This window comes from Nonomuraea rosea (assembly GCF_039539705.1).
Lineage (GTDB): Bacteria > Actinomycetota > Actinomycetes > Streptosporangiales > Streptosporangiaceae > Nonomuraea > Nonomuraea rosea.
This window is the reverse complement of record NZ_BAABDQ010000006.1, coordinates 55281-109118: the sequence shown is the minus strand read 5'-3', so window position 1 is coordinate 109118 and position 53838 is coordinate 55281. Positions and strand designations below refer to the sequence as shown.

The following is a 53838-nucleotide window of genomic DNA, read 5'->3' as shown; positions in this document are numbered from 1 at the left end:
AGCGGCAGGAACGTCACCAGCACGCCCGTCGCGGTCGTCACCCCCGCGAAGATCAGCGCGGGCGCCATCAGACCACGCATGCCGGCCGCGCGCTCGCCCGGCTCCGGCTTCGCCGCCGCGATGTGCGGCAGCCCCAGCACGGCCACGAGCCCGGCCAGCGGGATCAGCCCGGCCACGACGAAGACGGGGGTGAAGCCGATCGCGCCGCCCGCCCACAGGCCCAGCGGCAGTCCGAAGATCGACGGCACGCCGACGGCCACGCCGTACAGGCCCAGAACCTCGCCACGACGCCCGGCGGGCACCAGCTCGGCGGTGAGCGCCGTACCGGCGACCACGAGGACGCCCAGCCCGGCCCCGCGCAGCAGGCTGACCCCGAGCACCAGGGGCAGCTCCGCCGACACCGGCAGCAGCAGCGCGGGCAGGCCGAGCAGCACCAGGCCCAGAGCCAGCACGGCGCGGTAGCCGAGCCTGGCCAGCAGCCACGGGACCGCCAGCTCGGCGAGCACCGTGGCCAGCATCATCACGCCGGTCACCGCCCCCGCCCCGAACTCGCCCGCACCGCCCGTCGCGGCGTACAGGGGGACGGTGGCGAACAGCAGGTAGAAGCCGAGCAGCCCGGCCACCGAGGCGGCCATCATCAGATTCATCGAACGTGTCATCATGCCGACGACGTTCCTGGAAAGCCGTCTGAGCCACATCGGGCATGATGCTTAGCCGCCTCTTCATAATGGTGGTTGTGTTCGTCGGACGTGAGGCTGAGCTGGAGCGGCTGACCGCCGCGCAGGCGCGTACGCCGGGCGGCGTCCTGGTCGTGGGCGAGGCGGGGATCGGCAAGTCGCGGCTGGTCGGGGAGTTCGCCTGCCGGGTCGACGCGCTCGTCGCCGAGGGTGGGGCCGATCCGGGCTCGACGGCGTACGCGCCGTTCGTGCCGGTGCTGCGCCGCCTGGTCAGGGAGCACGGGCCCGAGCTGGTGCCGGGCGGCGGGCGCAGGGGGCTGGCCCGGCTGCTGCCCGAGCTGGGCGAGGTCGAGGACCTGCCGGACCTGGGCACGGCGCGGCTGTTCGAGGAGATCCTGCTGCTGGTCGAGCGGGCCGCCGAGCGCCGTCCCCTGGTCCTCGTGCTGGAGGACCTGCACTGGGCCGACCAGGCCAGCCGCGACCTGCTGGTGTTCCTGCTGCGCAACCTGATGCGGCCGGGCGTGCTGATCGTCGCGACCTCGCGCGAGCCGCTGCGGCTGCCCGGCGCGGAGGTGATCAGGGTGCCGCCGCTCGGGCGCGACGAGGTGGCCCGCCTGCTCGGCGGCGCGGACGCCGGGCTGCGGGAGGACCTGGAGCTGGTCCTGGCGCGCAGCGAGGGCAACCCGCTGTTCGTGGAGGCGCTGGCCGGCGCGGGGGCGGGGGCCGCCACGCCCGCCTCGCTGCGCGAGCTGCTGCTGGCGGGGGCGGAGCGGCTGCCCCAGGCGGGGCTCGACGTGCTGCGGATCGCCGCCGTGGCCGGGCGCAGGACGCCGCACGAGGTGCTGCGGGCCGTGGCCGGGCTGGACGAGCTGGCGCTCGACGAGGCGTTACGGCCGGTCGTACGCGCCCGGCTGCTGCTCGTGGACGGCGACGGCTACGCGTTCAGGCACACGCTGATCCGTGACGCCGTCTATGACGACCTGCTGCCGGGGGAGCGGCGGCGGTTGCACGCCCGTTGCGCGGAGGCCCAGCCGGAGCTGGCCGCCGACCACTGGTTCGCGGCGGGGGACCGGCCGCGCGCCTTCCAGGCCGCCTGGCGGGCCCGCCGGTGGCACCGGGTGCTCGACCTCTGGGACCAGGCCGGTGACGAGGACCACGCGCGCGTGCTGGAGCTGGCCGCGCGCGACGCCCTGTGCGAGGGCGACGCCGTGCGGGCCGAGGAGCTGGCCACCAGAGCGCTCGACGAGGTGGACGATCCGCTGCGCGCCGCCCACCTGCTGGAGCTGCGGGTCGCCGTCCGCGACCTGCTCGGCGAGGAGGGCTTGGGAGACCTGCGCGAAGCCGTACGGCTGGCGCCGCGCGAAGCCAGGCTGATCGGCGCGCTGGCCACCACGCTGGCCTGGAACGGCGAGGACGCCGAGGCGCGCGCCCACGCGGAGGAGGCGCTGGCGCTCGGCGACGCCAAGTCGCTCGTCACCCTGGCCGCGCTCACCGCGCTCGACGGGGACCTCGACGCGTCGTCGAAGCTGTACGCGCAGGCCAGGGCGGGCGCGCCGGACGACGACGGCCTGCTCGCCTCCTACGCCAGCGAGGCCGACGTGCTGGAGGCCGCGGGCGAGCACGCCAGAGCCGAGTCGGTCGCCAGGGAGGGCATCGCCAGGGCCAGGCGGCTGGGCCTGTCCCGCTCCCGCGGCGCCCACCTGGCCGCGAACCTCGCCGAGCCGCTCACCTCCCAAGGCCGCTGGAAGGAGGCCCGCGAGGTCATGCGGACGGCGCTGGCGCTCGACCCGCCGCCGATCCACCGGGCCTGGGTGCTCATGGTGCTCGGCACGGTCGCGGTCTGGGAGGGCGCGGCGGCCGAGGCCGGCGAGATCGTCCGCCTGGTCAGGCCGCTGATGCGCGGGCGCTCGCGGGGCTACGACTCCTGCCTGGAGCCCGACCTGCTCGAATGCCGGCTCGCGGTGGCCCCGACGACGGTCGGGGCCGACCTGGAGCGGGCCGGGCGGGTGATCGACCACGTGCTGGCCGAGCACGACCTGACATTGAGCCGCCGCTACGCCTGGCCGCTGCTGGTGCTGGCGGCCCGGATCGGGCGCGTGCGCGAGGCGCCGGCGGGGCTGGCGACGACCGGGCGGGTGCAGCAGGCGCACCAGGCCACGTTCGAGGCCGAGTGCGGGGGCTCCTGGGCCGCGGCGGTGGCCTGCTGGCGGGCCGTCGGGCAGCCGTACGCGCTGGGGCAGGCCCTGGTCAGGGCGGCGGAGCAGGACCGCGCGAACGCCCGCGAGCTGCTGCGCGAGGCGGCCGCGATCGCCGCCGGGCTCGGCTCGGAGCCGCTGCGGCTGGAGGCCGCGGCGGCCGCGGCCACGCTGCGGGTCGGCCTCACCGACGGGCAGCCGCTGTCGGCCAGGGAGCTGGAGGTGCTCGGCCTGGTCGCCGAGGGGCTGAGCAACCGGCAGATCGCCGAGCGGCTGTTCATCTCGGCCAGGACCTCCGGCGTGCACGTCTCGAACATCCTGGCCAAGCTGGGTGCGGCCTCCCGCGTCGAGGCCGCCGCGATGGCCCGCCGCACGGGGCTGATCTAATCCAGGCATGTCGAACGTGAACGTCGCCGTGATCGGCGTCGGAAACTGCGTGTCCTCCCTGGTGCAGGGCGTCGAGCATTACCGGGACGGCGACGCGCCCGGCCTGTCCCATCCCGTGTGCGCCGGTTACGCGATCTCCCAGGTGCGCTTCACCGCCGCCTTCGACGTCAACGCCGCCAAGCTCGGCCGCGACCTGTCGGAGGCCATCTGGACGCCGCCCAACAACGCGCGCAGGTTCGCCGCCGTGCCGCACCTCGGGGTGCCGGTCACAGAAGGCATCCTGGCCGACGGCGTGGGCCCCGGCTCGGCCGAGGCGATCGACCCGCGCGGCGGCGCGACCCCCGGCCAGGTCGCCGCCCACCTGACGGAGACGGGCACGCACGTCGTGCTCAGCTTCCTGCCCACGGGTGCGCAGCGGGCCACCGAGCTGTACGCGGAGGCGGCCCTGGCGGCCGGATGCGCGTTCGTGAACTGCATGCCCGCCGTGCTCGCCCGCTCGCCGGAGTGGCGGCGGCGCTTCGCGGAGGCCGGGCTGCCGCTGGTCGGCGACGACCTGAAGAGCTCGTTCGGCGCCACGCTGGTGCACCGCGCGCTGGTGGACGCGCTGACCGCGAGCGGGGTTGACCTCCATGACGGCCACCAGCTGCTCGGCGGCGGCAACATGGACTTCGCCAACCTGCAGGACGCCGACCGGATGAAGAGCAAGAAGGCCACGAAAGCCACCGGAGCGGGGACGTCCGCGCACGTGAGCGCTCAATACCTGCCGTTCCTGGACGATCGCAAGATCGCCTATCTCCGGCTGGACGGGACCGGCTTCGGCGGCTCCCCGCTGGAGGTGGAGGTGCGGATGGTCGTCGAGGACTCGCCGAGCGCCGCGGGCAACGCCCTGGACGCGGTACGGCATGCCAAGTCGGCCATGGACGAAGGGGTGGGCGGCCTGCTCAGCGAGGTTTCCGGCACGCTGATGAAGGCGGTTTGACGCATTATGCTCGGGTTGATCGCGACGCACCTGGGCGCCTATGTGCCGGTGTAGCGGCTGATCGACGCCCTGGGGGAGGACGACCCGTCCAAGACCGCCAAGACGATCGTCCAGCTCAAGGTGTCGCAGCTGCGTAAGACGCTGGGCGGCCGCATCGCCACCACGACGGCCGGCTACGCGCTGGCCGTGCCCGAGGAGGAGGTGGACCTCGGCCGCTTCCGCGATCCAGCCGGGCAACGGCCGCTACAAGCTGATCCAGCAGGACGAGGGCAACGCGGTCCTGTACGACGGGCAGCGCAGCCTGTTCACCACTCCGACGGCGGGGCACCCGGGCGCGCGCTCGATTGACCATGGTCTTCCTCTGTGACGCCGGGTCGTGGAGACGGCGGGCGGGGGCCGGTGGCAGGCTAGAGGGATGCGCCTGGCGACCTGGAACGTGAACTCGGTGAAGGCGAGGCTGCCTCGCCTGCTCGAATGGCTGGACGAGGCCAAGCCGGACATCGTCTGCCTGCAGGAGACCAAATGCGCCGCGGAGGCGTTCCCCGTGGCGGAGGTGGGCGCGCTGGGCTACGCCGCCGCGGCGCACGGCGACGGCCGCTGGAACGGCGTCGCGATCCTGTCCAGGTCCGGCCTGGACGACGTGACGCTGAGCTTCCCCGGCGAGCCTGGCTTCGGCGAGCTCGACGGGGTCGGCGCGGCCCGCCCCGAGGCCCGCGCGATCGGGGCGACGTGCGGCGGGATGCGGGTCTGGTCGCTGTACGCGCCGAACGGGCGCACGATCGATTCGCCGCACTACGCGTACAAGCTCGACTGGTTCGCGGCACTGCGGGACGCGATCGAGGCCGAGCTGACCGGGCCGCTCGTGGCGTGCGGCGACTACAACGTGGCGCCGACCGACGCGGACGTGTGGGATCCCGCCCTGTTCGTCGGCGCGACCCACGTCACGCCGCCCGAACGCCAGGCGCTGGCCGACCTGCTGGCCCTGGGGCTGCACGACGTGGTGCCGACGCCGATGAAGGGGCCGCACCCGTTCACGTACTGGGACTACCGGGCCGGCATGTTCCACCAGAACAAGGGGATGCGCATCGACCTCGTCTACGCGAGCACCGAGGTGGCCGAGCGGGTGCGGGCGGCGTACGTCGATCGCGAGGCCCGTAAGGGTAAAGGCCCGTCCGATCACGCGCCGATCGTGGTGGATCTCGAAGCATAATTCAAATCACAAACCGCGGTCGTACGAGTATCCTGAGCTCTCAAATGTTTCGGGGGTATTAAAGTCGCTACAAGGCCCACAGGGGGATCTCCGTGGAACCTGCAGATGGCCGCGTCATTCTCTTCATCATCATCGGGCTTGCCGTGTTCGCCCTCGGCCGGCGCTTCCAGACCATGCTGATCATGCGGCAGGTCTGGAAGCAGAGCGCGCGGCAGGTCAGCGCACGTAAGGTGACCGCGCACAATGCCGCGAGGTCCATGGTCGGCATTACGCTGATCGCGGTATTCGTGGTCTGGCTCGTACTCAACCTGAACCGGGTAATGTGACTAACCACTGATCGCTGATTACCGGCCGCCCGTCCGCGCACCTATTTAGGGCGCGGGCGGGGCGTCCGCCCGTCGGCGACTTCGGGCGGACAGACCCGCCTGGCCATCGCTGATTGATTATCGAGTTGCTCAATATCGCGCAATTGCGCGGCGTAGCGCCCAGGCCGTCAGAACGGCCGCGCCGGCGGCGGCCAGGCTCACCGCGCGCGTCAGGCGGACGGCGCGGCGGATGTCCTTGACCTCGGGCTTGGGCCCGTCTCCCATGGTGGGCCGGTGCTCGACCCGGCCGCCGTACACGTTCGTGCCGCCCAGCGTGACGCCGAGCGCTCCGGCGAAGGCGGCCTCGCAGCGGCCGGCGTTCGGGCTGGGATGCCGGTGGCCGTCCCTCCTGAGCACGGACAGCGCCCTTCGCGGCGCCGGTCCCGTCAACGCCGCCAGCACCCCTGTGACCCGCGCGGGCACGTAGTTCGCCACGTCGTCGAGCCTGGCCGCGGCCCAGCCGAAGCGCTCGTAGCGGGGGGAGTGGTGGCCGATCATGGCGTCCAGCGTGTTGATCGCCCGGTACGCCAGCAGCCCCGGCACCCCCGCCACCGCACCCCAGAACAGCGGGGCCACGACGGCGTCCGAGGTGTTCTCGGCCAGCGACTCGACCGTGGCCCTGGCCAGCTCGGGGGCCTCCAGGAGCGCGGGGTCCCGGCCGCAGAGGTGCGGCAGCCTGGCCCTGGCCCGCGCCAGGTCGTCGCGTTCGAGGGCATCGGCCATGTAGGCGCCTTCGCGGGCCAGCGTGGTGCCGCCGAGCACGGCCCAGGTGGCTATGGCGGTCACGGCCGTACGAGCGACCGTGCCTTTGACCGGGCGGCCCATGGCCGTCCGAGCGACCGTCGTCCGAGCGCCCCCGCCTGCGACCCGCTGAGCGGCGGTGACCTGGACCGGGTGGCTCACGGCCGTACGGACCCGCCCCTTCGGTCCGACCTGGGCGGCCAGCACACCCAAGGCGGCGGCGCCGCCGACGCACACGGCGACATGGACGACACCGCGGGACCTCCGGTCGGCGTACAGGACACCCTCCAGCCGCCCGGCGGCGCGCCCGAACAGCGCGACGGGATGAGCGGGCGACTGCGGATCGGCCACGAGCTGGTCGAGCGCCACGCCGAGAGCGAGGCCGAGCGGATCACACCAAAGAGGCATGAAGCTCATCTTCGTGCACATCCAGCCACGCCGCCGCACGGCGGATACGCTGCCCAGCCCCGCCCGCCCACATCTTCGCCCAGTTCCCGCCCGCGGTGGCGCGGGTGCGCATGACGGCGTAGGAGCGGTGGAAGCGGATCCTGGCGAGCTCGAGGAGGCGGCGGCGGTCGCGGGGCGGGACGCCGTACGCGTCGCAGAACAGCCGCAACCGTTCGCCCACGTCGAGGTTGCGCAGGAGCGGGTGCCGATCGACGGGGTCGGCGATGGGGGCCCAGTGCCGGAGGGTGGTGACGATGTCGAAGAGGCGGGTGGTCGGCCGGGCCAGATCAAAGTCGATCATCGCGTGGGGCAACCCACCCCGGAAGATCACATTTTCCGGCGTTAAATCACAATGACCGATGACTTCCGGCGCCTTGTCATCATTCGACCCGCCTTCCCACCCCTCCGCCACCAGCGGAAACCCCGCAGTAGCGTCGTGGAAGTCGCGCAACAACACGCCCAGGCAGGCCAGCGCCTCATCAGTCGCACTCGCGAGATCGAGCCCGGTCGTACCCGGGACGAAAGTGAGGATCTCGCGCCCGAGCCGATCCATCCCCAGCACCCTCGGTGCCCCCTCGAACCCGGCAGCCTCAAGGTGCCTGAGCAGGGCATGAACGGCGGGCGTGGACGTACTGGCCGGTCTGCGCACGGTGTCACCGACACGCACCACCCCGTCAGTCACGTCCCCGCCCTGCAGGGGAATCTCATGCAGGAGCGTCGCGACCATGCCACGACAGCTTAGACCCTTTTGCACACCCCCCGCCTGGCCTTTTCCGCCACCGACGGGCCGCACAAGCCCTCCGGCGACCGATTTGCGGTGACTACGCGCCCCTGCATGCTCGTCAGCCCTGGCAGCGGCCGACACTATCTGTGTGTCGCACCCCCACCACCCACCCGCACCCCTCTAGCCTGGGCTTTCATGCCCATCCTGCTCTCTCTGGCGGCATTCCTCATGACGCTCCTGGGCGGGCTGGTCGCCGACCGCATCGGCAAACACCGCCACCTCGTCCTCGGCGCCGCCGCCGGAGTGATGCTCGGGGTGGTGGCCTTCGACCTCCTCCCCGAGGCCCTGGCCCACAATTCCCTGAACGTGCACGGCGTGCCCCTGTCGATGCTCATGTTCGCCCTGGCGTTCCTCGGCATCCACATCGTGGAGCGCTCGATGGGCATGCACACCGCCCACGAGGGCGACTACGCCATGCACCGCCACACCCGTGCCGGCGTCGGCCTCACCGCCGGCGCCGCCCTCGTCCTCCACAGCTTCCTGGACGGGGCCGCGATCGGCGCCGCGTACCAGACGGACGCCTCCCTGGCGGTGGCCGTGGCGATAGGCGTCATCGCGCACGATTTCACGGACGGCTTCAACACGTACACGATCACGTCCCTGTACGGCAACGCCCGCCGCCGCGCCCTCACCCTCCTGACCCTCGACGCCCTGGCCCCGGTAACGGGCGCCGTCCTGACCTCCCTCATCGCCATCCCCAGCGGCATCTTGGAGGCATACCTAGGCCTCTTCGCCGGTTTCCTCCTCTATCTGGCGACCTCCGATATCCTTCCTGAAGCCCACACGGCCCGACACGCCACAGGCTGGACTCTGACGGCGACGGTCCTGGGAACGCTGTTCATGTGGGGTGTGATCGGGATGACAGGCTGACACGAGGAAAACCTGTGCATGACAAGTCGCCGGATCATGCACAATAAGGCAGGAGCGCCCTTAGCTCAGCTGGATAGAGCATCGGACTTCTAATCCGACGGTCGCAGGTTCGAATCCTGCAGGGCGCGCTTAGGGTTTACCAGCCAAAACGGCCCATTCTCGCGGTCGGGCTGAATGCCCTGTGACAGGGGAGTTGACAGGGGAGAGGCCCCGGAGTCGCCTCTCCCGCCCCCGAAGCCCCACCGCTCACCGATCCTCAGACGGCCAGTTTTCGCGCGCCGAGACGTAGGTTCCGCGCTGCGGGAGCGTGAACGCCCACCCTTGCTCGCGGAGGTAGGCGACTGCCTGGCGGGCGGTGTCCCGTGCCACGCCATGATCTTTGACCATCTGCGACTCGGACGGGATCAGGTCGCGCGGCCCGAGCTCGCCGGCCCGAATCCTGGCAATGACGATTTCGGCGAGCTGCCGGTAGATCGGCATCGGGTCGAAACGATCAATGGTCATGATCGCAGACGTTAGCCACGTAGGCCACGCTGCTCATATGGGCGACGTTGCCTACGAGGTAGACAAGGTAGACGAGGCTATGGACCAGACCGAAACTATGACATAGAGTGCTCGGGATCCGACCGTTCGTGTTCATGTCCCCCATGCCACGGCGGTCGGATCACCCTCAATCGTGGGGCAAATACGGGTGCGCGCCAGGCTCGGATGTGGGCCAGACTGGGGGCAGGTAGTGGGAGCCACAGGAGTACACGGCCTAACCATCCCGGCCAGGAAAGCCTCGCGTCCGCGAGCGACAAACGCCCCTACCTGCGGACACGGAGCACTCCAAAGCGGAGTACTCCCATGTCCCCCAAGAAGCCCAAGCACTGCCCCTGCTGCCGGCGTCGCGTCTGGTGGCGCCGCGCCGCTCGCGCCGCGTGGCGCGAGCTCCATCGGGTGGACCCGGCGTGGCTGACCTTGATTCTCACGGCCGCCATGCTCGCCATTGCGATGTACAGCACGTTCATTCGCTAGGTATGGATGTCTCGCGGGCAGCCCGTCCCGAGCCGTCACAGGCTATTAGGGGCGGGCGCCTCCGAGGCTCCTGTAGTCGTCGGCGATCCGTCCCAAGTGCTCCAGCGCCTCGTCGCCGAAGGCGGCCACTGCCTCGATCGCCTTGAAGAGGTCTACGAACGTGGCAATGTCGGATGCGCCTGTCACAGTGGCGGCGGCCATCGCGCTGCCGAAGCCGACGGCGTCCTCGTCGTAGATGTGGAAGCCGTGCATCGGAAACACTCGCACAGGAGTGGTCCATGGAATGATCCCGATGTGCAGGTTCGGGAACGACGTCGACGCCTCGATGATGGCTTCGATCTGCTCAACCATAATTTCAGCCGAGCCGGCCTGCCAGCGCAGGGCGCCCTCTGTCATGACCATGACGAACTGCTTGTCCGGGTTGCCCAGGACCCGCTGGCGAGACTCGCGGGCCACCACGGTTTTCGCAGCCTCCACCGGCTCGACTCGCCGGCTGAATACGACCTGCATGTAGGCGGATGTCTGCAGCAGCCCGATCACCATCGTTGGCTGGAAGGAGCGAAAGAGCGTGGCCGAGTCTTCCAGTTGGCCGATGCGGCGCTGCATCGTGGACGCGCCTCGCGCTAGCACGATTCGGGCTTTGGCCTCTTCACGAAGACCCGAGATGAGTACCAGCAGTTCAACTCGGGTCTCTTCATGTACCTCGTAGACGCGGCAGAGCAATTCGACATCGGAAACCGACGGTAGAAGCGTCCCGCGCTCGATCTTGGAGATTTTGCTCTGCCCCATGCCAGCACGTCGCCCGGCCTCCATCCCCGACAGGTCGGCGCGGTGTCGCGCCTCGCGCAATGCCTGCGCGAGGCGCTGACGACCCCCTGGCCCGCGGCCGGGGGTTGGCGGCAGAGGAGTGCTCATTTGCTGAGGCTCTCCCGCCACTCCTCGGGATGGCGTTGCCACCAGGAGGAGAACGGCTCCGCGGCAGACATGGCGACATCGCGGGCATGCCGGTACAGAGCTACATCATCGCGGATCTCCGCGCCGACAAAACGGCCGGTGTCGTCGTAGTGCATTCGGATGACGAGCCTGTTGTCGATCAACCAGTAGTCGTGGTCAGGAACCTCGGCTGGCAGGGAGCGTTCGGAGGCGTCCAAGATGCGGATGTCCTCCAGATGGGTGTTGAGCGCATGTCCCCACTCGCACTCAAACCGCAGGTAGTCGGTGAGCGGGGTGCGTAGCACATGAACTCGGCTTCGTCGGATGCCCGCCTCACGCTCTCGGGTCAGCCGATCGGTCCAGGCCTGCTTTCGTTCAGGCGTAGGGCCGGGTTCGCCTTTCATGTACCGCGCGAAGTCGCCGCCGTCTGTGGGTACTTCGTACCGGTCGAGAGTCTCAAGCCGGAACGCGGTTTCGGTGAGATTGTTCCGGATGAGTTCGCCCAGTTCAGGCGCTGAGAGCACGCGCTGCCTCCAGGAGAAGGGACTCGGGGATCTCGGCGACGGTCTCGCCGCCGGGGAGTGTGATCAGCCTGAGTGACCCTGCGCTGAGTTCGTTGCCCTGCACCACGATCGTTCCGCGGTCGGTCCTGTAGATGGTGGGGCAGATATCGCCGTCCTGGCAGGTGCCAGCGATTCGTTCGAGGCGCTGGATGTCTTCGGGCTGCATGTGTCCTCCTGGACTCAGTGAATCATCAAGTCCATCGTAAGTGGAATGTTGCTTGACGAATAGGAGCCCTTCGGTGACTCTTAGCTTGGACATGATTAGTCCAGCGTCATTGGACTAGATTCCGTGCCCAAGCGACAGTTCGTCCGATTTGGAGGGCCAAGACGTGTCCCACCCCGGCACCCTGCCCGAAACGCTGCTCAGGCCCGATCAGGTGGCCAAGGTGTTCAATGTCTCGCCCCGAACTGTGTCCTTGTGGGCGTGGACCGGCAGGCTTCCCTCGGTTCGTACGCCGGGCGGCCACTACCGGTTTCACCCGTCAGTGATCCATGAGCGCGCGACTGTCGACCTGGCTGAAGTGGCGAGCTAATGCGCACGATCCCCCATGGCACGCAAACGGCGACCCCCATCCGCCAAGACCGAGGCCGCCTGCGTGTCCCTCTGACCGGTCAAGTTAGAAAGACGGTATCCATCATGCCCGACGCACCCGGCGTCCGCATCCCCGCGCAGCGCCGCGCTGGCCCTATCTGTCCGCCGTTCTGCACTGAGCTGCACTTCGACGAACTGCCTGGCGAGCGTTCCCACTACGGCGCTGGCAGCATCGTCCGCCTCCCCAACGGGACGATCCTCGCCGTAGACGTGCACGCCGACGACGGCCAGCCGCCCGAGATCGTGCTGCATGACAGTGACGGCAACACCCGTCATGTCCCCACCGAGCAGGCCGAGCAGTACGCCCTCGCGATCCTCTGCCAGATCGCATGGGCGTACGGCCTCACCCCGCCCGCGAGTGCCCTGTCCGCTCTGGCCGGGACGGTGACGACGTGACGCACTTCGTGCACCAGCCGTTCACCCTGTGGCCCGTCGGCCTCGAAATCGGCTCCCACTGCGGATTCCTCGCCTACGGCAAAGACGCCCCGAACGCCGTCGAGATCGTGCTCCCGCACCACGACGGCACCGGCGACGCCACCAGCTACATCGTGGACCGGGCCCTGCTGGCGATTGGGCTGCACCGGCGGGCGAGCAACGGCGCGATCGTCGTCCGCCCGCACCGCACCCGCGCCGACTGGCTGATCGTCACCCTGACCGCGCCGTCCGGGGCCGGCGACTTCTACGCCGACGCGGTCGTCCTCCGCATGTTCCTCGACGCCACCGCCGAACTCGTGCCGCTGGAGGTCGCCGCATGATCGCGCTGCTCGCCATTGTGGTCGCCCTGGCCGTAGCGGGCGCCCTGCTGGTCGCCTCGTATCGGCGTCGCCACCCGTTCACGGTCATCCGCCACGACTACGACACCGGGATGACCGGGATTTGGTGGCGCGACGAGCCCGGCCGCACCTACTGGGTGCGGCCCGCCACTCTCGACGCACTTAGGAAGGGCGCACTCCGATGACCTCCGACCTGAGCCACCTGCATCCGCGGCGCGACCCCGGCGACCCCGAAGACGCCGTCCAGTACCCGGCCGACAACCGCGCCTATCCGGACAAGCCGCCCGAGCAGCTCGACGGGCGGACGCTCGAAGGCGTCGCGATGGAGCACGCCAACCTCACCAACTGCGCGTGCGAATGCGGCTGGTGCACCTACTACGAGAACGCCTACAACAGCAACCCCAACTTCTACTCGGCCAAGCCCCCGATCCTTGCGTCCGACCCCGGCCAGCCCGCCGTCGATCCGTTCACCACCCTGGCCGAAGCCGAGCGTGAGGCCCGCGTCAAGCAGGCGCACGACCTGCTTGCGCAGGCGGCGGGCGCCGAATACGTCGCCCGGACCAACTACGACCAGCACGGTACCGACTACTCCGACGGTGTCGCGGCGATACGCGACGCGATGGTCGGCCAAGGGCTGGCGTTCCTGGCGGTCCGCGACCAGCTCGCCGACATCGCTGGGTCGCTGCGCACGCTGGCCGCGCTGCCGGGGGCGGTGCAGTGGGTCGGCGACCATGTGAGCACGGCTGTCGAGGCAGTGCAGGAGTCGCTGACCGACCTCGGCAACGATGTGTGCGAGGTGCACACCGCCATCGAGGAGACCGGCGAAGCTACCGTCGCCGCGATCCGCGACCACGCCGAGACGGTGAACGATGCTCTGGGCAACGTCGCAGAGGTGATCGACCGGGTCCGTTGGTGGCAGTGGCGCAGACGGTGGTTCAACCGCCGCCAGCGCAACTCCGTCGACGCGCGGATCGACTCCGCCCAGGGCGGCCTGCTCGACAAGCTCGACGACGGATTCGACGTCGAGGCGGGGCTAGCCGACGTGTACGAGCGTGCCGACCATCTCGGGCGCGGGCATGACGGCGAATTCCGTCTCGACCTCAGCCAGGGCCGAGACCCGTGGGACGCCAACGACGGCGACCGCTGGCCGCTGCCCCGCCGCCGGTTCCGCGCAGAGGAGACGACACCCTACGAGACGGCCCGGCTGCTGCTGCCCGCCCTGTGCGACGAGTCGGGCGTGACCGCCGACCCGAACCGGGTGCACGGCCGCCTGTACGCCTGCGACCGGGACGGCACCGCGCTGTGGTTCCTCGACACCGTGTTCCTGCTCGGGGCCACCGTCATCGAGGCACCGCCCGAAGGTTTCTGACGCTGCCGCTCTGTCCGGCCGCCCGCCCCTTCCCTGGCGGGCGGCTCACAGAACGACAGACCCCCGCGAAGACGAAGACGGAGAAGAACCGTGACCATCTCGACCTCCCCCGGCGAGCCGCCGCGCGAGCCTACCGCGGAGGAGATCGCCCGCGTCATCGGCGCGTTCGAGCAGGACGCGGCCGCCGCAGCCCCCGCCACCGACGCCCCGCCTCCCGCGCCGGTAGTGGACGGGGAAACGAAGCGGGTGCAGGCGCTCCGCGCCGAGGTGGCCGAAGCGCACCTGCTCGCCGAACTTCAGGACGACGACATTCCGCTCATGCTCGACGCCGACAAGGTGCGCAAGCGGCGGCGGCGAGCATGGCAGGCCGCCCGGATGCACGCCCTCGCCAAAGACCCCGTCACGCGGGCGTGGCAAGCGTCACGGATGCGGCGACTGCTCGTCACCGTCGCCATGGCAGCGCTCGCCCTCGCGCTCGGCTGGTCGACCGCCGGCGTGCAGGCGTTCGCCGCCGAGGGCGCCGACCCGTGGTCGCCGGCGTGGATGTTCGCCTGGCTGGTCGAACCGTTCATGTCGCTGGCGCTGCTCGTGGTGGTGGGCGCCCGCGCCTACCTGTCGACGCTGGGCCAGCCGATCACGTCGCCCACGCTCGTCCACATCGAGCGGCTGTTCCTCGGGTTGACGTTGGGGATGAACGCGTGGCCGCACCTGCCGTGGGCGCTCCCGGACGGCGAAGAGTTCTCGCTGTCGGGGCTCATGCTGCACGTGCTCGGCCCGATTGTCGCAGTCGCCATCGTGATCGCTTTGCCGATCATTTTGGAGGCTTTCAGCCGCCTCGACGTCGGCCTGTCGGGTAACCCCCTTACCGCCCTCCGGTACAGGGGAAACGCGGAGTCGGGTAACCCCGCCGGTAACCCCCTTACCGCCGCCGCTGATCTTGACGCGAAGGCGGCCCGGATCCGGGCCCTGATCGCGTCCGGAGAGCTGCCCGAAGCCCCCGGAGTCGACAAGATCCGCAAAGCGTTGGGGTGCCGGATGGCGACCGCGCAGCAGGTTCGGGACCGGCTCGCCGAGGGCGGCGGCTGGAACTTCGACATCGACGAGGAGTACCGCTGATGCGCAGAACTACCTCGGCCGCGGAGTGGTCCGGCGACATGCTGGACCGGCCGGAGATGGTGGCAGCCTTCGCCAGCCAGCTCCGACAGGTCCTGTCGGATCAGGCGGCGTACGTGGCCCGGATCCGCCGGGACGCCGAAGCCATGTGGAAAGAGAACCCGCCCGACGGGTACAGCTCGTTCGAGGCGTGGTGGCGGCATAGCCGGGTCGCGTCCCCGTTCGCCGAGATTCAGGAACACCTCGAAGCCGCGGCAAAACTGACGTTCCGGCTGGAGGCCCGCTACAGGCGGCACCGGCACGAGATCCCGCAGGAACGCCAGGCTGCGGCCCAGGCCAAGCAGGACGCCGCGGCGCTTCCCTCTGGCACGGCCGAGCCCGTCGGCCCGCCCAAGCGGCAACCCGAGTCCGCGCCGCCGCTGGACAGCGACTTCATGGACATGATCCGCCGGAATCAGAGGTCGGCGTGAACAGGACCGGCGCGCTGACCCCTGAAGGGAAGCGGCGGCTGGAGAACCTCGCCAAGTTCTGGAACGACCGGGTCCAGAAGGTGACCAGCGACGCCGCCCTGGCCCAGGTCTGCTTCGACCGGGCCAGGGCTGCCGCACGGCAGGCGCAGCGCAGCGGCCGGAATCCGCGGGCGATGCACGAGCTCGCCGAGCTGCTCGCGACGTGGGCTCAACGGCAGGAGGACGCCGAGATCAGGCGTCACGCGCCGTGACGTTCATCTTCATGTTCATCTGCCGAATCCGCCTCGCCCGCGCGTAAGGCGCGACGCGCGTACGCGCGACGCGCGAGAATCCCCGATCTGGTCACTGTCTGTCAACCCCGAGAAAGGAGGCGATCATGAGCGGCGACGACGAGACGAAGAGCGGCGGGAGGCTCCTGTCGTTCCCCCGCGTATCCCTGCCCGGATCCTTCGACGCCCCTGGACCGGACCCGCAGCAGCCTGCCGAAGACGAGCCGCCCGACCGGCAGCCGGGCGTGTGGCCGAGCATGGCGGGCGTGGGTGACATGGCGCCGCCGCTCGCGCTCACCATGCCGGGCATCCCCGACGCCGGCGACAACGACACCGCAGATGAGGATGGCGCGTTCGTCCCGCCCGCGCCGGAGGACCCGGCGAATCCGACCGCCCGCGACATGCTGGCGGTGTGCATGGCGCTGGTGACGGCGATGGGTACGGCCGCGGCCCTCGGCATGTGGCATCGGGCTCGCCGCCGGTCGGCTCTCGCGGATCAGGCGCGGGCCAGTGCGGACAAGGCGACGCAGAAGGCGGCTGGCGGCAAGGCGGCGAAGGGTTCCAAAGGCTCGGAGGGGTCGCCGCTGCTGTCTCCCGGCCGGAAGCGGCCCGGCGGCGGAGGTGGGAAGGGTGGCCGCGACCGACCGGCCGGGCACGGGAAGGGGCCGAGTGGCCCCGGCAAGGGGCCGGGCTCCCGGAAGGATCGTCCGGGCGGGAAGGCTCCGAAGGCCGAGCGGGGCGGTAAGCCGTCGTGGGCCGACAAGGTGAAGCGCCGCAAGCGCAAGCCGCCGAAAGGCGGGGCCAAGCCGCCGAAGCCGGCCGCCGCCCCGAAAACGCCCAAGAACAGTGCGCCGAAGACGCCTAAGAAGCCGGGCGGCAAACTGCGGTGGAAGGCCCGCAAGCCCGGCAAGGGCGGCCCGGCGAAACGGAAGGGCTGGACGTCCGGCCGGCCGAAAGGCGCGGGCAAGGGGCTGCAGAAGCCCAAGGCGTCACGTCCCGGCAAGCTGTCATGGAAGGCGCCCAAGCGCAAGCCTGGGCCTGGCGGCGGCAAGGCGATCGCTGGGCGGAAGCGGTGGGGTGGCCGCGGCAGGTTCAAGCCGGTCGTGAAGCGGCGCCGCAAGTCGTGGACCAGGCGGGCGCGGAAGACCGGTGCCCGCTGGTTGAAGCGCTGGAAGACCCGCCGTAGGACCACGACGACGCGGCAGCGGACGTTCGGATGGTTCACCTGGCCGAAGCGCGGCCGCGGCAAGCACCGCACCCGCCGGTCGTGGGGCTGGTCGACCGGCCGCCGCGGCGCCGGTCCCGCCGGTGCGCACGTCCCCGGTGGCACCACTCCTCCGCCTCCCCCTCCGCCAGGGTTCGGCGGGATGCGCCCGCCGCCCGGCGCGGACCGTCGAGTGCGCGTGAGCGCCGAGCGCGTCTACCCGGATGCCGAGGCGCGACAGGAGGAGCCGCAACCTGCGGGCCTGGTGTTGGCGGGAGCGCCCCCTGGAGGACGACGCGCCCTGCCCGCAGCCTCCACCACGCCGTCCACTCCCTCCGCGACCCCGAACGGAGCCCGCACTGTGATGAGCGCCCCGGTCCGAACCACGCAGTACCGCGACGCCGAGTTGACCATCTACGACATCGTTGACGCGGACGCCGACATGGCGGAGGAGATCACGGCAGGCGTCCCCGAGGCGCGGGCCACGGCTGACGGCTGCGAGCAGCTGCTCACCCGGCTGGAAACCGTCCACGCCAAGATCATTGAATTGCAGGTACCGGGACTGCTCGCTGGCTGGCTGGTGCGGATCATAGAGAAGACCGGCACCGTCCAAGCCCGCGCCCTGGCGATCGCCGCCCAGTTGCCCGCCGCCTCCGAGGCCATCTCGATCGCGGGCAGCAACGCCGCCGCCCGCCATCAGCGTCCAGCCGACGTCACCCGCGACCAGGGCCACATCCGGCCCGCCGAGAAGGACTACCACAACGAGTAGGAGAAGCCCGTGAACGAGCTCGAACGAAGCCAGACCGGCTCGGTGGTGGCCACCACCGGCGGCGTGATCGACACCGTCGTCAAATACACCATCGTCGTCGCCCAGCTCACCATGGCCGGCATCAAACTGCGCGGGCTGAGCGAGCAGGTCCGCTCCACCTACCGCTACGTGGAGGGCTGCTCGACCTCCGTCGACCGGCTGGCCGAGAAGATGGCGTCGCTCACCGTCGACCCCGACACCGTCGGCGAGCACCACCAGGCCGCCGCCGTCATGCGCAGCGTGCTGGCCGCCGCCGAAGCGATGGCCGAGGACACCGAGGACCTGTCCACCATGTTCGGGCAGGCCGCCGCCACCCACGAAGCCGACTACGGGCCGGTCGCCGACGCCATCCACAACATGCCCGTCCCGATGGCGGACGCCGAGTTCTACAGCAACCGCTAGGAGAGATGACCGTGGCCAGGCCCGAAACCCGGCAGCCGCTCCCGGCGGTGGACGTGACGCTGCCCGAGTGGGCGGCCGTGCGCAAGGTACGCCTCCGCGTAGAAGTCGTACGCAGCGGGACGGGCCGCCTGGCCACCTTCGCCGGCGCCGCCGCAGCGGCGGTCGGGCTGTTCACCGGCGACTTCTCCGGCGCGGCTCTGCTGGCCACCGCGGCGCTGTCGTGCGTCGGCGTCGGCGCGCTGCGACTGTGGAAGCCCGACGGGCATCAGCGCCTTACCGCCACCGTGCTCTACCTCGTGCCCGGGGCGAGCCTCGCCGCGCTGCTGGTGGCCGAGCGGATCGTGCCCGGCATCCACCCGGGCGAAGCGCTCGCCCTGCTGGTGTGGACGGTCGGCACGCTGGTGGCTCGCCCGGCCCGGCTCGCCCGCCGCCTCCTGTCACCGCCGCCTGCCCCCAAACCTGCGTTGCCCGCCGTGGTGCCGCAGGTGGTGTGCGACCACCCTGCCGCACGCTGGTGGGCGCACACCGTGGCCGTCAAAGACGGTCCCGGGCCAGACACCGCGCTGCAGGACATCGAGCGGACCGGCGAGACGGCGATGCGCGCCATCATCCGGTCGACCATCCCCGGCAAACCGGTCCCGAACATCTCGGTGAAAGACCTGAGCGCGTTGATGGACGTGCCCGAAGACCACATCCACATTGGGCCCGTGCCCGGCCGCGGCGCTGGCGTACGGCTGCTGCAGGTCGGCCAGCCGGACGAGGACCACAGCGCGGCCACCGTGTGGGCCAATCACATCGCGCCTGAGGCGATGCCCAGGACCACCCTGACCAGCGTGCGAAGCGGTCGGCCCGCAGCCGGCCCGGATGAAGAGGGCTGACCAGTGAGCGTTGTCGCGATACCTGCAGACGAGATCGTCGAGCTGATGCTTGAGGCTCCGCCCGGCCAGATCGTCACGTTCAACCATGCCGCGCTGTGCTCCGCGCTCGGCATCACGGACGATCCGGCCCGCGTCGTCGTCGAGACGGACGGCAGCCGCGCGATCGTCACCATCTACCCGGCCAACCCGCTCGCGGTGATGCCGCCGCCGACGGTGGCCGACATGATGATGGACCGGTACGGCCGGATCGTGGTCGGCCGCCACCACAACGGCCGACCGGCCCGGCGCCGGCTGTTCGACAAGCGCACCGGGTCCGCCCAGCGGGCGTTCGTCCTGGGCACGACCGGCGGCGGCAAGTCCCGCACCGTCCAGTACGCGCTCGCCTGCGAGAAGCGGAACAGGATCGTGTCGTGGTACGGCGACCTGAAGGGCGGCCAGTCCGCGCCCGAATCTGAGAACCAGGTCGACTGGCGTGCCACCAGCCAGGAGGGGGTTGTCCTGATGCTGCGGGCGGCGGTCGCCGTCGGCGAGGCGCGGCAGCGCAGGTACGCGGCGCTGGGCCGCAACGCCTTCCTGATCGGCGACCCGGACCCGCTCATGTCGGTGAGGATCGACGAGGCCAACCGCGGGCTGGAGCGGGGCGCCCCCTACCGGGACGAGATGACCTACCTGGTCAAAGAGCTGGGTCGTACGGGTCGTTCGGTCGGCATCGGCGTCGAGTTGGACGCCCAGGCCAGCCACCTGGAAGAGCTCGGCGGCAGCGACACCTTGCGGGCGATGCTGAAGGAGGGCGAAGTCGTCCTACTGCGCTGGTCGTCGCAGATGATGGCGCAGCTGGTCGCGGACGGGCTGCTGCCCGCCGGGGTGCAGCTCATGCCGATCCGTAAGCAGCTCAAGCCGCCGATGCTCCGCTCCCAGTTCGACCCGGCCGCCGGCGATGACGACGACTTCTGCGACACACAAGGCATGGCCTACCTACTGTCCGGGCCGACCCCGACCAGCCTGATGCGGCATTTCCGGATCGGCTCCATCGAGCCGCTGCCCGGCCTCGACCCCGAGATTCTCGCCCTGTACGGCCCCGGCGAGCCGGCCCGGCTGGAGGAGACGTCGCACGACGCCGCAGGCCCCGCCTACGCCGCCCGCAACGATGCGACGGCGATGGCCGGGCTGTGCCAGCAGCTGCGCGAGTCGTACCAGGAGCAGGCCGAGAAGACGAGCGGCGGATCGACCGGTCGCACCGGCAAGCCGCGGCTGGACGACCGCGTCGTGGCGGTGCTGTCCGCCACAGACGAGCCGTTGACCGCCGAGGAAGTCCTCGATGCCGTCAACGAGGACGGCGGCCGAGAGGTCAAGATCGGGTCCGTTCGCAACAGCCTCGGCCAGCTCGCCGACGACGGTAACGGACAGGGTGACGGCACCGTCATCCGAGCGGGACGCAACCTGTACGCCCTCAACCGCTGATGGAGGAAACCATGAGCTTGCTACTGCTCGTCACGGGTGGCGCCGTCGTCACCCTCGCAGGCGTCGGAATCAAGGGGCTCGTGTGGCTGGCCGGCCGACGGCCGGGCCGGCTGCTGCCCCGGGATCCGCACGCGCCAGTCCAGATGTGGGTGTGGTGAGGGGACGTGACATGTGTCGAACGTTAGAGCAGGGCGGCCGACGCTGCCCCGGCGGGCACAGCGCCAGCCGTACCGCGCAGGCCGCACGGCAGCGCCTGAGCAGGGCGCGCAAGGCTCTCGCTGCCGCCGAAATCGCAAGCAGCCAGTCGGGCGCGGCAGCCGCGCCCGACGGCATCGTGGACGCCCGCGTGCGTGTGGCGTTCGACGCCGCCATGAGAAACCGCCCCGACTACGGCGGTGATTCGTGGATGTCGATCACCAAGCTGCGCAGGCAGATGCCTGACATTCCACGGGCGGACCTCGACGCCGTGCTGGACCGCATGCTCATGAGCGGCCAGGCGCGTCTGATGGCGGAGCTGAATCAGAAGACGCTGACAGAGGAAGATCGTGCGGCTGCGATCGATATCGCCGACGAGCCCCGCCACCTGGTCAGCTTCAGCCCGGATCAGGCCGCGAGCGCCCAGGCTGCTGTCGCCGTCGCCAAGCAGCGGGTCAAGGACGCCGAAGCTGATGTCACGTCCCTCAAACAGGATGCCGAACAGATGGCAGAGAACGCCGACGCACGCGACACCCCCACCCAGACTGCAGCGTCAGCCGCCGCCGACCTGGGCATCTCTACCGGGACGCTGTACAAGTGGCTGAAGAGCGGCGAGATCCGGAAGCACGGGGTCACCGGCCGCAAGGACGAACGCGGCCGCTGGGTGATCACCCTCGTCGACGACGCACCCTCCATCCCCCGTGCTGACGTCGAACAGCAGATCCGCGTCGCCTACAAACTGCTCGCAGGCCGGCCCGGCTCCTGGGTGGGTCTCGCGGAGCTGCGCGAGTTCGTGGATGCGCCACGCGATCAGGTGGACGACGTGCTGCGCGAGCTGGAGCGGCGGCCGGATGTGAACATGGTGCCGGAGTCGAACCAGAAGACGCTCACGCCGGAGGGCCGTGACGCCGCGGTCAACATCGGCGACCAGGCGAAGCATCTGATCTGGTTCGACCCGCAGCCCGCCCCGCCTGCCGTGCAGGAGCCTGCGCGGGCCAGCGTCGATGACGACATCATCGCCGCATACAAGGCGCTGGCCGCCAAGCCGCAGGCGTGGATCAGGCTCAGCGAGATTCGTAAACGGCTCACTGGATGGTCGCGCGCCGACGTTGATGCCGCGTTCGACCGGCTGCTCACCGCTGGCCGGGTGTCCCTGGAGCCGGAGTTGAACCGGCACAGACTTTCGGACGCCGAGTATCGCGCCGGCGAGATCAAGCTCGGCGGCGAGTATCGGCATGTGATGCAGATCTTCTGAGACTCCCCGGGGGTGGCTGGGCGGCGCAGCCTGCCATCCCCGGGCCCAACCCGAAGGGAGCGCTGCATGCTCACACCGCACCCGGCCGCCCGGCGTCATGATGAAGGGATGAGCTTGAAGCGCTCCGTCCAGATCCGCACCACGACCGGCCACGTAGCAGACGGCGGCGGCTGGGATCCCAACGTAAAGGGCAGTGGGTGGACGCACGAGGTCGAACTCGACCACGCCGCGGATGCCATCAACGCCGCCATCGACGTTCTACACCGGTACGGCTGCACCGAGTGGGTCTGTGACCCCGACTGGCCCTACCACGCAGAGCCCTCCACGCGCCCGCACAACAACTACCTGGAAGAGCGGGCCGCCCGGTTGCACGGCTTCTCCTCGGACGAAGAGACCCGCATCCGCGCCCGGCTGTCCAGATAGCCGCCACTCGCCCCGGCCGCCCTCGCCGCGGTCGGGGCTTCTCTATGCCATCTCCGAGCCCGGTCAGCCGATCACCGTGCCACCGGAACGGCGGTGACCCATAGGGGAGTGCCGTCGCGGCGTGACATCACGCAGATCCGTCGCAAGGATTCGGATGCCAGCAAGGGCGTCTTTCGCCCAGCCGGCCTGCTCGCGATCTCGGACCGTCAAATACAGGGTGACCTCCCCATCGGTCTCTGTCCCGGCCAGGATCGCGTCGGGCGCCAGCACGGCGTGGAGCGCTCGCGTGGCCCTGTCTGCATCATCTGCGCGCACCGTCACTGCCATGGACCACATGGCTCCAGCACACCACAACGCGCGACGCCCGGACAGCTCGGTCAGGTGCTGGCCCATGGCGGCCACGCTACGCGGCTGTCCAGATTTGGACAGCGCTCCGTGACAACCCGATCACAGGTTTCGTCGTCTCATCTCCTGTCACGTTCCATCCCCGCTTCACAGGAGTCTGGATGCTTCGTCGCCTCGTTTCCGCCGCCGTCGCCGGGACGGTCACCCTCGCCTGCCTCGCCGGACCCGCCGTGGCGGCCACCCCGGTGGTGGAGATTGTGAAGGTGTACTACGACTCGCCCGGCGCGGACCGGCGCTCCAACACATCCCTCAACGCCGAATACGTCGTACTCAAGAACACCACCGGGAAGACGATCCAGCTCGAAAAGTGGGTGTTGCGGGATAAGACCGGCTACAAGTACCGGTTCCTCGGCTTCCTGCTCAAGCCGGGCAAGACGGTTACTGTGCGGACCGGGACCGGGAATGATGGCAGCAGCGGCGTGTTTTGGAACCGGCGCCAGTACGTGTGGAACAACGACGGCGACACCGCCGGCCTGTATCGGGGCTCCGACCTGAAAAAGATCGACGCATGCTCGTGGGGCCAGGCAGGAGACTGGACCAACTGCCGATAGTGCAGCCTGGGCAGACGGCGGGCAGACGCTGCGGATGCCTCGTACCGCTCCTCTGCCCGCTCCCGCCACGCTGAAGGTTCCACCTTCAGACGGACGGGAGAATCCGATGAAACGCCAGCACAGACACCCCGCACAGTCGCGCCTCGACTGGGCAGCGATCGCACGATTAGCCGCCGCGATCCTCGACCTGCTGCGCACCCTCATCACGTAGTGGTCTGGGCGCGGACGCCCTCCGGTTCAAGCCGGGCGGGGGCGCACGCGAAAAGGGCCCCACCCGCCCGAAGGCAGGTGGGGCTTCGTTGTGTTCGCCGCGGGGCTGCGAGTCCCGTCAGCAGCCCGGCGGCGAACCATCCCGCGCGCAGAGTGTGGGCAACGCCAGCGCGGGACGATCTACAGGGCGGGCAGATCCTGGCCGGCGTGCGCGCCCTTCCCATTCGGCGGGTTCGGCGTCGACGTCTGCCGCACGAACACGGCGACGCCCATACCGACCAGCAGCATCACCGCGGCCGTCTGCTTGTCGCTGGCGTTCCAGCCGAACGCGACGGCCAGCGACATGCCCGCCTGGACGAAGCCCAGCAGCGCCGCCTTGATGGAGCCGCCGCCGTCCGCAGCCCGGGTCTTGAACGCCACCCAGACACCCGCCGCGGCGAGCACCGCGGCGTTGATGAGGGCGACCTGGCCGTCGGTGAAAGGCAGCCAGAACGCGGCGGCCATCTGCACGGCGGCCGCGACGAACGCCGCGTAGAGAGCCGGCTCGCCGGTGAGCTCAGAGTTGTTGCCCATCAGATCTCCTTCGGGCTATCGGGTCGGGGCGGTGAAGCCGTACGGGAAGCCGTACGACTTGTGCTCGGTCTGGCCGCCGAGGGCGATGTAGGCGGTGTCCCACGGGGCAAACCGGTCGCCCTTGCGCTGGTTGTTGTTGAAGATGTGGCCGTTGTAGCCGCACGACGTCGGCGAGTTCATGTAGACCGCGTGCATCTTGCCGTCGGTGCCGAACACCTTCGCCTCGCCGGCGCCCACATAGATGCGCAGCGTGTGCCCGGCCGGAAGCTCCTCGACGCTGCCGCCGGCGACGGGGATGGTAGTGACCTCGTACCGGTTGCACGGCCCGATGTAGCTGTCCGGCTGGCCGTGCCGCCAGGCGTCTTCAAGCACCAGTCCCTTCACGTTGACTGCCGTCTCGCCGGTGTTGGTGACGTCGACCCATTCGCTGTTCTCGTTCCACGGCCGGTCGGGGCCGACCGCGTTGTAGCCCTGCTCGTCGCCGAGCTCCAGGGTGGCCAGGTCCGCGGCGGCGGCCTCGACCGTGAACGCGGGCGCCGCGGCGGAAGCCGTGCTCGGCCCGACCGTGGCCACGGCGATGAGCGCGACCGCGATGGCCGCGAGGATGCGCTTGAGCATGAGAGTGTGCTCCTACTCGGGGGGACCCGACCCATCCGGCCGGGAGTCTTCAGGCGCCTCTGCTGGCTCCGCGGCTTCGACCAGCGGCCACCAGCGGGCGGTCAGGCCGTCGCTCACGCCAGGCCCAGCGCGTGCGGCCACGTCGCAGGCCCGCACCAGCCGTCGCCGTCCAGCCCCTCGGCGTGCTGGAACGCCTTCAGGACCTCGACGAACTCGGCGTCAGCCTTCGTCCTGTTCAGCCACGCTTCGAGCCCCACCGTCGCGTACAGCGGCTTGGGGACGCGGCCGCGCGCGAACAGGCAGCCGCGCACCGTCTTCACGGCGTACGAGTCGGTGTTCGGGCCGACCAGCGGCAAATCGTTCACGAGGTCCTCCGTCCACGAGCGGGCAGCAGGCGCGGCCGGGCCGCCCTTGATGAGCGAGGCCACCGCCGCCCTGAAGGCATTCATGTTGATCGAGTGGGGGTCGGGCTTGCCGGTGTTGACCTCGCGGTGCGCCTTCACCCGGGAGGCGGCCAGGCCGAACTCGCGGCAGAGCTCTGCGCACAGCCGCTTGTAGGCGTCCACCTGGACGGCCGGCCACGGCTGACTGCCGTTGTTCTCCGCCTCGATGCCGATCGAGCTGGAGTTGTCGTGTAGCGGCGACGTCGACGGGGCGTTGTGCCAGCACCGCCCGGCGGCCACGACGTAGATCCGGCCCGACCGACCAAGCCCGAACTGCGACAGCGGCCCGTCAAGACCAGGCCGGCCGGACCGCACCACTGCGAGCGAAGGGTAGTCGCCGCCCGCCGCCGGGCCCGCGGTGTGGTGGCAGACGATGCCCTGCACCTCGGGCTGCGGCCCGTGACCGCGGCTCTTCCACCCGGACACTTCGGTCACCGGGCAGCCGGTGCGGCGAGCCACCTCGGCCAGCTGGGTCAGGTACGGCATGTCATGCTCCCTCACAGCGATAGGTGGTCGAGCCCGGCTCGGCCGGGCTGCACGTGTAGGTGACGCCGCCGTAGACGAACGTCCAGCCAGCGGGCGGTGGCCCCGGCTCGCCGCGCGGGCCCGATTCGCCTTGCGGGCCGGCGACCGTGGATTCGGGGCCGGGCTCGCCTCTCGGCCCGGGTGAGCCTGTCACCGTCTCGCCCGGCTCTCCGGGGTCGCCCTTCTCCCCGGCCGGGCCGCGCGCGGGCGGATGCTGCTGCAGGTACGCGGACACGGCCGCGCCGATCTGCGCCGCCGACGGCGCGCGGCCAGCGGCCGGCGGATGCTCGGCCAGGTATGCGGCCACCGCGGCGCCGATCTCAGCCGTGGTCGGCGGCCGGCCCGGATCGCCCTGCGGGCCGACGTCGCCGCGCTCCCCGGGCGGCCCCGACGACGGCGACACCAGCGGAACCCCGCCCAGCCGCTCCACCTGCTCAGACAGCACCTGCCGGTCTGATTCCGCCTGACGCACCCGCTCGCCCAGCGTGCTGATTTGCACCATCAGCGCGGCCATGACGGCGGCGAACGCCACCGCGACCACCAGCGGCAGCGGCCACACCCGCGGCCGCCGCGGCGGCGACTCCGCGACGTCGAGGTCCTGCTGGTCGGGCCCGTCGAGCCCGTCGTCGTGGTGACGGCCCATCATGACCCCTTGCTGGTCAGCCACAACTGGACGAGCAGGATGACCAGCGGCGCGATGATCGACGTGAACACGGCCAAGCCGATCAGGCGCCGGTCGTTGGCGCGCTGCGTCTTCTCCTGGTCGCGCTCTTTCTTGTCGGCCTCGCGTTCGGCCTTCAACGCCGCGAGTTCGCCCTCGTGGTCGTCGAATTGGCGCTGTACGGCCTGCTGGTAGGCGTGGAACAACTCGCTGCTGACGACTCGGTCCAGCCTGCTGTTGAGGGAGGCGAACCCGGATTCGAGGCTTCTGCGGAGCGCCTCCATGGATCGGTGGAGCTCCCACGGTGTCGGCTCGTCGGGCACACGTCCCCCTCCTGCCGGCGGCGACCCGCGGGCCTGCGATGGTCGGGTGCCGCCGCGCCCGCACCCTCAGCAGCGCGGCGGCACGTCAAGGGGTTGCCGTGTCCAGATGTGGCCACGTGTCGAAGGTCAACCAGCGGGATGCTTGGAACGTCCCACACAGGTTTCGTCCCACTGATCAGGAGTTCCGTATGGGCTATCCGCAGCAGCCCCCAAGCCAGCCGAGCTACGGCGGTTACGGCCATCAGCAGGCGCCGCCGTCCAGAACGAACGGGCTCGCCATCGCTGCCCTCGTAACCGGGCTGACCGGGTTCTTAACCTGCGGATTCACGAGCATCTTGGCCGTCATCTTCGGCCACGTCAGCCTGTCCCAGATCCGCAGGGACGGTGCCGACGGCCGCGGCATGGCCCTCGCCGGCGTCATCCTCGGATGGGTGCTCACCGGCGGTTGGATCGCGTTCTGGGCGCTCTCCTGGATGGGCGTCTTCTCCTCGTTCCTGTACACCGCGGCTGCCATCCCGGCCACCGCGACCGGGCCCGCCAGGACGCGGCTCGACATCGGCCAGCAGCCCGGCGGCACGAGTGCGCCAGCGTCGGGCGAGCACAAGGTGGTGTTGGAGGCGGTCGGCACCGACGGCGCCGAGTCGGCCGGGAACATCACCTACAGCCAGAACTTCAGAATCCGGCAGGAGCAGGGCGTCAAGCTGCCCTTCAGCAAGGAGCTCAGCTACGACGGCTCCCAGCCGCACCTGTACCTGTGGGTGCAGAACGCCGGCCAGGCCGGGACCATCGAATGCCGGATTAAGATCGACGGCCAGGTTGTCCGGGAGGCCAAGACGTCGACGGCATTTGGCGTGTGCACGGTGACGGCCGACAAGCCCTGATTACCGCGGCCGCCCGGTTGCTACGAGCTGGACCACTCCAGCTCGAAACGCGAATGGGTCGGGACGACGTCCAATGCTCCGCCTGACGCCTGCATCCCCTGCACTTCGAGGTAGTCGCTCACTGACAAGAAGATGAGGCCCGCGCTGGTGCTGCTGGCGAAGTTGCCGTCGGCGTCCCCGAATCCCGCGGACAGAAAGAACAGCTGGGCAGCGCTCCTGAGAACCGCGGTCTGGCGGATTTTCGCCGTGAAGTTGGCGTTCCAGGACAGGTGGGCGATGACGCGATACCACCCGGCTGTCTGCGCGGTATACCTGCTGTTGTTGGTGGCATTGTCGTGCCCGGCGTCCCGGTCGATCAGCTCCGAGTTCCAGGTGATGTTGGTGAAGGTGTTGTTCGGGATGGACTGGTTGGCGGTCTTCGCCAGCGACGCCACCGGCTTGCCTGACAGCAGGAAGTTGAGCCCGTTCCTGAGGTCGGTGTTCATTTTGCTGGCCGTCAACAACTCGCCCACGGTCCACGTTCGCGGGCTCGGGACAGTCGCCATCTAGACCTCCTCGCCCTGCATGCCGCGGCAGGAATCGCACAGCGGGGCCGCGCCCAACCGCGGAGTGCACGCCTGGCAGGGCCACCTCTGCAGCATCGACGGCAACGATTCGAGGTTGGTGGTCAACTTGTCCATGCCGTCCGGCCACACCAGCGCCGCAGTCAGCCCGAGGCCGCCGCCAGCGCATTCGGTGCACCACATCCAGTCCGCACTCGGAGGCAGGTTGAAAGCCGCGCCGCAGCCCCACGGGCAGTCAGCGATCCACCGCCCCTCATCCACGTGTGCATGCGCCTGCAGGTCGGGGTTGTCGCCGGTCGGTCGCGGCACCGGGCCCTGGTGGGAGACTGCCCGGCGCGAGTCGGCGAACTCCCAGTACGCCTGCCAGCTCGTCAGCGGCCTCGCGGCCGGGATGCACTGCTCAAGGAAACGCAGGCGCGCGCGTACGGCCATGTCACCAGCCCAGATTGTTGTTGTCCAGCGTGCCGTAGACGGGGTCGTCGAGGATGAACACCGGCGTCGACCGGACCGGTGAGGTATCCAGCTGGAAGGTCCAGGTGCCGTCGCCGATGACGTCGGCGATGCCCTCGCACCACAGGTCCAGGCTCGACGCCGGCGACTCGGAGGGGAGGCCGGTGATGGAGACGCGCTGCCCGATCTCTGAACCGAGCATCTGGGCCCACACCGTGCCAAGTGAATGCGCATCCACCGAGATCTGGCCGGCTCGCGGCTGCGGGTGGCCGTAGGTGCTCAGCGTGTACGAAGCCCGGTCCAGGGCTTCGGTGTCGGAGTACAGCAACGTGTCGATGCTGGCCGCGTAGGTGCTGTTCTCGTTCTCGGCGATGCTGTCCTGGTCGATGACCCGGGTAACCGTTTGCCCCGACCGGCTCACCGACACGTCGTTGATCAGCAGCTGGTCGTCCATGACGAACTGCAGGTCAGGGCCGAGCTGGTCGGCGGTAAACGTCATGGTGACGGGCGTGCCGAGCTGCCGCCGGTTGCGGCCGTGGAACACCGCGACGTCGTCGCCGGAGACGAAGAACAGCCCCGCCTCGGAGAAGGCGATCTGTTTGAACGCCGCCAGCGGGCTCATCTCCCCGCCCGGATGCCGGTCCAGGAGGGACGCGCCGACGTCGAAGGCTGTCCTCGTCACGCCGGCCCAGGAGGCGATCCGGGCGGCCCGCGCCCCGGACAGGTCGCCGGCGTACCCGCCGCGGGCGTCGCTCAGGGTCTGGGCCTGAGGCTGCGTCAGCGTGCTGTTCCACCCGGCGATGTGGCTGACGAAGCCGCCCATGAGCTCGGCCGGGTCGAGCGCGCCGATCGGCAGACCGCCGATCCGCACGCGGGAGAGTGTCGGCCAGGTGCCGCCGGACAGCGCGGGGGAGGTGTTGATGGTCAAGGTGCCGTCGACGTAGACGCGTAGCTGCATCGTGCCGCCGGCGAACGTGGCCGTCGCCACGAGCAGGTGCAGGGCGTTGTCGTCCAAGTTGACGGTGGCGGATCCGGCTACGGACCCGCCTGGAGCGCGGACGCCCAGGCTCAGGCCGTTGCTGCTCGGCTGGTAGTTGATCCTCATGTGCACGGTGTCGAAGCCGTTGTCGACGAAGATGACCCTGTTCTGCGTCGTCACCGGGGCGGTCAGGAAGTTCACCCACACGGCCAGACTGACCGCAGTTCCACCGCCGAGCGGCGTGGTCAGCGTGCTGACGAGAAAGTTCCCGTTGTTGATGGCCAGCGGGGTGAGCAGCACACCTGTCGAGGTGTCCGGGCCGCCTGCCGTGCCGAACGCGACCTGTCCGCCGGAACCGGCTACGCCGATGGCGAGGTCGGGCTGCGCGGTGGCGGCCTGGTTGCCGGCGGTCACGGATCCCTGGGATTCGGTGAGCGGGTAGTACATGACAGGGCCGGTGGCGAGGACTTCCTCCGAGATCGCCTGCCGGATCTTGTCCCGCGACAGCAGTTTCTGCCGGTCGGTGGCGGTGACGTCGGCCTTGCCCAGCACGCCGTTGGTCCACGCGTGCGGCCACCTGCCGATGAACCCGGTGAAGCGCCGGTATTCGACGCCGGGGGCGGTGTAGGTGGTGGGTGAGGCGGCCCGCTCGAACTGCCACGCGCCGCAGTACACCGGGGCGTTGCCCGCGGTGGTGGTGGCGTTGGCGATGGCCAGCCGGGCGAACACCGCGTTGGCGGGCGCCGCGGCGGAGACCGAGGCGGTCTGGAACGACGTGGTGAGCACGACCGTGCTGCCCGCCGAGACGGACAGGAACGCGCCGGCGGCGTCGTACCAGCGGATGCGGGCGGTGATGCTGATCGCGGTGGCGCCGCGGCGGGCCTGCATCTGCAGGCTGTACGTGGCCCCGGCCGTCACCGGCACGGCCTGGTCGGTCGCGGTGGTGACGCTGTTCGAGCCGGCCCACATGTGCTGGCCGGTCGAGCCGAGCACGCCGCCGTCCCACCGGATGGACGCGGTCTGCCCTGCCGGGAACACGCCGGTGTCGCGGGTGACCGTGCCCGCCGCGGTGGCGAACGCCGTGCTGGCGGTGACGGTCGCCTGGTCGAGGGTGGCCAGGTTGACCGAGTTCGGCCAGCGCGCCCGGATGCGGATCGGCCTGTTCAGGGTGACGTTCGGGTAGTAGGGGCTGCTCGTCCTGCCCGCAGTGAATCGGCCGTCGCTGTTGTCCAAGGTCAGGGCGAGTGTGCCGGGCTGGACCTCGTCCAGCTCGTGCGAGCGGCGGCGCGAGATGCGGACGCCTTGGTCCCACTCGACGTAGTCGGTCACGTCCCGCCACAGCAGGCTGCCGGAGGCGTCCCGAGTGAAGGCAATCTCGCACCAGACGCTGGGCATCACCGTCATCGATTCACCGCCAGGTTGCCGAGGTTGAAGCCACGCGCCGTCGCCTCGTTCAAGGCGCTGATCATCAGGCGGTAGATCTCGTCACGGCCGACCAGCGGCTGACCGGAGAAGTAGAGATTGATCGTCACCCCGCCCTGCGGCGCGAGCGGCATGGCGCCGCCCGCACCGACCGACACCGACGGGGCCAGCGACATCGCCGCCGAACCCATCAGCGCATCTGCGGCCTTGCCTACCATCGACTGCCCGCTGAGCAGGCCCTTGGCCAGCCCTTCCGCCATCGACTGGCCGGAGAAGAGGGTCCATCCCTTCCCGCTGAAAGGCCCCTCGCGCGCCGGCGAGAACGGGAACAAATTCCTGATCTGCCCCAAGATGTCGCTCGCCGCGTTGTAGGCGTTCTGCAGCATGCTGTACAAGCCGTTGATCAGGCCCTGAATCATGGACTGGCCCGAATTGAACAGCAGCGACCCGAGGTCACCCAGCGCGCCGATGATCCGGCCAGGCACCTGCCCGACCGCGGAGACCAGCTCGCCGAACTTGCCCATCGCCGCCTGGACCGTGCGGCCGATCCAGTCGGCGAACATGCCGGGCAGCCGGCCGATCCAGTCTCCGATCCCGTTGATCAGATCGGGGATGATGCTGTGCCCGACCAGCCGGTTGTACAGGACGGTGAACTCGCGGATCACGCCGCCGACCATCTCCGTCACCACGATCAGGAACCTGGTGATGGGCGGGATCAGCTGTTCCGCGATCACCGCCGCCAGCTCGATGAACAGCGGGATGTGCGGGGCGATCTGCTCCAGCAGGTCAGCGAAAACCGGGATCAGCGGATACATGACCTGGTTGAGGTTGATCATGGAAATGATCAGGTCCGGCAGCAGCGGCAGAACTCTGTCGAGGGAGTCGATGAACCGCGGCAACAAGCTCGTGACCAGCGACGTCAGCGACGGCAGCAGGTTCACCATCGCGGGCAGCCACTCGATCAGGGCGTTGATCAGCGGCGGGAGGTGCGGTGCGAGCTTCTGCAGCGCGTCGAGCAGCGCCAGGCCCAGAATCTGCACCATCTGCGACAGCGGCGGCAGGATCTCCGCGATCCGGGTGACCAGCACGCCGAGCACGCCGACGAGCGTCTGTCCGATCACGGAGACGATGTCGCCGATGATGGGCAGCAGCGGCATCAGGGCAGGCACCAGCCCGTTGATGAGCTTGGTGATCAGTTCGCCGATCTGCGGCAGCAGCGGGGCGAGCGCCGGCACCAGGTTGCCGAGGATGCCCGCGGCCAACTGGAAGATCAGGGGAATGGCGGGGGCGACCGCCACCAGCATCTGAGCGAACGAGTCGACCAGCAACCGCGCCGACGGCAGGATCGACAGCAGCGCCTGAGAGAGCGCTTTGATGATCGGCCCGGCCAGCTCGGCCACGAACGGCAGCAAATTCGTGATCGCCGGAATCAGGCCCGACACGATCGTGGACACCGTCTGCCAGACCACCGGGACCAGCGGCATCAGCGCGGCCATCGTCGAACCGAACGCCTTGACCAGGTCCTGCACGGCCGGCAGCACCCCGCGGATCGCCGCGCCGAGGTGGGTCCCGGCCACGCTGACCACCTGGCCCAGGACGGGCAGGACCGGCGCGAGCGCGGTCAGGATGCCGCCGAACGCCTTGCCGAGGGCGACCAGGGCGGGGGCGGCCGCCGCCAGGCCGGTCCCGAGCGCCTGGATGAACGCCTGCACGCCCGGCAGCGCGGCCTGGACGCCGATCACCAGGCCGGTGAAAAGCGGCTCAAGAGAGTTGAACACCTCGCCGATCACCCGGGCGAGCGGCACCAGGGCGGGCCCGAGCTCGGCGATCCCGCCCGCGACCACGAGCAGGAAATCCTGTAGCCGCGGCAGCACCGCGGCAAGCGCCTGGCCGATCGCCTGGAACAGCGGCGACAACGCGCCCAGCGCCTGGCCGAGAACCCGCCCGAGAGGCAGCAGCGCGGGCGCGAGAGCCTCAACCCCGGACCGGATGCCGCCGATGACAGCGGTGATCCCGGGCACCAACGCGGCCAGCGCCGGCGCCACAGCCTTGATCGCCGCGGTGAGCAGCGGACCGACCGCCTGCGCCAGCGACGCAATGCCGGGGGCGAGATCGCCCACCGCGCCGGCCACCGCCTTGATGACCGGCAAGAACGCGGCAGCCACATCGGACAACGCAGTGAAGACCGCGACGAGGATCTCCTGGCCCCGGACGCTGTCCACGAACGCATGCAGGCCGTCGAGCAACTGGCCCAGCGCCCCGAGCGTGTCCCCGGTCGCAGTCTGCATCGCGCGGAACACCGCGGCGACGATCCCTCCCAGGTCGCCCAGGATGGCGCCCAGCTGCTGGAAGACATCCTTCGCGTTCTCCACCCACATCAGCGCCGTGCCGCTGGCGGCTGCGGTGGTGAGCCACACCGAGAAACGGTTGGCGAGCCGATCGACGGCTGCGCCGAGGCCGTCGAACGCGGGCAAGGTGCTGTCGGCGAAGTACGCCACGCTGGCCAGCAGGTCTCGCAAGGTCCCCGACTGGATGTCGGACATGATCCGGTGCAGCGTCTCGAACGAAGAGCGCACCAGGTTGATCGCGGAGGCGGACTCACCGACGGCGAGGATCTCGGAGGCGAACCGGCCGAAGTCGCCGGCGACCTCACCGATACCCGCGCGCAGCGTCTGCAGCAGCGGAAACAGGCTATGCAGCTGGCCGACCAGCGGCTGGAAGAACGCGTCCTGAGCGACGTCCTTCAAGCCGGTGAACGCGCCGGACATCTGGAACAGCTCGTAGGCGACCTCGCCCGCGCTGCCCGACAGGTCCTCGATGCCCGCGATGAACGTCTCGTAGTCGCCGCTGAGCGCCGCCTTGAAGGCATCACCCACCCCGGACAAAGCCAGCTTGAGCGTGCCGAACGCGGCGCCGCCCAGCACTGCAGCGGCAGGCAGCGCCGCCAGCGCGCCAGCAGCCGGGGCCAGAGCGGCCACGAGCCCGCCCACGCTGGAGCTGGCCGACGCCGCGGCGCCCGCCAGCGCGCCCAACTTGGCCGCGCCGCCGACCGCGGACACACCGAGACTGGCCAGGCCGCTGCCCGCAGCAGTCAACGGCTCGGCCAGAGACGAGAGACGGCCACCCAGCCCCGAGATATGGCCGCCCAGGCCGCCGAGCTTGCCGCCAAGCCCGTCCAGGTCGACGCCGAACCCGGAGACGCTCTTGCCCGCCGAGTCGAGGTCTCCGCGCAGGCCGCCGCCGGCCTTGCCGACCCCGTCGAGGCGGCGCTCCAGGCGCTGGGCTGCGTCGCCGACCTGATCGAACGTCTTGCTGGCGTGATCGCGGGCGAAAACGTCAAACGCCATGGAGGCCAAGAGCACCTCCGAGGCGTTAGCCCAGCTAGCTGGGCGGCTTATTCAGTTGGTCGACGTGCTTGCAGAACAGGTCGAACTCGTCGAGCATCAGCCGGTCCACGTCCCACGGATGCAGGCCGAAGTGGTAGGCCAGCCCGGGCAGGTACTTCAGGCGCTTGGCTGCGAGGTCTTCGCCGGAGACTCTCGCGCGGAAGGAGGGTCCGGCGCCTCCGCCACCTCGAACTGGAAATCGTTCTGAAAGTCGACGGGGTAGGTGCCGTCACAGATGTCGTCGTACGAGATGTCTTTGCGGCCCATCTTGAAATGCAAGACCAACCAGGCGTAGCCCGCCATGGCGATGAAGTCGCCGACCTTGAGCGCCTCGCCGAGCGCGACCGCGCCGAACCCGGTCGCCTTCTGAATCGCGATCCCCTCGTGCAGGGGAAGCCGGGTCAGATCGACCTCGTAGACCTCGCCCTTGTAGGTGACTTTCTGCGCAGCCACGTGTGCTCCTATTTTTCGATCTTGGCGGCGACGTCATCCATCGCCTTGAGGATGTGAGCCCGCATCGCGGGCAGATGCTTGCGGATCGTCACCTCGAACCAGGGACGACCCTGCTGGCGCACCCACGGCTTTTCACCGAACGTCGGGTGCCGCCACCCCTTCACGCTGTCGAGGTGCCGGGGGAGGGAACGCTGGTCCGCCGGGAGCTTGCTGGAGTCCACCTCGATGCGGACCTGGGCGGACCGGCTGCCGGTCTTCACACTCAGGCGCAGCGACCGGGCGATGCTGTCCCGGAGCCCGGAACCCCGCTTGGCCCGGGTCCGGGCACGCTCCTCCTTATCGATGATCCCGAACGGGTCGCCAGCGTCCTTCTGCAGCCGCGCCGAGGCATCCCCGTACGCCTTACGCTGCCGGGCCTTGCGTCCGCCGCCACGCGCCCCGGTGATCGGGATGGCACGTATCGCCTTGCGGGTGTCGGCGAGCGCCGGCTTGGCGCCACTGCGGATGGCCTTGAGCAGTTCCTTGCGGAGCGCCTTGCCGTCGGCGGCCTTGAGCCGTTTGGCCAGGGCGCCGAGCTGTTCGGCGCCGGTGATGCGGACGTCGACCATTACAGGGTCGTGTCGGTGGACACGATCTTGATTTGGATGGGGGCATCCACTTCGTTGTCGTAGCCTTCGAAACTGGTGGTCATCTGCACGATGTCCGGGCCCTCGACCGACGGCGCCGCCTCCTTGATCTTGCAGGCGGGCAGGATGAACGAGATCAAGTAATTGTTCCCGGACGCGATCAGCGAGCCGGTCAGGGTGAGCTCCAGCGCCACAGTGGTGTTGTTCTTCAGCAGGTCATACAGCTCCGTGCGGTTGAACTCCGCCGACAGCGACCCCGTGAGCGTGGGGAAATCATTCTCCAACTGCTCCTTTTTCACACCGGTCTGGCCGATGCCATACCGCTCCACCGCGAGCGGATTGTCGCCCTTGATGCTGATCTCGGTGACGATCGTCGACACCGTAGTACCGCCGGAGACGCTCATCTCGCCGGACGCGGTGGACGGGGTGCCGCCCAACTTCAACACGGCCTGCTGGAAGCTGAACACCTCCACGCCAGTCGGGAACGACGCGGTGGCCAGCGCAGTCGCCGTGGACTCGTCCCACCCGTCGAACTCCAGAGCCAGCACGAGCGTGCCGTCGTTGGAGAGCTTGAACTCCCACGAGACGACCTTGCACCCGGTGTAGGTGTGCGCCCTCACCGTGCCACTCGGCTCCGGCCGGCCGACCTGAATCGTCAGGCCCTTGCCCACCAGGCCGCCGGGGACGTGGATCTGCTTGTACGCCGTGGTCGCCGCGATCTGCACCGGCACACCGGCCGAGCCGAGCGCGTGCGCCACGAGCGTGCCAGCGCCCTTCGTCGGCCACTCCATCTCCAGGCCGCCCTCGACGGTCTTCCTCGACTGCACCAGGCGCGAGGCGCGCTTGTACTTCCGGCCCACACGCAAGCCAGCGGGCTCGACGAAAGACGGTTTCCACGCCAGGCCCTCGCTGTTGAATTCGCAGAATTTCGTCACCGTGACCGGCGTGCCGACCACGGTCTCGGCTGCGAAACCGAGTTGGGCGTCAAGACCCGTTCCAGTCGCCACAGTTACTCACCCTTCCCGCTGCTCTTGGGCTCGGGGACCAGCTCCCACGTCGCCTTGGGCCACGCCCTCGCCTCATCGCCTTCGCCCACGATGTAGGCGTCGCCGGTCTCCCCGGTCACGTCGCCGACGGCAGCGGTGACGCTCCCGGCCTCCACGAGACGCCCGTCAGCCCGGCCGACACGGCGGTCCTCGCCGGACACGTTCTTGAATCTGGCCACCGGCCACCTCTCTAAATGCGGGTCTTCACAGCAATCTGGAACGTGATACGGACGCCCAAGCCGGGCGATCCCTGAACCTGACTCATCGAGCCGGACGCGAACGCCACCACGCTCGGCGGCGGCAACCCCAGCGACGGGTCATCCCGCAGCGCGTCCTCGACCGCGGCCAGGAGCTCGAACGCGCGCACCCGGATCGGGCGCACCTTCGTACCGCCGCGCCATACCGCAACCGCGCACGTCACCGAGAACGTCTCGCCCTTCGCGCGCTGGCCGATCGACGCCCACTCCTGGGTGAACTCGACGGACTGGCCCTCGCCCTCGTCATCGCCGTCGTAGCCGACGAACACCGCATCCTTCAACGAATCGCTCGTCACGATGGGCCCGTCAATGACCTTCACTCCGGCGAGCGCGGGCGCCGCGGCGAACAGGGCTACCAGGGCATCGATGACGTCGGGGACACGTGAAGTCGTCGTCATCAGGCGATCCCCGGCGGCTGCTCGCCCAGCAGCTCCAGCACACGGCGGGGAATCGAGAACCCGAATCGCGGGTCGTACACCTCGTCGGACCCTCCGGTCCTGACGCCGCCCATCGTGCCGCGCTGCGTCTCCCACAGATGCTGCAGCAGGATCTTCGCCGCCTGCGACACATTCGCCGGGATGTCGGTGCGGCCAGCCACGTACGTCGCCCGCAGCGGCCCGTACATCTTGCCGCCGTCCAGCCGGGTCACGATGCCAGTCGGACCGTCAAGGTCAAGGTCGGCCACGTCCTGGCCGACGCCGCCCGTGCGGATCGCCACGACGCTGACGAGCTCAAGGGCAGGCACGTGGTTGAGCGCCAGCGCATAGCCGCCCGTGTGCTTCTCGGTGTGCGTGGCCCGGACCAGCGCGCCCGCGTACCGCTCGCACACCGCGGTCACTGACCGCAGGTGGTCGGCGATCTCCTCGTCGTCATCGGTGTCGTCTTCGTCGATGTTGAGCTGCTTCTTGGCTGCCCGGAGCGAGATGACGCCGGCCTCGCCCCACAGTGCGGCGACGTCGAAGACCTCTTCGTCCGCCCCGACAGGTCCGGCGGTCACCCAGCGGGCAACGTGCCTGCCCGACTGAGTGGAGGGGTAGTCGTGGTGGTAGAGCCCCGGCCCGTCGTGGACCGGCGTGAACGGGCCGTCCACCGTGCCGTCGGGCAGCAGGATCGACAGGGACACCGTACTGGCGTCGGTGAGCACGCCGCCCACCCGCACCTCCGTGGAGAGCCGAGGGGCCGCTCCGAATGCGTACGTCATCCGGCACCCCCGTTCAGGTCCACAACCCCATGTGACGAACTGGCCATGCGCGCCACCTCCGACGATCCGCTTTCCAGCCGGGACAGCGGCGCTGACGACGAACGCAGACGAGCGGGATCCGCGGGCGCCACGACAGCCATCCCTGGCGCTGCTAGCAGCACCCCGACGGCGCTGGCCGGCGCCCGCTTGACCGCCGAGCCGTGGCTGAACAGGACCACGGCCGCGGTCGCGGCCGCACGCGCCAGATGCCGGGCGTTTCCGCTGGCGGCAGCCAGGAGTCCGCTCGATCCGGTCGCGCTGCTCACGTGCCGTGCCGCCACGATGCCGACCGCGGCCGCGAGGCAGCCGGATCCGGCCGGCACCCGTTTGACCGTGACGGCCTGGCCCGTGGCAGCCAGGCCACAGACGCCGGACGCCGTACGCACCAGCGCCTGCGAGTGCCGCGCCACGAGTGCGACGACCGCCGTGCTGGTGGCGGGCGCCCGCTTGACTGCGCTCGCCGTGCCAGCCGCCGCGAGCGACGCCCGGCCCGTCACAGCCACGGTCTTCATGGCTACGGCACGGCCGGTCGCCGCGACGAATGCACGCCCGAGCACAACCGCACCGGCGTCGAAGGTCGCCGCAGCGGTGAACAGCACCGCCGACTGACCTGCCACGGGCGTGCGCTTGGCGGCCACGCCGTACGACACCGCGCACGCCGACGACCTGCCTGCCGCGTTCCGCAGCGTCGCCGCCTGCGCAGTGGAAGCGACCACTGCCGCCGCACGCCCGGTGGCAACCACGACCTTGCGGGCACCGGCCGCCGCCACGAGAGCACCGGCCGAGCGTCCTATCCCGGGCGCAACCTTGCGCGCCTCGACCCGTTCAACAGCCACAGCTGCGGCGCGACCCACGGCAGGGGCGGACTTTCTCGCCTGCCCGGCCGGCTCCGCAGCGACGATGCCGCGGCCGGTGACGGGTGTGCGCTTCGCAGCCGTTGCGGCGCCGGTGGCCGCAGCGCAGGCGCGGCCGGTGACGGCCACGACTTTCCGTGCTGACACCGTGGTGGTGGTCGCGGCGGCCGCGTTGCCGGAGGCGGCGACGCCGGAGGATGCCCCGGCGATGACGATAGAGCAGGCGGCGTACTGCGAGGCGGCGCTGATCGTCGCGGTTCGGCTGCCGGTCGCTCCGGACCCCGCGAGGGTCTGCCGGGCGGTGGCCAATCGGCTGAAGGGGCCAACAGGGTCGGCGACCTGCAGCAGGTCGGTCATGCCGCTCGGAGCGCCGGTGAAGGTGGGGCCGCCGTGCGGGGCGCCGGTCTGCCAGAAGGCCAGCATCCGGTCATCCGGCCCGGCCGCGGTCGCGGACGGCGCCACCGGGCTGGTGGTCGGGGAAGCGGAGGCGTTGGATTGGGCGTCGTCGACCGCCGACCAGTTACGCAGGACGTACACGAAGAGGTAGACCTCTTCGCTGGAGACCGGGCTGATGGTGACGGTCTGCGCGCCGCCGGAGGTGACAGTTCTGGTGTAGAGCCGCAGATGGGCGGTGTTGACCCCGGCGTCGCCGTACGCCTGCGACGTCCAGGTGCCCGCTGTTCCGGTCGGCGCGGCCATGCCGGCGCCGTCGAAGTAGTTGTTACCGAACGCGGTGACCAGCAGGTCGCCGACCTGCGTGCCCGCGTCCGTCGTTACGGAGGCGGCGGCGCCGCTCTCGCTGTCGGAGAGAACCTCGACGATGTCGGGGGTGGCCACACTAGTAGACCCCCACTCCGATCAACCTCCGGGCGAAGACGCGGTAGTCGTAGGGCAGGTTCCTGGCGGGCGCGCTGCCCTGGAAGACGCCGGCCAGATCGGCGAGGTCGGCGAAAGCGCTCTTCAGCGTGTTGGCGTCGGCGGTGGAGAAGCCGAGCGTCTCCAGGTCGCCGACCGTGACCGTGTCCAGCCATGCCTTGAACTCGGACACGTTGCTGAGCGTCGCGAACACGGCCCGCGCAATCGTGCCCGCCTGGGCGTTGACCTCCGCCTGTGTGACTTGCAGCCCGGCCGCCATCAGATCCCCGTCGCGTCGAGGACCAGCGCGCCAGCGGCCACCGTGATCTGCCCTTGAGAGCCGAACGTCTCCGGCACGACCTTCTGGAAGAACAGCTCACCCTGGCCGGTGACGTTCACGCTCGCCCCGCCCTGCGTCAACGCCACGTCGAAGGTGTCCGTGGTCGAGCTGACGACGTGGTAGATGGTGCCCTCGGCCAGGCCAGCGGGCAGGCTCTCGGCGAAGACGTTGAACAACATCACCCGATCGTTGTCGACCAGGCCGTGCGCGGCCGACTGGATCGCATCCGAGGTGATGCCCGCCGTGTCGACGGTGCCGAACCCCTTCACGGTGCCGTTGATCGGCGAGTAGCCACGGAAGTTGCCCGTGTTGCCGGTCCCGCTGGTGTTCCAGAACGTCAGGAACGCGTAGCTGCCGGCCGGGACGTCGAAGGTGAGCGCGCCGGTGTTGCTCTTCTGGCCGCTGGCCGCGGCCCCCCAGGTGACGGCCTGGCGCGCGTAGGCGGGGCTGCCGCCGGTGGCTTCGCCCGCGTTGGCGTTCGTGCCCGTGCCCGGGTCGGCGACTGTGTGGACACCGACGTGCGTGATCTGGGTGGCGGATTCGTCGAGAGCGTCGAGCATGGCGTTCTTCGCGGCGTCATTGAACGGCACGACTTACCTCCCCGCGTATGGGGAGGGGCCGCCCGTGCCGAACGGCCCCTCCGAGTGAATCAACTGGACTTGCGCGGACGGCCTCCGCGCGACCTCGCCGCGGTGGTTTCCGGCTTGGCATCCGCCGCCTGATCCGGCGTCTCCGGCTCGTCCTCGCGGACGAGCTCGGCCAGGCCGGCGTTGCACCACGTGGCCGCGATCTCACCCGAAAGCTCCACCACATCGCCCTCGGCGTGGTCGTAGCTCGTGAACCGGATCGCGGGCAGAATCCGCACGCGAGGCATTACGGCCTCACCACCGGCGCCACCCTCGGGTCACCGAGGATGACCGTGGCGCCGAACACACCGCCCGAGGTGGCGCCGGTCGTGACCGCCTTGACCCGGACGTACCGCTTGCCGCCGAGGTAGCCGATCTCGTACACCTTGTCGTCGTCGGAGGCGGCCACCGTGGGCGCGGTGCCCTGCAGCGCGGTCGCGGTCGCCCAGGCGGAGTTGTCGTCCGACTCCTCCACGGTGACGGCGACCGAGCCGTCCGTCATGGTGCCGGTGTGCACCACGCACAGCACCGAGTGGAACATCGACCCGTTGTAGTTGCGGTCCACGGCAGTGCCGTTGACCGTGCCGTTCGTGCGGGTCGCCACCGTCAGCGACGCCCGCACCTGCAGGTTGTTGTAGAGGTCCTTCACCGAATTGCTCCTTACGATGCGGGCGAGACGAGGAGACGCAGCGCGGAGGCGTCGTCGACCTTGCCGTCCAGGCGCGAGAACCCGAGGAATCCGACCTGCAGATAGTCCGCGTACCTCTCGGTCAGCCGGATCGCCTGCACGCCCTGCACCTGCCGGACGAGGTATCCGGCCTTGAAGTCGCCGAACGCCACGCTCTTGGAGTTGGCCGCCACCACCGGCATGGAGTTGTCGACGGTGTACTCGTAGCCGTTGAGGGTGGACGGGAAGCCCGGCGCCGGGATCGGCACCCACAGCGGGCGGCCCTGGGTGTCCTTCAGCTTGCGGAAGTGCTTGAGCGCGCTGTCGGCGAGCACGTAGCGCGCGCGGGGCCGGTAGGCGGGGTCGACGGAGTGCTCCAGGTCGACCATGTCGTTGTAGGCGTAGGCGGCGCCGGAGGAGATCGTGCCGGTACCGGTGGCGCCGGTGGCCACGCTCGTGGTGATGCCCTCGGGCTGGTCGATGCCGGTGCCCTGGGCCCAGGCGCGGGCCGCGCGCCGGCCGATCCGCTCGCCGAGCTTGCGCGGCAACCATGAGTTCAGGTCGAACGCCGAGTCCTGCAGCAGCTGAATCGCCACACGCACGATCTTGGAGTTGACGGTGTGGGCGAGGAGCTTCCGCTGGCCGAACAGCATGTCCGTGCTGCCCAGCTGCGTGTTCTCCGCGAGGAACTCGCCCTCGTTGCCGGTGTCGTCGTTCGTCGGCCACGGCAGGTCCGCCCCGGTGGACGTGGTGATGACGGTGCACACGGCCAGCAGCCCGCCGTACGCCTTCATCGTCTCGGTGACGGTGTTCCGGAACTCGTCCGGGACCAGGTATCCGCCGAGCGAGTCGTTCTGCGTGCCCTGGTCGCGCGACTCGAACCGCTGCATCAGCAGCTGCTGGGCGTCGCCGTCCAGCCCCGACATGCCGCGGCGCAGGTAGGAGTTGAACGCCGCGCCGTAGCGCTGCTCACGCTCGGCGCCCTCGTCCTTGCGCTCCTCCTTGGCGCCGGTCGCCACGACCACCTGGGAGCGGTCGATCTTCTCCAGTTTGGCGAAGCGCTCCAGGCGCTCAATGTCGTCCGAGACCTGCGTGAGGCGGGCCTCGGCCTGGTCCCAGTTGGTGCGCTCCTCCGCGGTCATGTCGCGGTTGCCGGTGGTGGCGGCCTCGCGGATGTCGGTCATCCGCTGCCACACGGTGTTCTGCTCATCGATGAGCCGCTTGAGCTGGTCGCTCATACGGGATGCCTCCTTGGGGCATGACGACAACCCCGTCCACGCGGTGCGTGCGGGTTGTGATCGGGTTGGGTCAGACGGGCTTGCGCAGGGCGGGTATCTTGGCCTGCCACGCCCGCATGGCCAGGTCGATCTCCTCGACGTGCCTCCGAGTGGTCTCTCCCGGCTCGGTGGTTTCGTCAACGCGAGTGGACTCACCCGGCTCGCATGCGATGACCTGCAAAATGTCCCGAAGCTCGGGACGGTGTACGGCGCGGCGCTCGACCGCGCCGACGTCAGCCCTCAACGCGAGGGCCGACGCCACGCTCTTCAGTTCGGCCTCGGTGTCGACGAACGCCGGGAAGGTGACCGCGGAGACTTCGATGAGCCGCACTTCCTGAACGGTGCGCAGCTCGGCCTCGTACACGCGGATCTTCCCGTCGTCGCCCTCCTCCTCGACCTCGATCAGGGTCCACACGTCCTTGACGACGTAGAAGCCGATGCTCATGCCGGTGACGTTGGCGTTGCGCAGGTTGGCCTTGAGGTCGCGCACGTACGACAGCTCGTTGTCGAGCCGGGAATCGACCTCAAGGCCTCGCGCCGACTGGGCCAGCTTCAGTGTCCCCGCCGAGACGCGAGACACCACGAAGTAGCTGTCGTGGTCGATCAGCATGCGCTGGTCGCCCTCGGACAAGGTTTTGGTGTAGGCGCCGGGCGCGAACTCCTCGAAGAACCCCCACGTCTTCGGGTTCCCGATCGCTGCCCGCGTGTTGAACGGGCTGGCCAGGCCGACGAACCGCTCATTGCCAGTGTCGTCGGCGCGTAGCTCGGCGCCGGTCGCATCGAGTGCGAGCCGCCGGCGCTCCTCGGTGGTCACGGTCAGCGTCATCTCACTCGCCCTCGTCCCCATCATCGCCAGCGGGCGGTTCCCCGCCCTGGCCCTTGTCCTCGGGTTCGGTGCCGAGCGGCACCATGTTCATCGGCTGCAGGTAGACGTCGCCGTCGGGCACCGGCGGCAGGTCCTCCAGGTGACGAATGTCGTTCGCGGAGAACGCGCCGACCTCGCGCATCACCCGGTAGAACTCGGCCCTCGACCGCGAGTCGCCCCTGAGCAGGCCCTCGATCTTGTAGCTCGCTGTGACCGACGCGCCCAGGAGCTCCTTGGTGAGGCGCTGCTCGGTCGGCGCCAGCCACGTCGGGTGGAGATCGAATTTGACCCAGCCGATCGCCTGCTGCTCCAGGCCCGTACCCCAGCTGGTGGACTTCGCGGTCAGCCCGAGCAGGAAGTGCGGCACCCCGAACCAGCGGCCGATCTCCTCCACCTCGAACGAGCGGGATTCCAGAAACTGTGAGTCCTTCGCCGGCAGCGACACCGGCTGGAACGCCGCCCCGGAGTCGAGGACCGCGATGTCGTGGGCCTTATCGAGCCCGCTCATCTTGGCCTTCCAGCGGGCCTTCAGTGCGTCCGCCTGGTCCGGCTCCAGCCGCTGCTCAGTCTGCAGGATGCCGCTCATCAGGTTGCCGGAGCCGAACAGGCGGGCCCCGTACTCCTCGGCGGCCAGGCCCAGCCCGATCGCCTGCTGCGCGGCCCTGATCGGCGAGACGCCGCACACGCCGTCGTAGCCCATCCCCGGCAGGTGCAGGATCTCTCTGGGCGTCCGCTCGTGGACGACACCCCAGTCGTCGGTGACCCAGAACGTCTTCCCGCTGGGATTGGCCCCCGTGGGGCGATCCCGCTCCACCTGCACCCGATCCGGCGTCACCGGCCACAGCTCGCGCACCCGGCCGCCGCCATCACGGATCTTCTGCACGAACGCGTTGCCCCACAGGCTGCGGTGCACGTACGCCAGCCGCCACACCTCCAAAGCAGTCAGCTCCGGGTGCGGGTTCTTCAGCAACTGCGACGGCTGCCGGTTGTGAGTACCGTCCTCGTACACGTGCAACGGGAGCGCCGACGCCACCCCAGAGATCAGCGCCGTACACCGCCACACCGCCGAGAACGCCAGCGAGCTCGTCTCCGACACCTGCCGGCCCGACGCCGTGCGCGTCCCGCCCATCCAGTCGAGCAGCGTCGTCGACGTGAGCGGCACCGCAGGATTCTCGGGAGAGCGCAGCTCGGCCAGGCCGCGCAGGATCGTCACGGCTGCGAGCCCTTCGACGCCAGCCACACCCGCACCAGCCGCTCAACCCGCCCCGGCACGGCCGGCCCCTTGGCCTGCGCCTTGCGGCCGCTACGCACGTTCGCCACGACCAGCAGCCCCACACCGGCGACCAGGAGCGCGGCCGGCGGCCACACGAACCACGCGAACGCGATCAGCAGGCAGAATCCGAGTCCTTCGAGCAGGTTGTCGAGCACGCGCTCCCCCTCACCACAAGTTCGGTGGCGCCGCCACCTCGGCGGGCACCTGAGACAGGAACAGCGCCATCACCATCGAAATGCAGGCGTCAATCTTCCGTTTTGAGCGGCCTTTCGACAGCCGCCATCCGGTGTCGGTCTCCCGCACCGCCGCGCTGAGCACGTGGTCCGTCAGCACCGGATCGTCGCCGTGCACCACCAGGCCCTCACAGATGAGCCGGTAGGCGTCCTGGCAGGCCGGCACCATCGAGGCAGCGCCCTGCGAGAACTCCGCCATCGGCAGGCCCTCATCGAGCAGCACCTCCGCGCTGCGCTGGAAGTACGCCGGGTCGTACGCCACGGTGGTCACCTGCAGATCGCGGTGCAGCTGGCGGAGATGGTTCTCCACCGCGGCCACGTCAATCACGTCCCCTGCCGGATCCCACACTCGCGATTGCACGGCCACCCGGCCGTCGTCCTGCTGCTGCGCCACCACCACCGCGACCGAGTCGTGTTTGAGCGCCATGTCCACCGTGACCACGCACGGCCGATCTGGCCGGATCTCCACCTCACCGGCGCACGACTCCCACGCGCCAGGCGGCAGCCACGACTCATCCGCCCGCGTCCACCGGCCCAGGTGGTAACGCTCGAATTCGAACCGCGGGATGCTCCTGAAGCGGGCCATCACATCGTGAGTCCGCAGGAACGCCCCGGCCGCCGGATTCGCCTGCAGCACCGCGGCGAGCAGCTGCTCGGGATCGTCGAGGTCGTACACGTCCGGCGCCCCGTAGTGGACGAACAGGTACTCGGGATCGTCGATCTCGCCCGCGTTCACGCGGTACCCGTCCAAGTGCATCCGGCCGGCCATGCTGTCCAGGTCGCTGCCCGGTGTCGTGGTGTTCAAGACCAGCGAGTTCGCCCGCTTGCTCAGGCCGCCGGTGAGGACCAGGTGCACGCGGGCTTTGCCGCCGAGCCACTCGTGAATCTCGTCGGCGGCGACCTTGTCGGGCCGGCCGCCGTCGTTCGTGCCCGCCACCGCAGCGACCCGAAACGCCCGGCCGGGCCCGTTGCGCACCAGGATCTCTGTGTCGTACGCGTCCGTGTGCAGCTTCAGCGAGGGAGACTCGCGGCATGCGTGCTTCATGTCGCCGAACAGCAGGTCGGCCTGTTCGAAGCTCGCGGCGGCGACGGCGATGACGGGCGAGCCCTTCGGGCCGAAGATGGGCGGGCCGAGCAGCTCGAACAGCATCAGCCAGCCGGACAGTGGTGTCTTGCCGTTGCCCTTGCTGATCTCCAGTAGCGCCCGGCGGAAACGCCTGTTGCCGGTGTCCGGGTTGTACTCGTACAGCCAGTAGATGAACTGCTTCTGATATCTGAGCAGTCGTACCGGCTGGCCGAAGAAGTCGCCTTCGCCGTAGACACAGTGGGCTTCGATCCACGCGCACACGATCCGGCCGTGCGACGGCCAGCCGAGCGATCTCGGTGCCGACAGCGGCCGGCAGGCTACCGCCAGGCTCACCAGGGCTCACCCGACGTCATCGACCACCTCGGCGTCGACGACATCCAAACGGGGGTCATCGTCATCACCCCCGGAGTCCAGGAACGGCGCGTTCAGGTCGGCCAAGCTCTGGGCGGCCTGCCCAAGCGTGAGGTTCAGCGACAGCCGGGCCCGCGGCGACAGCCCGAACCGGTCCTCCAGCTGACGCGTCTCGGCCGCCTGCGTCTGCATGTGGCGGAGCAGGGGGTTCATGACCTGCTGGCCCTTGCTGCCGGTGATGACGTGGCCGGTCTCCGCGACGGCCTTGCGGCTCCGCTCGAGGTCGTCGTACAGCCAGAACAGCCGCTCGAGCGCGGGCAAATCGCTGACGGCGTCGACCAGCTTGGCGACGGGCGACGTCCAGTACGACGCCCACCGCTCCGCCGTTGCGGGCAGCAGGTACTCGGGCGCCGCCGGCGGACCGCCCTCCGCCTCGGCCGGCGACTCCAGGCCAGGGCCGACCAGTTCAAGCGTCTTCGGCGCGTTCCGGCGCTGCCGCTCCTCTGGGTCTTTGGGCGCCGGCCCGCGACCGGCCATCAGGTGTCCGCCGCCCGGATCTCGTCTGGCTCGTACACCAGCGCTTGTGTGACGCCTGTCAGCAGCACGAGCTCAACGCCGGGAAGCTTCTCCCGCAGCCGCGCCTTCATCTGGTCGGCCTCGGCCGTCGACATCTGGTGAGGAGTGCAGAGGACGAGCGTCTGCCCTGGCCGTACCACCGTGGCGCCGAGTTCGTACGCAACCCTCACACGAGCCTCCGCGTTAGCCACGGCGCACCGCCCGCCAGGCGAGCCGCACGCGCCGCCAGAAAGGCAGGCTGGCCGTGTAGACGTAGAAGACGCGGGAGGCGATCTCGCTCTCGCTCAGGTCCGCGTGGCCAGGCCGTACTCGCGCCACCGCATCAACGAACTGGCGGACGTAGTCGCGTGTGCCGTACGGCGGAGCCTCAACCATCGAGCAGCCCCGTCCGCCCCAGCACCAGCAGAGTCGCACCCGCTGCCAGCAGACACACCGGCCACGCCCGCTGAATCGCCGACCAGATCGCCGACGCCAGAAAGGCCACCAGGGCCAGCAGCTCGATCACCATCACGACCTCCCAGCCGTCTCCCGGATCACCGTGTCGCGACCCAACGTTGCTCTAGACCCGCTCAGGCCAATGCCAGGTGCCGCCCTTCAGCGACGCCTCCATCCACCCGCACCCGCAGTAGCGGTGAGGGCCGGCGGCGTGCAGACCGTCACATCCGGGTGTGCCGGGCGTCTCGGACCCGTCGTGGTAGGTGACGGTGCGGTTGAAGAACTGCCCGGTCGGGTTGAGCACGCACAGCCCGACCGTGTCCGAGGTGTTCGTCTCGGTGATGATCGCGGCACGGCACTCCTGCTTGAACTCGCCGCCCGGGGTGCCATACGAGACGTAGTGAACGATGCGCCCAACGCTCGGAACCTGACTCACAGTGCCTCCACCTGCTTCACAATCTCGTCGCGGCCATCCGCCTCGTACTGCTCGAACCAGCCCCGCACGTGGCCCCACCAGGCCTGCGGTCGCTCGCCCATCGCCCTGCGCAGGCAGAGCTCCTCGGGGGCCCACACCACCACCACGTCCGCCCCGTACCGGCGCCGGTACGACTCCCGCACCGCGCGTTTCGCAGCCGTCGCCATCACCCACACGCGCCTGACGCCGTGATTGCCGAGCACCATCCGGTCCAGCACCGCATCCCGGGCCTCGCACACGAACGGCCGATGGCTGTCCAGGTGCTGGTACCGCTCGCCATCGACGCGCAGCGCGGCCGCCAGCGCGTCATAGTCGACCACCAGGTCGCTGACGAGGGCATGCTCGCGTACGTACGAGCTCTTGCCGGAGCATGGCGGGCCTGCCACGAGCGTCACCGACACCCCGACGAGCCGGGGCGTGTCCAACTGGGCCTGCCGAGCGCTGTTGCACGGCCTGCACAGCACCCGCAGCGGCCCGGCCGGGTTTCCGCCGCGGGCGGTCGGCTGCACATGGTCTGCGGTCAGGTCCTGCGACGCGTGCGGCGCCTTCTGCCAGCCGGGGCACATCCACCCGTGCTGCTCAACGTGCACCCGCACCGTGTCCGCGCGCCGGCGCCGCTCGTCACGCCCGTACCCGGCGCGCTGGCGAGGTCGCCGGGGACTCGTCTGGTCGCAGGTCGGGCATTTGCCGGTCACACGCTGGCGGCAGCCGGGGCAGATCCGGGGCATCTGACTCACGGTGACCACCCGCCCGCCAGTCACATACCGTCACATGTCACTTTCTGTGATGGTGACGCTGAGTAGCCCAGACCCGTACAGAAAAAAGGGAGGGTGCGGACGGGGTCAACGGGGTCGTGATCGTAAAGAATCGTATGCCCCCTGACCTGCGGAAACGTGCATCGTCGCAGGTCAGAGCCTTGATCGCTGGACTACCCTTGCTAACTCTGCGCATTCGTGCACGTCAGAGCGTCATGCTCGTGCATCACGTTCTGTGATGCCTGACCTTGAGGCGTCCGTCACGGTTCGTAGTCTCTCTACGTTGTGTGACTGCCTGCTGGTTCCGCATGCGAGGTTGCCTGGCCTCGGATACGACACAGCCCGGCGCTTGGCCGGGCCGGTTCTTGAGGACTGACGGTCAAGGGCCGTGGGGTGGCTGAGGCGACACGTCAGGTGAGTTATCACAGAGCATGGGCCATTACGGGCGTCCTTGGCAAGCGACCTCTGCCGCGCTGTTCTGCGAGCTGGTCGAGTTCGTCGCAGTCCCACAGCAGGTTTCGGCCGTCACGGTGGACGGTGATTCGGCCTTCGGCATGCCAGTTGCGCAGCGTGCGGGCGGGGATCCGGTAGAGCAGGGCGGCGTCGGCGGTGCTGATTCTGGTGCTCACGGCTTCCACTCCTCGCGATAGTCCTCGTGATCGGCGTACGGCAGGGCAAGCCCGACCATCACTGCACGTAGAGCGACCCATTGCTGTTGCATGAATGCATAGACGAGCCGGTTCGGGTGGGCGTCAACCTCGGTGTATGTGGCCACGATCCGTAGCTTGGCCGCGATGTCGCGCTCGATCCAGTCGGCCATGTCCTCCAGTTCCCGCTTCATGTCCGGCGGCTGCAAGGCCGCCAAGGTCCGCAGGAAGGGGGCGCGCTCGCGATCGTTGCCGAGCCGCGCGTGCAGGAACGCGATCAGGTCATCCACGCTGCTCATCCTCCTCGGCCGCTTCAGCTGCTTCCCGAGTCTTGCCGAGCAGGTCGGCGATGTTCTCGCCGATCTCCTCGTACAACCACGCCTGCTTGATCTTCTTGTAGTCCCAGCCGCCCCTGTACAGCTCCACAGCCCGAGGGTGCATCTTCGCCCACGACGAGCCCTTGCCCTCCTTCGCGAGCCGCTCGACCTGCTCCTGCAATTTGTCCACGAGATACTGCTCACGCCCGTGGTACTCCAGTCCTCGCGCAGTGAGCTGCCGATAGAGCGCCTGATCGCTGGCTTCGCTCATGGGCGGGAAACCGGAGAGGTTGTGGTAGTCCTCGCCCGTGACGAGGTACCGCAGGATGGTGGCGTACTGGTCGGGGATGGCGACGAGCACGCCGGGGAGCAGGTGGATTTCTCCATGCGCCCACATGTTGGCCACTTTCTGCAGTTGCTCGGCGGTGAACTGGCGGCGGTCGCGGTCGCGCTGTTCGTTGAGCTGCTGCTGGAGTCGTCGGTCGGCGGCGGCCCGCTCCGCGAGTAGGCGTTGGTTGGCGTCTGCGCGATCCCCGGCTCGCTGGGCTTCGCCGTCGGCGTGGTCCCGCCTCCGTCGTCGGGTCTCCACGATCGCGAGGCCCAAGGCAACGAGGACTGCGGCTGCGGTGCCCCAGCCTTGGAGGTGGTCGGTGAGAGGGACTTCGTCGGGCTTGGGTGTGCCGGTGTGGGTGACGGTCACGGTGGCGACGGGCTGGGGGACGGTTAACCGATCGCTCACAGGGTCTGCACTTCCGCCCCGGCGGCCAGTTCGAGGCCGCCCGTGGTCATGAAATCGTCGAGGTTGATCAGTCCGTCCAGGCTGGGCTCACCGAACTTCATGAGCGGTGGCCGATCTGTCCAGGTGTCCACGTCGGGGCCGGGCTGGGCCTCGACGGTGCCCATGCCACTGCGATACCGCAGGTAGAGGTACTGGCCGTCGGTGGTCCATGCGTCCCACTGGGATGGGCAGGCGCGGCAGGTCTGGATGACCTTGCTGAGGACGATGCTCACCCTGCCATCCTTCCTCGCTGGTAGCGGCGCCCGAACCGGTGCCACTGCGTCGTGTCCAAGCTGAGATCGCACATATCGCAGAAGATGACGCTCGGGGTGGGGTCGTCGTCGCGCCGTACGGTCGCCTTCAGCACGCCGCCGCACGGCTCACCGTCCACGAGCTCCACGCAGCGCACGGGCAGCACGAGCGGCAGCCGGCCCGGGTCGATCACCCCGTACGAGCGGCCGACCAGCTCGGCGAGCGTGTCCTTGTAGGCGCCCGCGTCGGGCCGCGCGGCGAGCCAGTCGGCGTGCCGTTCGAGCCACGCGCACTGGGCGCCCGGGTTGGGCGGCGGGCCGCTGATGCCGCGTTCGGCGGACACGAGGGAGGTGAGCCAGCGCAGGTCGTGCCGCATCTGGGCGAGCAGGTCGCCGGCGCGCGGGTTGTACGGCAGGAGCGGGGTGCGGCTGCCGCTGACGGCGGGCCCGCTGCTGATGCTGCCGGTGGGAAGTTGGGCGAGCACGTCGGCGTGCAGTTCGGGCAGGTCGTGCAGGTTGCGGCCGAGGGCGGCGTGGCATCCGGGGCACAGGTTGAGCCCGTCGGTGGCGGTGCGTGGCCGGTCGGGGTCGTGGCGGTGGGTGGCGAGGCAGAGGGCGGGGTCCGTACGGCGCTTCATCGGCGGCCTCGCTTCCTGTAGCGGATCTCCTGCCACCGACTGGCCCGCCGCCAAGCGGTTCCGGTGATGTGTTGGCCGTCGTGGGCCCAGAGGTCGCCGAGCCAGTCGCAGAGGCCGCAGGCGTAGCCGATGCGCCAGAGCTTCGCGCAGTCGTCGCAGCGCCACAGGTCGCCGTGCTGGCCTTCCGGGGTGAGCGTGTAGCCGCCAAGGGATGGCGGCTTGCAGGTGTGGGCGGGCTTCTCGGCTCGCTTGACCCAGGTCACGGCGCATCACCCGCGCAGCACTCGGCGACCCAGCCGTCGATCCCATCCGACCTGATCAGTTCTCCTGGGCCGAACACTTCGCCACATCCAGCGCACCAGCCGGGGAAGCGGGCGAACGTCTGCGGGCGGTTCGCGTACAGGTTGGGCGCAGGCTCGTCGGTAATGCGACGGCAATGCGCGCACTGGTCCGTGAACAGCTCGGTGACCTCGCAGCGCGTGGTCATGGTCGCCTCTCGCGCTGGCCGCGCGGGATCGCGGCGAGCACCCGCATGCGGGTCAGGTTCTCCTCGGTGCGGCCGTGGCCGCGGTACTTGCCGCAGCGCAGGCACGGGCCCCAGCCGTCATACTCGGTGATCGGCGCCTCAGACAGGCAGGCGTTGCGGGCGCTGGCGATGCTTGAGCAGTCCCAGTGGTACAGGCCGCGTTCGCCTCGCCACCACTTGCCGCGCTTGCCGCCCCACTGGTGGGAGACGTTGACCGCGTCGCCCTTCCTCGACCGTCCATCGCACCATGTGCACCGGGTCAGCAGACGGCGGCGCAGTTCCTGGAGCGGAGCGACCTGCACCCGCCAGTGGTGGATGTGGAACCGCCAGCCGTGGTGGAACTTGTAGCGCCACTCCCCAGTGATGGGGTTCTGTACGCGGCTGTGGTGCTTGCAGATGTCGCCGGAGTCGTGGCCGCCGGGCTCGCGATGCCACACAGTGATCATGCAGGGGAAACGGTAGCCGCGTCCGGCGATGTGCACATACGGCCAGCGGATCGCCCACCTGCAGGAGTAGGGCGACTTGGTTCGGCGTGGCCACGGGCGGCGGATCTCGAACGCGACAACGAGCGGATCGTGCATGGCTCAGTCCTCCACTTCGTCCAGGTCGAAGCTGTTGCAGCCTGCGTTGGTGAGCTCGTACGGCATGCCGTGCTTGTTGATGGCGGCGAGCACCTGTTCGAGCACTACCGCCCCCGCTGCCGGGGTTCGGAAGGTGAGGTGGACGTTGACGTGGGGGTCGCTCATGGGTCGTCGCCTCATCCGTGATAGTCGGGGTTCTGCCGGTCGATGACCTGCCGCTCGTACTCGGCTGGGGTGGGTCGGCCGTGGCGTCCGGCGTTCGCTGTCGCCGGCGTGCCGGGGTTGTTGAGGGCGTCGGTGGCGGCGTTCTTGCACGCCTGCCATCCGGCCCGCCAGGCCTCGCGCTGCGCGGCCGGGACGCGGGTGTCGTCGCAGGCCTCGATGGCGGCGAACGCGCGCACCACCATGCGTTCGGCGCTGGCTGTGCGGCGGCGGAGGGCGGCGACGAGTCGGGCGTGCTCGGTTTCGGCGTCGTCGTGGCGTTGCCGCCAGATCGCGGCCGCGTTCTCGGCTTCTCCGATGCGGGCGAACGCGGCGGCGATGCGGGGTGCGGCGGCTTCTGCGCTGCGCCGGTCGATGTGGGCCTGCAGATGGACGACCATGTTGTGGAGGGCGTCTTGGAGGGGTCTACATCCGCACTGGTGATCGTTTTCTGAGCTGGTTTCGAGGGCCTTCGATCCGGTATCGCGCAAGATCTCGTGATTCTGTTCGGGTAAAGCGGCGGCCAAATGGCCCTGCGCGGTCCGCTGGGGGGCCGTAGGCGGCTTAACGACCCCGTCCTGGTCTCTCGGTATGGGGGAAACCGCAGAATCGCTCTCAGCGCCGCGCGGCAGGGTGCTCACGACAGGCCTCTTGTCGGCGTCCACGCCATGTCCACGAACCGCGAATAGTGGAGCTGGTGCGCCACCGTGATCGTGGCCGTGGGACCGTTCCTGTTCTTCGCCACGATCAGGTCCGCCTCGCCGGCCCTCGGCGACTCCCGGTCGAGCGCGTCCTCCCGGTGCAGGAGGATGATCACGTCGGCATCCTGCTCGATCGCGCCCGACTCACGCAGGTCAGACGGCTGTGGGCGCTTGTCCGTGCGCTTCTCCACTTCCCGGTTCAGCTGCGACAGCAGCACGATCGGCATCTCGAACTCGCCCGCCATCAACTTCAGGCCGCGCGTCAGGCCCGCGATCTCCTGCTCGCGGTTCGGTGCTTTCGGCGGGGTCATCAACTGCAGGTAGTCGATCACCGCAATGGCGGCCCCGCCCTGTCGGGACAGACTGCGCAGCGTCGACCGAATGTGCTCCAAGCTGCACCCCGAACGGTCGTCGATGATCAGTGGAGCGCCGGAGATCCGTGACGCCGCGTCCACCATCCGCTCCAGGTCGCCCTCGCCCACCTGGTTGGCGCGGATCCCGTGCAGACCAACCCCGGACTCCGCCGACGCCATGCGC

73 protein-coding genes and 1 tRNA gene (2 of these 74 running past the window's edge) are annotated in these 53838 nt (G+C 69.6%); 24 read left to right on the top strand and 50 right to left on the bottom strand.

The annotated features are described in order from the left end of the window. Positions 1-662: the 5' portion of an MFS transporter gene (locus tag ABEA43_RS16940; RefSeq protein ID WP_345562815.1), read on the bottom strand. The gene continues 451 nt to the left of window position 1, outside the view; 662 of the gene's 1113 nt are visible here — the first part of the coding sequence; the start codon lies at positions 660-662; its stop codon lies off the left edge, out of view. Between the two features lie 74 nt (positions 663-736). Here ABEA43_RS16940 and ABEA43_RS16935 point away from each other — a divergent pair, with 74 nt between their 5' ends. The 5 genes from ABEA43_RS16935 (at position 737) to ABEA43_RS16915 (ending at position 5774) form a co-directional block, all read left to right on the top strand. Next, positions 737-3259, top strand: a complete 2523-nt coding sequence (locus ABEA43_RS16935) for an ATP-binding protein (RefSeq protein ID WP_345562813.1) — start codon at positions 737-739, stop codon at positions 3257-3259. A 7-nt stretch (positions 3260-3266) separates the two neighbouring features. Beyond that, positions 3267-4238 (top strand): inositol-3-phosphate synthase, encoded by a 972-nt coding sequence (locus tag ABEA43_RS16930; protein WP_345562811.1) that lies wholly within the window; start codon positions 3267-3269, stop codon positions 4236-4238. Positions 4239-4358: 120 nt separating this feature from the next. Further along, the gene (locus ABEA43_RS16925) at positions 4359-4586 is read left to right on the top strand and encodes a hypothetical protein (RefSeq protein WP_345562809.1); all 228 of its coding nucleotides are present in this window, start codon (positions 4359-4361) and stop codon (positions 4584-4586) included. A gap of 67 nt (positions 4587-4653) precedes the next feature. Further along, positions 4654-5448, top strand: a complete 795-nt coding sequence (locus ABEA43_RS16920) for an exodeoxyribonuclease III (protein ID WP_345562808.1) — start codon at positions 4654-4656, stop codon at positions 5446-5448. Between the two features lie 92 nt (positions 5449-5540). Beyond that, on the top strand, positions 5541-5774 hold the full coding sequence (locus ABEA43_RS16915; RefSeq protein ID WP_345562807.1) for a hypothetical protein: 234 nt from the start codon (positions 5541-5543) through the stop codon (positions 5772-5774). A gap of 129 nt (positions 5775-5903) precedes the next feature. Here the strand turns inward: ABEA43_RS16915 and ABEA43_RS16910 are convergent, their stop codons facing one another. Further along, positions 5904-6962, bottom strand: a complete 1059-nt coding sequence (locus tag ABEA43_RS16910) for a cobalamin biosynthesis protein (protein ID WP_345562805.1) — start codon at positions 6960-6962, stop codon at positions 5904-5906. Beyond that, entirely contained in the window at positions 6946-7728 is a 783-nt protein-coding gene (locus ABEA43_RS16905) for a phosphotransferase (protein WP_345562803.1), read from the bottom strand. The genes ABEA43_RS16910 and ABEA43_RS16905 overlap by 17 nt, the downstream gene beginning before the upstream one ends. 192 nt (positions 7729-7920) lie before the next feature. On the opposite strand from ABEA43_RS16905, the gene ABEA43_RS16900 reads away from it, so the two are divergent. Together ABEA43_RS16900 and ABEA43_RS16895 are read left to right on the top strand one after the other, a co-directional pair. Continuing rightward, positions 7921-8655, top strand: coding sequence for a ZIP family metal transporter (locus ABEA43_RS16900; RefSeq protein WP_345562801.1), 735 nt, complete (start codon positions 7921-7923; stop codon positions 8653-8655). 54 nt (positions 8656-8709) lie between these two features. Next, a tRNA-Arg gene (locus ABEA43_RS16895) sits at positions 8710-8783 on the top strand. Positions 8784-8901: 118 nt separating this feature from the next. Here ABEA43_RS16895 and ABEA43_RS16890 read toward each other — a convergent pair. The 4 genes from ABEA43_RS16890 to ABEA43_RS16875 all read right to left on the bottom strand — a co-directional run bounded on the left by ABEA43_RS16890 (position 8902) and on the right by ABEA43_RS16875 (position 11334). Next, the gene (locus tag ABEA43_RS16890; protein ID WP_345562799.1) at positions 8902-9159 is read right to left on the bottom strand and encodes a GntR family transcriptional regulator; all 258 of its coding nucleotides are present in this window, start codon (positions 9157-9159) and stop codon (positions 8902-8904) included. 558 nt (positions 9160-9717) lie between these two features. Next, a complete protein-coding gene (locus ABEA43_RS16885) occupies positions 9718-10587 on the bottom strand; it encodes a helix-turn-helix domain-containing protein (protein WP_345562798.1) in 870 nt (289 codons plus the stop codon). After that, entirely contained in the window at positions 10584-11129 is a 546-nt protein-coding gene (locus ABEA43_RS16880; RefSeq protein ID WP_345562796.1) for a DUF6879 family protein, read from the bottom strand. Before ABEA43_RS16880 ends, ABEA43_RS16885 begins: the two co-directional genes overlap by 4 nt. After that, entirely contained in the window at positions 11113-11334 is a 222-nt protein-coding gene (locus tag ABEA43_RS16875) for a hypothetical protein (RefSeq protein ID WP_345562795.1), read from the bottom strand. Before ABEA43_RS16875 ends, ABEA43_RS16880 begins: the two co-directional genes overlap by 17 nt. Before the next feature lie 163 nt (positions 11335-11497). Here ABEA43_RS16875 and ABEA43_RS16870 point away from each other — a divergent pair, with 163 nt between their 5' ends. From ABEA43_RS16870 to ABEA43_RS16800, 15 genes are all read left to right on the top strand, one after another. After that, positions 11498-11701 (top strand): helix-turn-helix domain-containing protein, encoded by a 204-nt coding sequence (locus tag ABEA43_RS16870; protein WP_345562793.1) that lies wholly within the window; start codon positions 11498-11500, stop codon positions 11699-11701. A gap of 104 nt (positions 11702-11805) precedes the next feature. Beyond that, on the top strand, positions 11806-12156 hold the full coding sequence (locus tag ABEA43_RS16865) for a hypothetical protein (protein ID WP_345562791.1): 351 nt from the start codon (positions 11806-11808) through the stop codon (positions 12154-12156). After that, on the top strand, positions 12153-12515 hold the full coding sequence (locus tag ABEA43_RS16860; protein ID WP_345562789.1) for an SsgA family sporulation/cell division regulator: 363 nt from the start codon (positions 12153-12155) through the stop codon (positions 12513-12515). The genes ABEA43_RS16865 and ABEA43_RS16860 overlap by 4 nt, the downstream gene beginning before the upstream one ends. After that, positions 12512-12718 (top strand): hypothetical protein, encoded by a 207-nt coding sequence (locus ABEA43_RS16855; protein ID WP_345562787.1) that lies wholly within the window; start codon positions 12512-12514, stop codon positions 12716-12718. The genes ABEA43_RS16860 and ABEA43_RS16855 overlap by 4 nt, the downstream gene beginning before the upstream one ends. After that, the gene (locus ABEA43_RS16850) at positions 12715-13902 is read left to right on the top strand and encodes a hypothetical protein (RefSeq protein ID WP_345562785.1); all 1188 of its coding nucleotides are present in this window, start codon (positions 12715-12717) and stop codon (positions 13900-13902) included. The genes ABEA43_RS16855 and ABEA43_RS16850 overlap by 4 nt, the downstream gene beginning before the upstream one ends. Positions 13903-13992: 90 nt before the next feature. After that, positions 13993-15018: a hypothetical protein gene (locus tag ABEA43_RS16845; protein ID WP_345562783.1), complete on the top strand. Its 1026-nt coding sequence runs from the start codon at positions 13993-13995 to the stop codon at positions 15016-15018. Further along, positions 15018-15485 (top strand): hypothetical protein, encoded by a 468-nt coding sequence (locus ABEA43_RS16840; RefSeq protein ID WP_345562781.1) that lies wholly within the window; start codon positions 15018-15020, stop codon positions 15483-15485. The genes ABEA43_RS16845 and ABEA43_RS16840 overlap by 1 nt, the downstream gene beginning before the upstream one ends. Beyond that, positions 15482-15736, top strand: a complete 255-nt coding sequence (locus ABEA43_RS16835; protein WP_345562780.1) for a hypothetical protein — start codon at positions 15482-15484, stop codon at positions 15734-15736. The genes ABEA43_RS16840 and ABEA43_RS16835 overlap by 4 nt, the downstream gene beginning before the upstream one ends. Positions 15737-15861: 125 nt before the next feature. Continuing rightward, on the top strand, positions 15862-17727 hold the full coding sequence (locus tag ABEA43_RS16830) for a hypothetical protein (RefSeq protein WP_345562779.1): 1866 nt from the start codon (positions 15862-15864) through the stop codon (positions 17725-17727). Between the two features lie 9 nt (positions 17728-17736). Beyond that, the gene (locus ABEA43_RS16825) at positions 17737-18168 is read left to right on the top strand and encodes a hypothetical protein (RefSeq protein ID WP_345562777.1); all 432 of its coding nucleotides are present in this window, start codon (positions 17737-17739) and stop codon (positions 18166-18168) included. Between the two features lie 11 nt (positions 18169-18179). After that, entirely contained in the window at positions 18180-19046 is an 867-nt protein-coding gene (locus tag ABEA43_RS16820) for a hypothetical protein (RefSeq protein WP_345562775.1), read from the top strand. 45 nt (positions 19047-19091) lie between these two features. Then, positions 19092-20507, top strand: coding sequence for a hypothetical protein (locus ABEA43_RS16815; RefSeq protein ID WP_345562774.1), 1416 nt, complete (start codon positions 19092-19094; stop codon positions 20505-20507). 11 nt (positions 20508-20518) lie between these two features. Further along, a complete protein-coding gene (locus ABEA43_RS16810; protein ID WP_345562772.1) occupies positions 20519-20665 on the top strand; it encodes a hypothetical protein in 147 nt (48 codons plus the stop codon). A gap of 11 nt (positions 20666-20676) precedes the next feature. Beyond that, entirely contained in the window at positions 20677-21957 is a 1281-nt protein-coding gene (locus tag ABEA43_RS16805; protein ID WP_345562770.1) for a helix-turn-helix domain-containing protein, read from the top strand. Between the two features lie 108 nt (positions 21958-22065). After that, the gene (locus ABEA43_RS16800) at positions 22066-22380 is read left to right on the top strand and encodes a hypothetical protein (RefSeq protein WP_345562769.1); all 315 of its coding nucleotides are present in this window, start codon (positions 22066-22068) and stop codon (positions 22378-22380) included. A 63-nt stretch (positions 22381-22443) separates the two neighbouring features. On the opposite strand, the gene ABEA43_RS16795 is transcribed toward ABEA43_RS16800, so the two are convergent. Next, positions 22444-22773 carry a hypothetical protein gene (locus tag ABEA43_RS16795; protein ID WP_345562767.1) on the bottom strand — a complete coding sequence of 110 codons (330 nt, stop codon included), beginning with the start codon at positions 22771-22773 and terminating at the stop codon, positions 22444-22446. A gap of 113 nt (positions 22774-22886) precedes the next feature. Here ABEA43_RS16795 and ABEA43_RS16790 point away from each other — a divergent pair, with 113 nt between their 5' ends. After that, the gene (locus ABEA43_RS16790; RefSeq protein ID WP_345562765.1) at positions 22887-23336 is read left to right on the top strand and encodes a lamin tail domain-containing protein; all 450 of its coding nucleotides are present in this window, start codon (positions 22887-22889) and stop codon (positions 23334-23336) included. Positions 23337-23726: 390 nt separating this feature from the next. Here ABEA43_RS16790 and ABEA43_RS16785 read toward each other — a convergent pair whose 3' ends face one another. From ABEA43_RS16785 to ABEA43_RS16765, 5 genes are all read right to left on the bottom strand, one after another. After that, the gene (locus tag ABEA43_RS16785; protein WP_345562763.1) at positions 23727-24119 is read right to left on the bottom strand and encodes a hypothetical protein; all 393 of its coding nucleotides are present in this window, start codon (positions 24117-24119) and stop codon (positions 23727-23729) included. Positions 24120-24134: 15 nt separating this feature from the next. Beyond that, a complete protein-coding gene (locus tag ABEA43_RS16780) occupies positions 24135-24737 on the bottom strand; it encodes a hypothetical protein (RefSeq protein WP_345562761.1) in 603 nt (200 codons plus the stop codon). Positions 24738-24850: 113 nt separating this feature from the next. Beyond that, positions 24851-25666 (bottom strand): N-acetylmuramoyl-L-alanine amidase, encoded by an 816-nt coding sequence (locus ABEA43_RS16775; protein WP_345562759.1) that lies wholly within the window; start codon positions 25664-25666, stop codon positions 24851-24853. Between the two features lies 1 nt (position 25667). Further along, the gene (locus ABEA43_RS16770) at positions 25668-26351 is read right to left on the bottom strand and encodes a collagen-like domain-containing protein (RefSeq protein ID WP_345562758.1); all 684 of its coding nucleotides are present in this window, start codon (positions 26349-26351) and stop codon (positions 25668-25670) included. Further along, complete coding sequence (locus ABEA43_RS16765) at positions 26348-26689, bottom strand: hypothetical protein (protein ID WP_345562757.1); 342 nt, start codon at positions 26687-26689, stop codon at positions 26348-26350. Before ABEA43_RS16765 ends, ABEA43_RS16770 begins: the two co-directional genes overlap by 4 nt. 188 nt (positions 26690-26877) lie before the next feature. Here ABEA43_RS16765 and ABEA43_RS16760 point away from each other — a divergent pair, with 188 nt between their 5' ends. Next, complete coding sequence (locus ABEA43_RS16760; protein WP_345562756.1) at positions 26878-27570, top strand: DUF4190 domain-containing protein; 693 nt, start codon at positions 26878-26880, stop codon at positions 27568-27570. A gap of 20 nt (positions 27571-27590) precedes the next feature. Here the strand turns inward: ABEA43_RS16760 and ABEA43_RS16755 are convergent, their stop codons facing one another. The 37 genes from ABEA43_RS16755 to ABEA43_RS16575 all read right to left on the bottom strand — a co-directional run. Next, positions 27591-28115: a hypothetical protein gene (locus tag ABEA43_RS16755; RefSeq protein WP_345562754.1), complete on the bottom strand. Its 525-nt coding sequence runs from the start codon at positions 28113-28115 to the stop codon at positions 27591-27593. After that, positions 28116-28565, bottom strand: a complete 450-nt coding sequence (locus tag ABEA43_RS16750; protein WP_345562753.1) for a hypothetical protein — start codon at positions 28563-28565, stop codon at positions 28116-28118. A gap of 1 nt (position 28566) precedes the next feature. Further along, on the bottom strand, positions 28567-30966 hold the full coding sequence (locus ABEA43_RS16745; protein WP_345562752.1) for a hypothetical protein: 2400 nt from the start codon (positions 30964-30966) through the stop codon (positions 28567-28569). Next, a complete protein-coding gene (locus ABEA43_RS16740) occupies positions 30963-34016 on the bottom strand; it encodes a phage tail protein (RefSeq protein WP_345562751.1) in 3054 nt (1017 codons plus the stop codon). Before ABEA43_RS16740 ends, ABEA43_RS16745 begins: the two co-directional genes overlap by 4 nt. Positions 34017-34487: 471 nt before the next feature. Beyond that, positions 34488-34823, bottom strand: a complete 336-nt coding sequence (locus ABEA43_RS16735) for a hypothetical protein (protein WP_345562750.1) — start codon at positions 34821-34823, stop codon at positions 34488-34490. Positions 34824-34831: 8 nt separating this feature from the next. Next, positions 34832-35431: a hypothetical protein gene (locus ABEA43_RS16730; RefSeq protein WP_345562749.1), complete on the bottom strand. Its 600-nt coding sequence runs from the start codon at positions 35429-35431 to the stop codon at positions 34832-34834. After that, positions 35431-36456 (bottom strand): phage tail tube protein, encoded by a 1026-nt coding sequence (locus tag ABEA43_RS16725; RefSeq protein WP_345562748.1) that lies wholly within the window; start codon positions 36454-36456, stop codon positions 35431-35433. Before ABEA43_RS16725 ends, ABEA43_RS16730 begins: the two co-directional genes overlap by 1 nt. Positions 36457-36458: 2 nt before the next feature. Continuing rightward, positions 36459-36674, bottom strand: coding sequence for a hypothetical protein (locus tag ABEA43_RS16720; RefSeq protein WP_345562747.1), 216 nt, complete (start codon positions 36672-36674; stop codon positions 36459-36461). Between the two features lie 11 nt (positions 36675-36685). Continuing rightward, complete coding sequence (locus ABEA43_RS16715; RefSeq protein WP_345562745.1) at positions 36686-37150, bottom strand: hypothetical protein; 465 nt, start codon at positions 37148-37150, stop codon at positions 36686-36688. After that, the gene (locus tag ABEA43_RS16710) at positions 37150-37953 is read right to left on the bottom strand and encodes a hypothetical protein (RefSeq protein ID WP_345562743.1); all 804 of its coding nucleotides are present in this window, start codon (positions 37951-37953) and stop codon (positions 37150-37152) included. The genes ABEA43_RS16715 and ABEA43_RS16710 overlap by 1 nt, the downstream gene beginning before the upstream one ends. Then, positions 37950-39683: a hypothetical protein gene (locus ABEA43_RS16705; RefSeq protein ID WP_345562741.1), complete on the bottom strand. Its 1734-nt coding sequence runs from the start codon at positions 39681-39683 to the stop codon at positions 37950-37952. Before ABEA43_RS16705 ends, ABEA43_RS16710 begins: the two co-directional genes overlap by 4 nt. Position 39684: 1 nt before the next feature. Next, on the bottom strand, positions 39685-39981 hold the full coding sequence (locus tag ABEA43_RS16700) for a hypothetical protein (protein ID WP_345562739.1): 297 nt from the start codon (positions 39979-39981) through the stop codon (positions 39685-39687). Then, positions 39981-40631, bottom strand: a complete 651-nt coding sequence (locus tag ABEA43_RS16695) for a hypothetical protein (protein ID WP_345562738.1) — start codon at positions 40629-40631, stop codon at positions 39981-39983. Before ABEA43_RS16695 ends, ABEA43_RS16700 begins: the two co-directional genes overlap by 1 nt. Before the next feature lie 59 nt (positions 40632-40690). Then, positions 40691-40906 (bottom strand): hypothetical protein, encoded by a 216-nt coding sequence (locus ABEA43_RS16690; RefSeq protein ID WP_345562737.1) that lies wholly within the window; start codon positions 40904-40906, stop codon positions 40691-40693. 8 nt (positions 40907-40914) lie between these two features. Then, on the bottom strand, positions 40915-41316 hold the full coding sequence (locus ABEA43_RS16685; RefSeq protein WP_345562736.1) for a hypothetical protein: 402 nt from the start codon (positions 41314-41316) through the stop codon (positions 40915-40917). 11 nt (positions 41317-41327) lie between these two features. Further along, entirely contained in the window at positions 41328-42572 is a 1245-nt protein-coding gene (locus tag ABEA43_RS16680) for a phage major capsid protein (protein WP_345562735.1), read from the bottom strand. A 70-nt stretch (positions 42573-42642) separates the two neighbouring features. Beyond that, on the bottom strand, positions 42643-43437 hold the full coding sequence (locus ABEA43_RS16675; RefSeq protein WP_345562733.1) for an HK97 family phage prohead protease: 795 nt from the start codon (positions 43435-43437) through the stop codon (positions 42643-42645). Position 43438: 1 nt separating this feature from the next. Further along, a complete protein-coding gene (locus ABEA43_RS16670) occupies positions 43439-44716 on the bottom strand; it encodes a phage portal protein (protein WP_345562731.1) in 1278 nt (425 codons plus the stop codon). Next, on the bottom strand, positions 44686-44904 hold the full coding sequence (locus ABEA43_RS16665) for a hypothetical protein (RefSeq protein WP_345562730.1): 219 nt from the start codon (positions 44902-44904) through the stop codon (positions 44686-44688). Before ABEA43_RS16665 ends, ABEA43_RS16670 begins: the two co-directional genes overlap by 31 nt. Positions 44905-44914: 10 nt before the next feature. Then, complete coding sequence (locus tag ABEA43_RS16660) at positions 44915-46402, bottom strand: terminase TerL endonuclease subunit (RefSeq protein ID WP_345562728.1); 1488 nt, start codon at positions 46400-46402, stop codon at positions 44915-44917. A gap of 6 nt (positions 46403-46408) precedes the next feature. Next, positions 46409-46957, bottom strand: coding sequence for a phage terminase small subunit (locus tag ABEA43_RS16655; protein ID WP_345562727.1), 549 nt, complete (start codon positions 46955-46957; stop codon positions 46409-46411). Beyond that, a complete protein-coding gene (locus ABEA43_RS16650) occupies positions 46957-47166 on the bottom strand; it encodes a hypothetical protein (protein WP_345562726.1) in 210 nt (69 codons plus the stop codon). Before ABEA43_RS16650 ends, ABEA43_RS16655 begins: the two co-directional genes overlap by 1 nt. Before the next feature lie 13 nt (positions 47167-47179). Then, a complete protein-coding gene (locus ABEA43_RS16645; protein ID WP_345562725.1) occupies positions 47180-47371 on the bottom strand; it encodes a hypothetical protein in 192 nt (63 codons plus the stop codon). Continuing rightward, positions 47364-47504: a hypothetical protein gene (locus ABEA43_RS16640; protein ID WP_345562724.1), complete on the bottom strand. Its 141-nt coding sequence runs from the start codon at positions 47502-47504 to the stop codon at positions 47364-47366. The genes ABEA43_RS16645 and ABEA43_RS16640 overlap by 8 nt, the downstream gene beginning before the upstream one ends. 51 nt (positions 47505-47555) lie before the next feature. Beyond that, positions 47556-47867, bottom strand: coding sequence for a hypothetical protein (locus ABEA43_RS16635; protein WP_345562722.1), 312 nt, complete (start codon positions 47865-47867; stop codon positions 47556-47558). Beyond that, positions 47864-48634, bottom strand: a complete 771-nt coding sequence (locus tag ABEA43_RS16630) for an AAA family ATPase (protein ID WP_345562720.1) — start codon at positions 48632-48634, stop codon at positions 47864-47866. The genes ABEA43_RS16635 and ABEA43_RS16630 overlap by 4 nt, the downstream gene beginning before the upstream one ends. A gap of 449 nt (positions 48635-49083) precedes the next feature. Further along, entirely contained in the window at positions 49084-49290 is a 207-nt protein-coding gene (locus ABEA43_RS16625) for a helix-turn-helix domain-containing protein (protein WP_345562718.1), read from the bottom strand. Continuing rightward, complete coding sequence (locus ABEA43_RS16620) at positions 49287-49598, bottom strand: DUF6221 family protein (RefSeq protein WP_345562716.1); 312 nt, start codon at positions 49596-49598, stop codon at positions 49287-49289. Before ABEA43_RS16620 ends, ABEA43_RS16625 begins: the two co-directional genes overlap by 4 nt. Next, complete coding sequence (locus tag ABEA43_RS16615; protein WP_345562714.1) at positions 49591-50325, bottom strand: hypothetical protein; 735 nt, start codon at positions 50323-50325, stop codon at positions 49591-49593. The genes ABEA43_RS16620 and ABEA43_RS16615 overlap by 8 nt, the downstream gene beginning before the upstream one ends. A gap of 35 nt (positions 50326-50360) precedes the next feature. Further along, positions 50361-50636 (bottom strand): hypothetical protein, encoded by a 276-nt coding sequence (locus ABEA43_RS16610; RefSeq protein ID WP_345562713.1) that lies wholly within the window; start codon positions 50634-50636, stop codon positions 50361-50363. Then, positions 50633-51292 (bottom strand): hypothetical protein, encoded by a 660-nt coding sequence (locus ABEA43_RS16605; RefSeq protein ID WP_345562711.1) that lies wholly within the window; start codon positions 51290-51292, stop codon positions 50633-50635. Before ABEA43_RS16605 ends, ABEA43_RS16610 begins: the two co-directional genes overlap by 4 nt. Then, positions 51289-51555, bottom strand: coding sequence for a hypothetical protein (locus ABEA43_RS16600; protein WP_345562709.1), 267 nt, complete (start codon positions 51553-51555; stop codon positions 51289-51291). The genes ABEA43_RS16605 and ABEA43_RS16600 overlap by 4 nt, the downstream gene beginning before the upstream one ends. Further along, entirely contained in the window at positions 51552-51779 is a 228-nt protein-coding gene (locus tag ABEA43_RS16595) for a hypothetical protein (protein WP_345562707.1), read from the bottom strand. The genes ABEA43_RS16600 and ABEA43_RS16595 overlap by 4 nt, the downstream gene beginning before the upstream one ends. Continuing rightward, the gene (locus ABEA43_RS16590; protein ID WP_345562705.1) at positions 51776-52399 is read right to left on the bottom strand and encodes a hypothetical protein; all 624 of its coding nucleotides are present in this window, start codon (positions 52397-52399) and stop codon (positions 51776-51778) included. The genes ABEA43_RS16595 and ABEA43_RS16590 overlap by 4 nt, the downstream gene beginning before the upstream one ends. Positions 52400-52402: 3 nt before the next feature. Next, positions 52403-52564: a hypothetical protein gene (locus ABEA43_RS16585; RefSeq protein ID WP_345562703.1), complete on the bottom strand. Its 162-nt coding sequence runs from the start codon at positions 52562-52564 to the stop codon at positions 52403-52405. An 11-nt stretch (positions 52565-52575) separates the two neighbouring features. Next, positions 52576-53001 (bottom strand): hypothetical protein, encoded by a 426-nt coding sequence (locus ABEA43_RS16580; protein WP_345562702.1) that lies wholly within the window; start codon positions 52999-53001, stop codon positions 52576-52578. A 236-nt stretch (positions 53002-53237) separates the two neighbouring features. After that, positions 53238-53838, bottom strand: partial view of a replicative DNA helicase gene (locus tag ABEA43_RS16575; protein WP_345562701.1) — the end only. Its footprint extends 749 nt past the window's final position; the window shows 601 of its 1350 coding nt (coding positions 750-1350); the start codon falls outside the window, past its right edge — the gene reads right to left on this strand; it ends in the stop codon at positions 53238-53240.

Bases quoted from the DNA above. Each gene is read 5' to 3' on its own strand.
- ABEA43_RS16850 (WP_345562785.1), top strand. From the start codon at position 12,715: ATGACCTCCGACCTGAGCCACCTGCATCCGCGGCGCGACCCCGGCGAC.
- ABEA43_RS16780 (WP_345562761.1), bottom strand. From the start codon at position 24,737: ATGCTCAAGCGCATCCTCGCGGCCATCGCGGTCGCGCTCATCGCCGTG.
- ABEA43_RS16840 (WP_345562781.1), top strand. From the start codon at position 15,018: ATGCGCAGAACTACCTCGGCCGCGGAGTGGTCCGGCGACATGCTGGAC.
- ABEA43_RS16795 (WP_345562767.1), bottom strand. From the start codon at position 22,773: ATGGGCCAGCACCTGACCGAGCTGTCCGGGCGTCGCGCGTTGTGGTGT.
- ABEA43_RS16830 (WP_345562779.1), top strand. From the start codon at position 15,862: ATGAGCGGCGACGACGAGACGAAGAGCGGCGGGAGGCTCCTGTCGTTC.
- ABEA43_RS16875 (WP_345562795.1), bottom strand. From the start codon at position 11,334: ATGCAGCCCGAAGACATCCAGCGCCTCGAACGAATCGCTGGCACCTGC.
- ABEA43_RS16905 (WP_345562803.1), bottom strand. From the start codon at position 7,728: ATGGTCGCGACGCTCCTGCATGAGATTCCCCTGCAGGGCGGGGACGTG.
- ABEA43_RS16760 (WP_345562756.1), top strand. From the start codon at position 26,878: ATGGGCTATCCGCAGCAGCCCCCAAGCCAGCCGAGCTACGGCGGTTAC.
- ABEA43_RS16775 (WP_345562759.1), bottom strand. From the start codon at position 25,666: ATGCCGTACCTGACCCAGCTGGCCGAGGTGGCTCGCCGCACCGGCTGC.
- ABEA43_RS16785 (WP_345562763.1), bottom strand. From the start codon at position 24,119: ATGGGCAACAACTCTGAGCTCACCGGCGAGCCGGCTCTCTACGCGGCG.
- ABEA43_RS16790 (WP_345562765.1), top strand. From the start codon at position 22,887: ATGCTTCGTCGCCTCGTTTCCGCCGCCGTCGCCGGGACGGTCACCCTC.
- ABEA43_RS16920 (WP_345562808.1), top strand. From the start codon at position 4,654: ATGCGCCTGGCGACCTGGAACGTGAACTCGGTGAAGGCGAGGCTGCCT.
- ABEA43_RS16715 (WP_345562745.1), bottom strand. From the start codon at position 37,150: ATGACGACGACTTCACGTGTCCCCGACGTCATCGATGCCCTGGTAGCC.
- ABEA43_RS16930 (WP_345562811.1), top strand. From the start codon at position 3,267: ATGTCGAACGTGAACGTCGCCGTGATCGGCGTCGGAAACTGCGTGTCC.
- ABEA43_RS16640 (WP_345562724.1), bottom strand. From the start codon at position 47,504: ATGGTGATCGAGCTGCTGGCCCTGGTGGCCTTTCTGGCGTCGGCGATC.
- ABEA43_RS16865 (WP_345562791.1), top strand. From the start codon at position 11,806: ATGCCCGACGCACCCGGCGTCCGCATCCCCGCGCAGCGCCGCGCTGGC.
- ABEA43_RS16755 (WP_345562754.1), bottom strand. From the start codon at position 28,115: ATGGCGACTGTCCCGAGCCCGCGAACGTGGACCGTGGGCGAGTTGTTG.
- ABEA43_RS16595 (WP_345562707.1), bottom strand. From the start codon at position 51,779: ATGACCACGCGCTGCGAGGTCACCGAGCTGTTCACGGACCAGTGCGCG.
- ABEA43_RS16655 (WP_345562727.1), bottom strand. From the start codon at position 46,957: ATGGCCGGTCGCGGGCCGGCGCCCAAAGACCCAGAGGAGCGGCAGCGC.
- ABEA43_RS16630 (WP_345562720.1), bottom strand. From the start codon at position 48,634: ATGCCCCGGATCTGCCCCGGCTGCCGCCAGCGTGTGACCGGCAAATGC.
- ABEA43_RS16810 (WP_345562772.1), top strand. From the start codon at position 20,519: ATGAGCTTGCTACTGCTCGTCACGGGTGGCGCCGTCGTCACCCTCGCA.
- ABEA43_RS16710 (WP_345562743.1), bottom strand. From the start codon at position 37,953: ATGACGTACGCATTCGGAGCGGCCCCTCGGCTCTCCACGGAGGTGCGG.
- ABEA43_RS16800 (WP_345562769.1), top strand. From the start codon at position 22,066: ATGAGCTTGAAGCGCTCCGTCCAGATCCGCACCACGACCGGCCACGTA.
- ABEA43_RS16680 (WP_345562735.1), bottom strand. From the start codon at position 42,572: ATGAGCGACCAGCTCAAGCGGCTCATCGATGAGCAGAACACCGTGTGG.
- ABEA43_RS16750 (WP_345562753.1), bottom strand. From the start codon at position 28,565: ATGGCCGTACGCGCGCGCCTGCGTTTCCTTGAGCAGTGCATCCCGGCC.
- ABEA43_RS16910 (WP_345562805.1), bottom strand. From the start codon at position 6,962: ATGCCTCTTTGGTGTGATCCGCTCGGCCTCGCTCTCGGCGTGGCGCTC.
- ABEA43_RS16730 (WP_345562749.1), bottom strand. From the start codon at position 35,431: ATGGTCGACGTCCGCATCACCGGCGCCGAACAGCTCGGCGCCCTGGCC.
- ABEA43_RS16675 (WP_345562733.1), bottom strand. From the start codon at position 43,437: ATGACGCTGACCGTGACCACCGAGGAGCGCCGGCGGCTCGCACTCGAT.
- ABEA43_RS16585 (WP_345562703.1), bottom strand. From the start codon at position 52,564: ATGAGCGACCCCCACGTCAACGTCCACCTCACCTTCCGAACCCCGGCA.
- ABEA43_RS16580 (WP_345562702.1), bottom strand. From the start codon at position 53,001: ATGGTCGTCCATCTGCAGGCCCACATCGACCGGCGCAGCGCAGAAGCC.
- ABEA43_RS16900 (WP_345562801.1), top strand. From the start codon at position 7,921: ATGCCCATCCTGCTCTCTCTGGCGGCATTCCTCATGACGCTCCTGGGC.
- ABEA43_RS16770 (WP_345562758.1), bottom strand. From the start codon at position 26,351: ATGATGGGCCGTCACCACGACGACGGGCTCGACGGGCCCGACCAGCAG.
- ABEA43_RS16745 (WP_345562752.1), bottom strand. From the start codon at position 30,966: ATGACGGTGATGCCCAGCGTCTGGTGCGAGATTGCCTTCACTCGGGAC.
- ABEA43_RS16885 (WP_345562798.1), bottom strand. From the start codon at position 10,587: ATGAGCACTCCTCTGCCGCCAACCCCCGGCCGCGGGCCAGGGGGTCGT.
- ABEA43_RS16605 (WP_345562711.1), bottom strand. From the start codon at position 51,292: ATGAAGCGCCGTACGGACCCCGCCCTCTGCCTCGCCACCCACCGCCAC.
- ABEA43_RS16700 (WP_345562739.1), bottom strand. From the start codon at position 39,981: ATGGCGGCCGGGCTGCAAGTCACACAGGCGGAGGTCAACGCCCAGGCG.
- ABEA43_RS16590 (WP_345562705.1), bottom strand. From the start codon at position 52,399: ATGCACGATCCGCTCGTTGTCGCGTTCGAGATCCGCCGCCCGTGGCCA.
- ABEA43_RS16805 (WP_345562770.1), top strand. From the start codon at position 20,677: ATGTGTCGAACGTTAGAGCAGGGCGGCCGACGCTGCCCCGGCGGGCAC.
- ABEA43_RS16890 (WP_345562799.1), bottom strand. From the start codon at position 9,159: ATGACCATTGATCGTTTCGACCCGATGCCGATCTACCGGCAGCTCGCC.
- ABEA43_RS16855 (WP_345562787.1), top strand. From the start codon at position 12,512: ATGATCGCGCTGCTCGCCATTGTGGTCGCCCTGGCCGTAGCGGGCGCC.
- ABEA43_RS16815 (WP_345562774.1), top strand. From the start codon at position 19,092: ATGCTTGAGGCTCCGCCCGGCCAGATCGTCACGTTCAACCATGCCGCG.
- ABEA43_RS16645 (WP_345562725.1), bottom strand. From the start codon at position 47,371: ATGGTTGAGGCTCCGCCGTACGGCACACGCGACTACGTCCGCCAGTTC.